The sequence below is a fragment of the Pedobacter sp. GW456-11-11-14-TSB4 genome, from assembly GCF_059424425.1.
The window spans coordinates 57,672-115,342 of the sequence record NZ_JBWKZK010000003.1 but is presented as its reverse complement, the minus strand read 5'-3'; the positions used below and the strand labels follow the sequence as shown (position 1 = coordinate 115,342).

Below are 57,671 nucleotides of genomic sequence, written 5' to 3'. Positions count from 1 at the left end.
AAACTAATGAACTTTTAAAATGTAAACTTAAACTTTGACAAACCGATAGCTGTAAGCCTAAAGGTTTGTCAACATGATACTCACAAATAAACCAATGAACAAATGACACTAATGAACTGATGCACTAATGCACTTTTAAAATGTAAACCTCAAAGTTGCTCCGTAAGTTCTCGGATCACCTAGCACACCAGCGTACAAACCTGCGTTACCAGCTGCTGCCTGTAATTGTTCAAAGTAGTTTGTTGCTGTTAAGTTTCTGCCCCATACAAAAATCGAGAATTTTTCTGATTTAAAACCTAGTCGTCCATTTAATAAAGCATAACCATCAACATTTAAAACACTTGATGGTGTGGCGTTTGAAGAATATCCAGAACGATAAGAAGCATCTGCTGCTATAAAATATCTTCCAATTTTTGTTGCCAAGTTGCCAGCTGTACTTAATTCAGAACCTCCAGAAATATTCCATTTAGAAATACCTGGCAATCTACCACCAGAGGCATCTATAAAGGCAACCTGCGTTGATACACCATTAACCACCTGCGTAAAACCAGTTTCTTCTAAAGGCAAAGGTGCATTAGTAAATTTAACATATTTACCATCAAGATAAGCCACCGCAGCATTAACAGTCAGAAATCTCTTTAACTGTAAACTTCCATCTATTTCAAAACCTTTAACATTTACTTGCTCAGCATTGGCTAAATAACCTCTATTTACCCCCAATTGTGGCGATTGTACATTGGTTTGATAGTCATCAATATCTGTGTTAAAAGCAGAAACATTTACGATTAAACCTTTAATTGGTTTTGTTTTTACACCTAGCTCATAGTGCTTTACATATTCTGGTTTAATTACCGCCAAGCTTAAATCTGCCTGCCCATTTGATGTTGTTGGTAAACCGCCCACATTTACACCAACTGGTTTATAAGCTGTAGAAAAAGTTCCGTAGGCATTTAAATTAGGGTTTGGCCTGTAAGCCAAGGTGATATTACCCGATAAATTGTTATTATCTGTACTGGTAAAAAAATGCTGGTTACTGTAAACAGCAGCTTTTAAGGCTAACAATGCCTGATCAGTTGTTTGTAAACCACCGTAAGTAACTCGATTATAGTCTACATTTTTTTTGTCATAATTATATCTCAAGCCTGGCAATACATGTAAATGATCTAAAAACTCCCAATCCGCTTGTGCAAAAACCGCAGTACTTAATGATTTTATGGTAGAGTTAGTAGTAATACCAAAGCCATCCAACAAGCCTGGTGTAGCATATAGTGCTTGAGCTCCAGTATTACTTGTTTGTACAAATCTCCATTGGTCTTTCCCTACTTCTTCTGTTTGACCTAGGCCTTGTAAATTTTGCCCAAGTGCAAACACACCAAACACAGCACTTAACTTTTCAGTTATATTACCAGAATATCTAAATTCTTGTGAATATTGATCATGGCCACTATTTCCTTGCGATTTGGTAAGGGCTGATAATTCAGAAAAATCTCTATCATTGGTTGGGTCCCAATTCCAAAACCTCCATGCTGTAGTAGAAGTTAGGGTACCATTACCTAGCTTGTAATCAACATTTACAGATAAACCACCAATCGACTGATTATGTCTCCAAGGCGTATTTGTATTGATCTCTCTAGAAAATGGGTCGATTTTAGGTTGCTGATAACCTAAATCTGAAATGATTTGGGCATACTGACGAAAAGCACTTCTTTTTGTTGTGGTAACACCAGCAATTACCAAAGGATAACCTGCCGGATGTTGAATGCTTACATCGCCACTTAGCAAAACCTGAAGTTTGTCTGTTGGCGTAAAATACAATTGACCTTTTAAACCAAGATTATTTTGACCGCTGTATTTCCTTTCTTCCCTGGTATTCCAAATGGTACCGTCTCTTTGCGTACCCGAAATAGACAATTTAGCGGCTAAGTTTTTTGCCAAGCCTCCAGAAACTGATGCTTTAGCTTGAATAAAATTGTAATTACCGACGCTTATTTCTGCCTTCGCAGTTGGTGTTTGCGTTGGCTTGGTAGTAGTAATGTTAAATGCACCCGCTGTAGTATTTTTTCCAAATAACGTACCCTGTGGACCGCGAATAACTTCAATTTGTTCGATATCTAGAAAATCTGTAGAGGTAGCAGCTGGGCGAGCATGATAAACACCATCTACATAAAAACCAACACCAGGATCAATACCATCATTTGTTAAACCAAAAGTTGATCCTAATCCTCTAATATTGAGCGTAGTATTTCTAGCATTTGATGAATAAAGTTGAACCGAGGGAACAAGTTCTTTTAAACGATTTACATTAAAAGCACCAGCATTTTCTGCAGCCTGCCCACCAATAACTGTTATTGCTAAAGGTACATCTTGCAATACCTCAGCCCTTCTTCTTGATGTTACTACGATTTGATCTAGCAAAGCATCTTCAACCAAAACCAATTCAATAGGAGTTTCCTGAAATTTTAAAATTTGAAAATCTTGTGGCTTGTAACCAACTGAACTCACCTGAAGATAAAAAGGAAATGCCTGAGCAGTATTTATAGTAAACTTGCCAGATGTATCAGCCCTAACTGTGAGATTTGTTCCTCTAATCTTTACCGATGCAAAAGGAACTGCAGTTCCATCATTACTTTTAACAACTCCATTAATAATGTTTTGGGCGAACACAGATTTTGTAGCGCATAATATTAAGAGTAGTACTAAAAGGGATAAATAATTGTGTTTCATTATAACTTAATAAAATAAAAATGAATGTTAATTTAAATAATCTACTAATTCTATAGGATATATAGACAAATGTAAATCATAATTTTAATTCACCAAATTTTATTTGGAAATAAATGATTAAAATTTTTACAGACAGAATAAAATATCAAGCAAGATGGTTGAGCTTTCCATAAAAAACTTTGATTTGATAGAATAGAAAAGCAAGTTTAGTAGAGCAGATAAATGGTAGTCGGGCTTTTGCTGCAATCTTTTTTAATATGCTACGACAGGTAACCGATAAAAATCGGCCCACGTCAGCCTTACTTTAAAAAAGGATTTACGCTCCAATCCCGTTTAGAGAAGTTGCGGCTGTACTTCTATTGGCGTTGCTTTGAGCAATACCTAAATAATAGCACAATTTTTTGTGAACTAAACCCGATAGCAGTGTAAATATTTTTTGATCTCCGATAATAGTCGACCCATAAATATTTGCAATGTTGCCTAAATTCATCGAATGACTTAACATAAAGCACAAAAATATTGAAACGAAAAGCGGGGCTATCATAACCGATGCCCCGCTGTATTTGATTTACAATTCTATATCTTTCGGACTTGCCGACTTCTCCAACATTTCTGACTATCTAGTATAATTAGGCGCTTCTTTTGTAATTGTAATATCGTGAGGATGACTTTCTCTCATACCTGCAGCTGTGATTTGTACAAATTGTGCTTCCTGCAATTTTTCTATAGTTGCCGCTCCGCAGTAACCCATACTTGCACGTAAACCACCTATGTATTGGTACATAACCTCGGCCAAAGTGCCTTTAAATGGAACTCTTCCTACAATACCTTCTGGAACTAATTTTTTAATATCATCCTCAACATCTTGGAAATAACGGTCTTTAGAACCTTGCTCCATCGCTTCGATAGAGCCCATGCCACGATATGATTTAAACTTACGACCTTCATAAATAATGGTTTCGCCTGGGCTTTCTTCTACACCAGCAAATAATGAGCCTGCCATAACTGTGCTTGCGCCAGATGCAATCGCTTTTGCAATGTCGCCAGTGTGTTTAATTCCTCCATCGGCAATAACTGGTACACCTGTACCTTTTAATGCTTTAGCACATTCGAAAACCGCATACAATTGGGGCACACCAACACCAGCAATAATCCTTGTAGTACAAATAGAACCCGGTCCGATACCTACTTTTACCGCATCAGCACCTGCATCTGCTAAAAATTTGGCAGCCGCACCAGTTGCAATATTACCAACAATAACCTGTAAATCAGGATATTTGGCTTTAACTTCTTTTAATTTATCAACTACACCTTTTGAGTGTCCGTGAGCGGTATCAATGGTAATTACATCAACACCAGCATTAACCAATGCATCAACTCTTTGTAAGGTATCTGCAGTTACGCCAACCGCTGCACCTACACGTAATCTTCCACGTTCGTCTTTACAAGCAATTGGATAATTTTTAACTTTAGAAATATCTTTAAAAGTGATTAAACCGCTTAAAAAGCCATTTTGATCAACTACTGGAAGTTTTTCAATTTTATAGTTTTGAAGAATTTCTTCTGCTTGAACCAAATTGGTACCTTCTGGAGCAGTGATTAAATTCTCTTTTGTCATTACTTCGGCAATTGGTCTTGCCATGTTTTTTTGAAAACGTAAATCGCGATTGGTAATAATGCCAACCAATTTATTATCAGCACTTACTACAGGTATGCCTCCTATTCTGTGCTCTTTCATAATTTTAAAGGCATCGGCAACAACTGCAGTTTCTAATAAAGTAACTGGATCTTGGATCATGCCACTTTCAGAACGTTTTACTTTACGAACTTCCTCAGCCTGTCTGTCAATCGTCATATTCTTATGCAACATTCCAATACCACCATTTTGAGCGATGGCAATAGCCAATTCTGCTTCGGTTACGGTATCCATTGCAGCAGAAATTAGAGGTACATTAAGTTTTATTTTTTTGGTTAAAAATGTGGTTGTATTCACATCACGAGGCAAAATCTCAGAATATGCAGGTACTAACAATACGTCATCGTATGTTAAACCAGTAGCAATAAATTTGTTGGGATCGAGTTGCATAGCAAATAAATTAGGAGTTATTATTTGCCGGGCAAAGATACAAAATATTTAATCATTTTTAAAATAAAGTATAAGCTTAACAATTTTAGTCTTAAACATTTTTAGGGGATAGCATGTATCCAATTTTAACAAACACAGATAAAATATATACTAAAAATTATTTTTTTTAATAGAATAGATTATATTTAGCTAACTAAAAATTCTATAATGAAAATTAAAACGCTTCTCCTCTTTGTTGGGATTTCTATGTCTCAATTATTTGCCAGTGCGCAAAAAAAAGAATTCAAATTTGGCAAAATTGCTCCTGAAGAATTTGAAACCAAATCATTCGGAAAAGATACTGCAGCTGCTGCAATTAAATTATTTGATGTTGGCAAATGCTTTTTTGAATATAATGAAAGCACTGGTTTTAGGTATGTTTATGAAAGACACATTAGATACAAAGTTTTAACAAAAGCTGGCTATGACTTAGCAAATTATAAAGTTGGTTTGTATAGAGGTAGTGGCAACTCAAAAGAAGATTTGCAAGGTTTAGATGGGGCAACTTATAATATGGTTGATGGAAAACAAGTAGTTAGTAAACTAACAAAAGATGCAAAGTTTACCGAAGAATTTAATAAAAATTATACTTACAAGAAATTCACACTCCCAAATGTTAAGGAAGGTTCAATATTAGAATTTAAATACACTATCAAATCTGATTTTATATTCAACTTACGAGGCTGGAACTTTCAGGATGAAATACCGACTTTGTACACAGAATACAATGTGATTATACCAGAATATTTAATGTACAAAACGAATTTTGGAGGATATTTACGCCCTACACGAACTAAAAACCAAGTTGTTAATGCAAATTATGTTACTGGCTTAGTTTCTAACGCAACGCATGACCAGTATGTGATGGAGAAAGTTGCAGCTCTTAAAGATGAGCCGTTTATCACAACGTTAGATGATTACGTTTCAAGTGTTGATTTTGAACTTTTAGGAACAAAATATCCTAATGATACTTACAAAGATTTTAATAGCACCTGGCCTAAAATTACCAAAGAATTATCAGTTGATGAAAACTTTGGTCTTTTTATAGGTAGAAATTCGTTTGCAAAAGCAACATTACCAACAATTTTAAAAGGCGAAAAGGATTCTCTTTTGGTAACAAAGAAGATTTATGAATATGTGAAAAATAACATTAAATGGAACGATGAAATTAGAAAATATGCAACTGGTACAAATCCTAAATTAATTTTCGACAAAAAATCTGGCAATTCTGCTGATATTAACCTGTGTTTACTCAGTCTTTTGAAGGAAGCTGGAATAAATGCCTATCCATTATTGTTAAGTACCAGAGATAACGGAATGCATCCAGGTCATCCGATGATTTCTAAATTTAACAGCGTTATTGTAAATGTTATTTTAGATAATAAAAATATATTGTTGGATGCTATTGATGTAGACTTACCACTTGGAATGGTTTCATATAATAACTTAAGTCATGAGGCTTTAAAATTAGATTTGAAGAATACCACAGCTAGCTGGATTGCAATTGAACCTAATATAGGCGAAGATAAAACATTTAATTACTCATTAAATTTAAACAAAGAAAACAAGTTAACTGGTAAAATAACCCAATACTCGATGGGTTATGCTGCTTTAAATTTAAGAGATAAGTACAAATCAACCAACAACGAAGTTGAGTTTCTGAAAAATTTTAAAAAGGATAAAACAGGATTAGAGCTATCAAATTACAAAATCTCTAACCTCAATAATTTAGATGAATTGCTTATAGAAGATATGGATGTGGTGATTGAAGATAACGTGGAGGAAGCAGGAAATCTAGTTTTTTTCACTCCTCTACTATACGAGAAAACTAAAGAAAATCCATTTAAAAATGAAGAAAGATTGTTCCCAGTTGATTTTGCCTATCCTATTAAAGAGAGCTATAGAATAACCTTAACATTTCCTGAAGATTATGAAATTGATAAATTACCAAAAAGCTCAATCTACAAAGTTCCAAATGGCCTTGGCACCTTTACCATAAGCTATATTACTGAAGGCAAAACGCTTTTAGTAAAGAGTATAATTGACATCAAGAAATCTTACTATAGCCCTGAAGAATATTTTGATTTAAAAGAGCTATTTAAAGCAATTGTAGAAAAACAGGCAGAACAAATTGTTTTTAAGAAGAAAGCATAATGAAAAAACTATTCACAATATATTTGATGTGTTTGTTGGCAACAGCGTCAGCACAAGACTATGATGCTAGTAAAATTTCTGCTGAACTTTCGAAAAACGCAATTGCAGTGATAAGAAATGAAGAAATGTTTTTCGACTTTAAAGGTGTTGGATCGGGTCAGGAAAACTATAAAGTTGCCATCACTATACTTAATAAAGCTGGAGATGAACTTGCAGAAATGGCCGAAGTATATGACAAATTTTCGAGCATAAGTAATATAAAGGCAACACTTTATGATGCTGCTGGTAAAAAGATCAAAGAGTATAAATCATCAGACATTAAAGATCAAAGTTTGATATCTGATTATTCTATTTTTGAGGATGACCGCTTAAAATATTTAAAATTTTTAAACTCATCATATCCTTACACAATTGAGTATAGCTATACGAGAGATTTTAAAGGAATATTAAGTTTCCCAAGTTGGCATGCAGTAAAAGGTTACAATATAGCAACAGAAAAATCATCCTATACTTTTCAGAAAAATACGGGTTTATCAATAAAATATCTTGCAAGCAAAAATCTTAAAACAGATTCATCGAACATTGGAGAAAAGAAACAATACAAATGGACATGTACTAATTTACCTGTTATTGAAAGAGAGCCTTATAGTGTTGGCTTAGAAAATATTAGTGATTGGGTTAAGGTATCTCCTACTCAATTTGAATATGATAACACTAGCGGTAACTTTGATAGTTGGAAAAACTTCGGAATGTGGATTTACAAATTAAATGAAAATGGCAATATTTTGCCTACCACAACAAAAGCGCAAATCCAAAATTTAATAAAAAACGCTAAAGACGATAGAGAAAAAGTTAAAATTCTTTATCACCATTTACAACAAAACACCAGGTATGTGAGCGTGCAATTAGGTATTGGCGGCTTTAAACCAATACTGGCAGAAAAAGTAGCTCAAGTAAATTATGGCGATTGTAAAGCTTTGTCTAATTACATGAAAGCAATGCTTAGTGAGGCGGGCATCAAATCAAATTTAATTATTATTGGAAATGGTATGCCAAGTATGAATCCAAATTACTCGAGCATGGGCCAAGCAAATCACATGATTTTGGCTGTACCATTAGCTAATGACACCACATTTTTAGAATGCACAGATCAATATGCACCAATGGGCTTTATAGGGCATGACAACTCAGATCGGAATGTTTTAATGATAACAGAAGATGGTGGAAAAATAATTAGAACACCTATTTATAATGCAAAAGATAATTATCAAATTAAAAAAGCGAAAGTTAATTTTAAAGAAGACGGTTATGCCGATATAGCTATAAACTCGCAATACGGAAATGCTCAGTTTGAAGATAGGATGTCTTATTTGCTTATTGAACCTGTAGAACAGCGCAAAAGAATTATACAAAATAACGGCATACCAGGAGCAGAACTCGTTGCGTTTAAATTTGAACAACCAGACAAGTTAAAAGCTGTTATGACTGAAGATTTATCATTTAAAACAAATCAACTCTTGTCTAAAGGAGCCGATAAAATTTTCTTAACTGTTAACTTACAGAATAGGCAAGAGAATGTCCCTGCCAAAATCGAAGGTAGAAAAACACATTTTGCAGTTGGCTTTAGTTACCAAGATGAAGATGAGATTATTTATAATTTGCCAAAAGGTTATAACATAGAATTTTTACCAAAAGATATTAGCTTAACTTCTGAATTTGGCACATACAGTGCAAAATTTAGTGCTAAAGACAATGTAATTACCTATTCTCGTGTTAAACTGATGAATGCAAAAACCTTTCCACCAGAAAAATACAATGAGTTTGTAGAATTCAACAAAAAAATATTTACCGCTGATAAACAAAAAGCAATCCTAACAAAATCATTATAAACAGGGAAGTTTAAAAATCCTCTTATTCTTTTTCGCAATGCTGCCTCAATTGTTTTGGTCCTTGTGGCCAAATAAATGAGGTCGTTTGCTTTTTCCAGCCCATGCTTTTATAAAATTTATCAGCACCCGGTGCGGCACTTAAATTTACAAAATGATAATCTACCAATTGGTTATTGAGTGTAGTTACTAAATATTTACCAAGTCCCTGGCCCTGAAAATCTGGATCTACAACAATATCCGCCAATTGTGCATAATATCTACCATCGCCTACTACCCTACCAAAAGCGATAATTTTATCGTTATCAAACACAAAGATAGTTGTGGTGCTATTTTTAAAAGCAGCAGCAATTTCTTCAGCTTTGCGATGCTTCCATTCTATTTTATAAAAAAGAGAAATTACATAATCCCAATCAATAGTATTTAAGTCTGGGTTTGTTTGATAAACGTACGCGGGATTTTCTTTCGGGATATTCATTTTTTCGCTTTATATCTTCACTACAAACCGCAGTTATAAATAAAAGTTTAAGATGTTTAAATTATTTTTTTCCTACAATAACCTTGGTCATTGCATTCCAATTTAAGTAAAGGTTAGCAACGGTATTAATTTCTTCTGGGGTAATGGTTTTTACCGTATGGATGTAATTTTGATAGTAGCTGTAATCTAATCCAGAGAAATATAAATTTTTAAACTTATCTGCATGAGAAAAAGCATTTTCTAAACTTCCCAAGAGTGAACCAAGCATGTAATTGCGCACTAAATCAAGTTCTTGAGGTAAAACCAAATCGGTTTTTAAAAGAGCAATTTCTTTCTCTATTTCTGCTAAAGCATCGTTACAAACAGCAGTTCCAACCTCTGTAGCCATAAAAAAATAACCAGCATGTTTTAAAGATGCAATCCCAGATCCAATACCATAGGTGTAACCTTTATCCTCTCTAATATTTGCCATCAGGCGAGAGCCGAAATAACCTCCTAATAATGTATTTAAAATTTGAAGTTTGGCAAAATCTTTATGTGTTCTATTAATAGTTAAATTACCTAATCTAAGGGCAGATTGAACGGCATCATCCTTTTCAATATAAATTTCACTGCCTTCAACAGCAGAAAAATGAAACTGATTTATAGCTGATGCTTCATTGTTTTCCCAAGAATTTCCAAAAAATTGATCTAATAATTGAAACTCCTTTTCCTCAAACTTACCAGCAGCTATAATTATGCAATTTTCTGGTTTATAAGCTGCTTTAAAATAAGCTAATAAGTCTTCCCTATTTAAGGTATCATAATCTGCTGCTGCAATATCTGATCCGTAAGCAGTATTACCAAAAATGGTATTTGCAAAGGTTTTACGGGCTAAAAAATCATTTTTTTGCAAATTTACCTGTAATTTCTGTTTCTGGTTTTGGATAAAAATATCCAACTCTTTTTGCGGAAAAATACTTTCATTAAAAATAGACCATACAATTGGCAATACAGAAACGAGGTGTTTGTTTAAACTGTGTAGCGTTATAGTGGTATGATCAGCTCCATATTCTGTTTGCAAAAAAGCTCCATAATAATCAACCTTTTCTGCAATTTCTTTTGCAGTTAAACTTTTAGTACCGTTGTTTATTAAACTATTTACAGTTACTGCTTGTAAAGGTTTAGATTGATCATAATTTACATTTTCGAAAATAAATTCGATACGAACTAACTCTTGCTCGCCAGCATTTACAGTAAAAACTTTTATTCCATTAGCTAATTGCTGAGCTTTTGGAGCTATAAAATTAATTTCATTTACCTGTTTAAACTCAGGTGCGTTTGTACGATTAAGCATTTGCTAAGTAATATAAGGTAGATGATTTTTCTTTTTGTAAGGTAAATTTTGCAGCTTGTTTAATTTGCTCAGCAGTTATAGAAGTATATTTATCAATTTCTGAGTTTAACAAATCAGCATCACCAAGTAACTCATAGTAAGCCAAATTCATCGCTTTGTCTAATAAATTCATTTCAGAAAAAACCATTATCGATTCAGATTTATTTTTAACCTTAGTTAACTCATCTTCTGAAACCAACTCATTAGTCATTTTCTCTAGCTCAGTCCAAATGGCTTTTTCTGCAGTTTCAACACTAACTCCTGTAACCAATTTACCTTCAACAATAAATAATCCCTCATCTAAACTGCTAGATATGTAAGCATTGATGTCGCTAAACAATTGTTGCTCTTTTAGCAAACTGTTATATAAACGTGATGATTGTCCTTGAGAAAAAATATCTGTCATTAAATCATATACCTGATAGGTTGGATCTAACCTTGCTGGCATTTTAAAAGCGATATAAATGGCATCTAAGGGTACATTGGCATTAACCGTTAATGTTTTTGCTTGCAATTGCGCTGGCTCTTTTGGCAAGTTTCTTTCATACTTCTCTCCTGCCGGGATAGTCTCGAACCACTTTTCGGCTAAAGCTTTTACTTCATCAGTTTTTACGTTACCACCCACAACTAAAATTGCATTTTGAGGATTGTAATGTTTTTTGAAGAATGCTTTAACATCTTCCATTTGGGCATTTTCAATTTGCGCCAAATCTTGTCCTATAGTTGCCCATCTATATGGATGTTGCTCATAGGCTAAAGGTCTTAGCTTTAACCAAACATCGCCATATGGCTGATTTAAGTAACGTTGCTTAAACTCTTCCATCACTACATTTCGCTGTGTATCTAAACTTTTCTCAGAAAAGGCCAAACTTAACATTCGATCGCTTTCTAACCAGAATGCAGTTTCTATATTTTCTGCTGGTAAGGTGATGTAATAATTGGTAATATCATTACTTGTAAATGCATTATTTTCGCCACCAACACGTTGTAAAGGTTCATCGTAGCTAGGAATGTTTACCGAGCCACCAAACATTAAATGCTCAAACAAATGCGCAAAGCCAGTTTTCCCTTCCTCTTCATCACGTGCGCCAACATCATACAAAATATTTAAAACAGCCATTGGTGTAGTTGGGTCTTCATGTACCAAAACTCTTAAACCATTGGCTAGTGTAAAACGATTAAAATTTACCATAGCCGACAAAGATAATTGAATTGTTGAATTACGAAATGTATAAATTGTTGGAGGATTGTTAAATTGTTTGAAAGTTGGAATGTTGGAAAGTTGAATTGTTGAAATGTTGGAATGTTTAGTAGTTGATAAACGATACTTGCAATTTTACACTTGCTACTCGATACTTACTACTCGATACTTGCTACTTGCTACTCATTACTTATCTCTCGATACCTTAAACTTTTACAAACCTTCAACCATTCTACCTTCATCCTTCAACCCTTTTTAATATCTTTGTACATGAATACTGCCGAACTACTACAAAGGGCTTTAAATTTCGACTTTTTAACTAAAGAAGAAGGCGTTTTTTTATACCACAATGCCAAAACAGCTGAATTAGCATACGTTGCTAATGAATTAAGAAAAATTCAAGTACCTAGTGGCAAAGTAACTTGGCAAATTGATAGAAATGTAAACACTACAAATGTTTGCATTGCGAATTGTAAATTTTGCAATTTCTTCCGTCGCCCTGGGCACGATGAAAGCTACATTACAGACATAGAAACTTACAAAGTTAAAATTGAAGAAACCTTTCGTTTAGGAGGCGATCAATTATTGTTGCAAGGGGGTCACCATCCAGATTTAGGCTTACAATTTTATGCCAACCTTTTTAAAGAATTAAAAGACCTTTACCCCGATTTTAAGCTGCATGCTTTAGGTCCACCAGAAATTGCTCACGTAGCTAAACTGGAAGGAATTTCGCATACTGAAGTTTTAAGAGATTTAAAAGCCAATGGTATGGATTCGCTACCTGGAGCTGGTGCAGAAATTTTAAATGATAGAGTAAGAAGGTTAATTAGTAAGGGTAAATGTGGCGGACAAGAGTGGCTAGATGTGATGAGAGCAGCTCATCAATTAGACATTACCACATCTGCAACTATGATGTTTGGCCACGTAGAAACGATAGATGAACGTTTTGAACATTTAGTTTGGATACGTGAAGTTCAAAGTGAAAAACCTGCGCATGCTAAAGGATTTTTAGCATTTATTCCTTGGCCTTTTCAGGATGATGGAACTTTATTGAAACGTTTACGCGGCATTAGCAATAATGTAAGTGGAGATGAATATGTAAGAATGTTGGCTTTAAGCCGTATCATGTTGCCTAATGTAATAAATATCCAAGCAAGTTGGTTAACAGTTGGCAAATCTGTAGCACAAATGTGCTTACACGCAGGTGCAAATGATTTTGGTTCTATAATGATTGAAGAAAATGTAGTTTCTGCAGCAGGAGCACCACATCGTTTTACAGCAAATGGTATTCAAACAGCAATTAAAGAAGCTGGTTTTGAACCACAGCTTCGTGGCCAACAATACAATTACAGAGATTTACCTGCACAATTAGAAGAACAAGTAATAACCTATTAAAATAAATCACCGCTCTACCATGCTAAAAAACATTTTATTATTAACCTTATTTATTGGTCTGAGCTTTGCAACCAAAGGGCAAACAGGGTGGGTAAAACAAAAGTTTGGTGATAAATTAACACTCAGTTTCCCTACTGAGGCGAAAAAGGTAAGTGGATCTACCTACATTGCTAAAGATAGTACAGGCACTGTTTACGGTGTGGTAATTATGGAAATTGATCAAAGTGCTTATACTACAACTTTGAGTTCTGATACCGCATTAGTAAGGTTAAAATTTATTGATGAAGTTGTAGGTAGTGTTAAAGCCAAAATGCCTAAATATACCATTGGCGATCTTAAAGTTGGTAAAATAAATGAGACTAAAATTTATTCATTAAACGGAAAAAATGAAGAAAATCAGTCTACCGTACATCTTAATATTTTTTTAATTGGCGATGTTTCTTATTCATTAACCTGTTTTTTACCTGCTGGTGTAGATGGAAAAGATAAAGATGCCTTTTTAAATAACTTTGTTGTTGCTAAATAACTGTGAGGTTTGCAGTGCTAACGTTGTTACTGCAAAATGACCTGCCCTTTAAACTTGATTGAAGCGATATACTTTTTGGTTTAAAGTGCCAGAGTTTATTTATGCTGATGTTAACTTTGCACTGATTTTATTGTTTTTGTAGAAACTACCAAAAAGATTTAGCGTAAAGCAAGACTGATTTTAAATAGTAGCAAGGCCCATGCTTTTCAAATAATAACATCATTACTTTCTGTTATGCTCATTTTTTGATAAATTGAGCCGTATTAAAAACTAATCCCGTGTTAAATGCCATAATTGTAGACGACGAGGAATTTGCTCGTTCGTCTCTTTACTTTTTGTTGCAACAAAATTGTGCTGATGTAAACATCATTGGTATCGCAAAATCTGTTAATGAAGCTAGAGCATTATTAAATCTGCACAATGTGGATTTGATTTTTTTAGATATAGCCATGCCCGGAGAAAATGGTTTTGAGTTAATTCCGCAAGTACAAAATACAAATGCATCGGTTATATTCACAACAGCTTATGATCAATATGCCTTAAAAGCTATTAAAGCAAATGCTTTAGATTATTTATTGAAACCGATTGATATTGATGAACTTAAGGAGGCCGTAAGCAAGGCTGTTAAATACATTAATTTAAACAAAGTTGATAATAACAGAAACGAAAGTTTAAAAAATTTAGCTAATGATTTAACTGGCGATAAAACTATTAAAAAAATAACTTTACCAAGCGCACAAGGCTATAAATTGGTTGATATTGATGATATAGTGCATATTGAAGCTGATAGCAATTACTCGGTTTTTAACCTGGCAAATCTCGAAAAAATTGTAGTATCGAAGGTTTTAAAAGATTACGAAGAAATTTTACCCGAAAACAAATTTGTAAGGATACATAAATCTAGTATCGTTAACTTGCAATATGTGAAACAATACAACTCAAAAAACGGCTTACAAGTTCTACTTACCAATGGCGAAACCATTAATGTATCTAGAAGAAGAGCAAGCGATTTTTACGATAAAATAAAGGCTTATACCAACATACAAGGTGAACATTAATTTTAAATACATACTTGCCTTATCTTTAACATTGGCATCACTTTGTGGGTTAAAAGGATTTGCACAAGTGGCCTATTTACCACATTACACCACAAAAAATGGCCTACCAAGTAACAATTGTTATTACACCGCACAAGATAAAAAAGGATACATTTGGGTAGCTACAGATGCTGGTGTGAGCAGGTTTGATGGTACAGTATTTGAAAATTTTACAGTTGATGATGGCTTGCCAGACAACCAAATTTTACAGCTGCATGAAGATAGTAAAGGCAGAATGTGGTTTCTCTCTCTAGGCGGGCAGCTAAGTTATTTCTACAATGGCAAAATTTACAACGAAGACAATAACAAGCAACTTAAAGGACTAAATTTTAATGCCGTAATTGTTTCCTTTTTTGAAGATAGCAAAGGAAGACTTTGGTTTGGTACCAATAAGAATATTTTAGGGGTTTGGGATGGGAAAAGTTTAATAAAATACAGCTCTACATTAACAGAAAGCCAATATGCAAACGCCTACATTCAAGAGGATACTAAAGGAAATATTTGGGCTTACAGCACTAAAGCTGCTTTTCTTTTCATCAAAAACAATTTTGTATTGGTTCATGATAATAAATTTAGCCTCTCTTACAAAACCTTTTACACAAGAGGCGATAAATCTGTTTATTTTTTAAGTAATGAAGGCCTAAATATTAGAAATGGGGCAGTGAGCAACTTGATATTGAATGTTGATAAAGAATTGCTAAACAATAGGCCTGGTTATATTTATGTTGATGAAAAAGGATTATGGTTAGGTAATAACAGCGGTATGTATGTAATCGGATTTGATGGAAAAACTACTCAACTGCTTAAAAACACAGATGTAAGTCAGGTAGTTAAGGATAGAAATAGCAACATTTGGTTTACCACGAACAATGGCATTTATAGATTACCTGATGAAAAAGAACGTGTTTTTGTTTTAGGCAAAGAAAGTAAATTAGGCAACCAAGCTATTAAAAGCATAACCAAAGACAGTTTTGGCCGTTTATGGATGGGATTGGCAAATAATAGTATCCATATTTTAAACCCTAAAACAAATGAAATTGAGAAGATTGGTATCGACGATCAAAAAAAATACAACACCATTAAACAACTTGTAGTTGACGATAAAAACAATAAGGTCTTCTTCGCATCCGACTATGGTTTGGGTTATGTTGATGAAAACTATCCAAAAAACAAAAACATCAACTATTTAAAAGAAGTAAACAATTCAGTTTTTGTAGTTAAAAATTTCAGCCTCGATACGACCAATAAATTAGCCTTGGCTTTATCATCTGGTGTGGTAATGATTAATGATAGAATAAAAAATTTCGAATTTTCATCGCTTCGCTATCGAGAAAATAAAGATTATTTTAAAGAGAGAGCATATCGAGTGTTTTATGATAATTCTCAAAATTTATGGTTTGCAAATACAAACGGAATTAATGAATTTAAAGATGGTAATTTACTTCAGCATTTTGTTAAAAATACGTTGTTAACCAAACGCGTAAACGATATAAAAGAACTGAAAAACAACTTATTTGCGCTCGCCACAGACGGTTATGGTATCTTAATTTTACAAAATGGAAAGTTGATTAAAAACCTCAATTTAAAAAACGGTTTAAACAACAACATAATCACTAAGCTTTTTGTACAAAACAATTATTTATGGGCAATAAGCAATAATGGCGTAAATAGAATAAATTTCAATAATGGTCAATTTGTAATTAATTCTTTCGATTATGCCAACGATTTGTTATCTGATGATTTGAATGATCTGTACATCACTAAAGACATTGCTTATTTTGGAACCAATAACGGACTAGTATATTTTAACTACAATCAAGAAAATAAAAAAACTAAAGCACCAGCTACCTTTATATCATCTGTAAGTGTAAACAGGCAAATGATAGATTTAACAGCAGCCAATTTTACTTTAAAACCAAATGAAAGAAACATCACCATAAACTATAGTGCTATAGATTTTAAAAATAAAAAAATTGTATACCGTTACCGCTTAAAAGAGGATCAGAATTGGTCTGAGACAAGAAATAGAAGATTAGAATTATCATCTTTAGAACCTGGAACCTATTGCTTTGAGGTAAGCGCTAAAAGTCAGGATAGTGATTGGAGCAAACCTGCAAAAATTGATTTTAAAGTAGATAAATATTTTTGGCAAACGAATTTATTCCTCATTATTATATTAGCTATAGGAGCTTATGTAATTTACTTATTAACAGTTCGTATTACAAAGAGGCAAAAAAACAAAGAGCAAGAGCAGTTATTATTGAAAAATAAAATCTTGATGCTCGAGCAACAGGCGTTACAAGCAATGATGAACCCACATTTTGTTTTTAATGTGATGAATTCTATACAGCATTACATCAACACTCAAAACACGTCATCAGCTAATAAGGTATTAACTGGTTTCGCAAAGCTGATTAGAAAAAACTTGGAAATTTGCACTAAAAGCTACATTAATTTAGAAGAGGAAATAGCCTATTTAAAGCTATATCTTAGTTTAGAAAAGAACAGGTTTGGCGATAGGTTTTTTTATGAAATAATAGTTGATAATCGCTTAGACAAGGAAGATACAGAAATACCCTCAATGTTGTTACAACCCTATTTAGAAAATGCGATATGGCACGGCATTATGCCAAAAGAAGAAGGTGGAAATGTAAAACTTGAAATTATTCAGAAAGATGAAGATTACCTCTGGATTAAAATTATTGATGATGGTGTTGGCATTAACAACTCATTAGAAAAGAAAAATACATCGCACCAAAGCAAAGGCATGAAATTAACGCAAGAACGTATTAATCTTTTAAACAAAATTGAAGCAAAACCAATACAATTGTTTGTAGAACAGAACGGTAAAAGTGGCACAACAGTTACGATTTTAGTGCCGTTAAATTAAATTTTACCGTTTACTCAATAATTACTACCACTTACTAATTATAATCCCTTGATTGTTCGATTAGCATTAAACTTGTTATAAGATATTAAACAAACATAATTGTTTGTTCAAAAAGCGTTCTTATAGGATTGACAAAAGATATTAATTTAACCTAACCTAAAACAATATCTCAATTCAGGTTTCATTTGTGTGTTAAAAGCGTCCCAATAAAATTGAGACGCTTTTTTTTTGCTCTAGCCATTTTAGTCATTAATTTTGCTTTTACGCAAACTTATATCTTGCTAAAAACCTTAACTCATTGCATTTCAGGCCTACAAAAAATAAAAAAAACTTTCTTTAAAAACACTTTTTAGCTTATTTTTGGCGCAAGGAAAAAGCATAAATCAGAATTTATTCTTTTAAAAAATATTTGTAATTTAGTGTAACGTTTAAACTTTCCTACTATTAATTTTTGTTATATGAAAGCGCCAAAAAAACCAACTGGTAAAGACATTATTAATAAACCTCTTTCAAGCAGAGAGGATGATGATGATGAAGACGATGACATGCTAAACGATAAGGTTTTAGATGTTGAGGATGATGAAGTTGAAGCTGAAGAATTTGATGTGCCAATTGATGATTTAGGTACATTTGATGATTTTGATGATGATGATGATGATGACGACAGGTATTAATTACATATAAAATAGTATATTTAAAAGCATCCTTTACAAGGGTGCTTTTTATTTTAAACCCTTTACCACCAAATGAAGATTGTAGCTGTAAACGATAACCAAACAAAAAAAGAATTTCTTGAAGTAGTTAATACAATTTATGCTGATGATAAAAATTGGATTAGACCTTTAGATAGCGATATAGAGAAAGTCTTTGATCCAAATAAAAATCCATTTTTTATGCATGGTAAATGTACAAGATGGATTTTGGTTGACGATAACGGAAAAACAATTGGTAGAATAGCTTCATTTATTAACGATAAGAAAGCACACAACTACGAATTGCCTACCGGCGGCGTTGGTTTTTTTGAATGCATTGATAACAAAGATGCTGCTTTCTTATTATTTGACACCGCGAAAGCTTGGTTACAAGAAAATGGAATGAAGGCGATGGAAGGGCCTATTAATTTTGGAGAGAACGATACGTTTTGGGGTTTGTTAATTGAGGGTTTTACCTCACCATCGTATGGGATGAATTATCACTTACCTTACTACCATAAATTATTTACAGCATATGGGTTTATAACTGCTTATGAGCAATTAACCAATCACATTAATCTTACCATACCTTTTCCGGCTCGCTTTACTAAAATTGCCAATTGGGTAGCTGCAAAACCAGATTATACTTTCGAGCACTTTAAAAAATCAAAAGCAGAAAAGTATATTCAAGATTTGATGGAAATCTATAATGATGGTTGGCAAGATTTCGAAAACTTTGTTCCTATAAAAAAAGAAACACTTTCCGAAAGCTTTAAACAAATGGAGGTGATCATGGACGAAAAGTTGATTTGGTTTGCTTATGCCAATGGAGAACCTGCCTCATTTGTAGTAATTATACCAGATGCAAACCAAATGATAAAAGGTTTAAATGGTAAGCTAGGTTTAATAGAAAAATTGAAATTCGCCTACAAGCGCTGGATTGGAGTAACAAGAATGCGTGCTATTGTAATGGGCACAAAAACCTCATTCCAAAAATTAGGTTTAGAATCTGCATTGATTATAAAATTAGGAGAATATGTACTCCCTAAAAATCAATACACAGAGTTAGAGCTTTCTTGGGTTGGAGATTTTAATGATAAAATGCTATCCTTTCATCAAGCTACTGGTGCCACTTTTGGAAAGCGGCACCTAACTATGCGAAAGACTTTTTAGAAAAAATTCTGATCTCTTCGTAAAGATCAATTACTTTCTTTTGTAGTTTAATAATTTCATCTTCTTGAGATGCAATTCTTTCTCTTAATAAATTAACCTCAGTAAAGCTGCCAGAATGCACATTTTCTGGATCTTTAGAGATTATTTGTAGAGTGGAAACATCAAACAACTTAGAAATTTGATCTAATCTAGATATGTTGATATCTGTGATGCCAGTTTCAATTTTAGAAAATGCAGGTATAGAAATTTTTAGCTTGCTAGCAACCTCTCCTTGACTCCAGCCATTTTTCTGGCGAAGTTGTCTAATGTTTCTTCCAATAATATTCATTTGACTATTTGGCTTTAAAGTTTGTTTGTTCTTTTTAAACATCCAACTCTAATGCCAAATTATTCAAATCTAAACCTCCATAGTTACCAGAGCTCATTAATAACAAGTTAGTATGCTTAAAATCTAATCCTTTTAAATAGGTTGATAACGCACCCACTTCATTAAAAAAGATGATATCTTCATTATCAAATGATGTTTGAACATCAAGCTCATTTAATGGTTCCATTTTCTTATGTTGAAACGTCTTTTCGTCTATATATACAATAGCCAAATCCGCATCATTCATTGTATTCTTGTACTCAGACAAAAAAGCTTTGTTAAGGCTGCTAAAAGTATGTAACTCGATACAAGCAATAAGTTTTCTATCAGTGAACTGAGCCTTTACTGCTTCAATTGTAGCCTTTAACTTTGAAGGCGAGTGCGCAAAATCTTTATAAACATTAGTGTGATTTCTAGCGCTCAAAAGCTCTAAGCGCTTAGCTGCTCCTGTAAAGCTTGAGATTGCCTGCATAAATTCTTCTTCACTGATTTCTAGTTGTTGGCACACCAATTTTGCAGCATTTAAGTTCATTAAATTATGATCACCAAACACCTTTAAAGGCACTTCATTAGGTAAAAGATATGTTACACCATCTTTTATCTTGTGGCCGGGAATAGCGTAAGGAATTCGCTCAATACTTGCTTTAGAGTTAACAACAAGTTTTCTTAATTCTAAATCATTTTCACAATAAATTAGTTTTCCATTGGGCAAAATCGTCTCAATAAAAAGTTTAAATTGAGAAACATATTCCCCAAAAGTTGGAAAAACATTTATATGATCCCAAGCTATTCCACTTATCACCGCAACGTTGGCTTTATATAAATGAAACTTAGGTCTTCTATCGATTGGAGAGGCCAAATATTCATCACCTTCTATAATAATTACTTTAGCTTCATCAGTTATTTTAACCATGGTATCAAAACCAGCTAACTGTGCTCCTACCAAATAATCAAAATCTCTGTTATAATAATTTAGCACATGCAAAATCATTGATGTGATGGTTGTTTTGCCATGGCTACCACCAATAACAACACGTAACTTATCTTTTGATTGTTCATAAATGTAGGCTGGATATGAATAGATTTTTAAACCTAATTCCTGAGCTTTTAGCAATTCTGGATTATCTAAGCGAGCGTGCATCCCTAAAATAATTGCATCAATATCTGGTGTGATGGTTTCTGGAAACCAACCAAAATTTGTAGGCAATAAACCATAATTATCCAGTCTAGAACTTGATGGTTCAAAGATTACGTCATCTGAACCCGATATTTCAAAGCCTTTTTTATGAAGAGCTATTGCTAAATTATGCATGGCACTTCCGCCAATAGCAATAAAATGTATTCTCATAATTATTTTTAAAGCAATTAATAATTAGTTATTAGTTAACTCTTTAACTCAAATTTTGCAGCTACCCAATCACCTATTTTTTTATGGTCAATATAACTAAGATTAAATTGCTTACAGTGTTCAGTAATCATATCCAAATCTGGATTTTCGTAAAAACCACTAAAGAAAATAATCCCTTTATCTCTTAATACTGCAGCATAACTTTCAATCTGATCTAACAAAATATTCCTATTAATGTTAGCTAATATAACATCAAATGTTTCGTTCGGTATAGTTTCTTTGCCACCACAAAGTGATGTCAAATTATCGATTTGATTTAATGCGGCATTTTCTATAGCACTTAAATAACAAACATCGTCATTATCTATAGCCACAATATGTTTCGCTCCTCTTTTAGCGGCAAGTATACCCAAAATACCAGTTCCTGCCCCCATATCTAAAACCACTTTGTCTGTAAAATCTAGCTCTAAAACATATTGCATCATCATGGTAGTAGTTTGGTGATGCCCAGTACCAAACGCCATTTTAGGATCTATTACAATTTCATATTTATATTGTGGCTGATGCTCATGGAAAGTTGCTCGGATATAACAATCAGGGTTAATGATTAAGGGACTAAAATTCTTTTCCCATTCCTCATTCCAATTTTCTTGAGCTATTTCATGAATTGTATAGTTAATTTCAAAATCATCGCTAAAGCTAGCTATAACTTCAGTTAAGTTTTCTTGTTTAAAATCTACCTCAATAATAAAAGCGGCTAAACCCTCGGGTGTATCCTCAAAAGTATCAAAACCGATATCTCCAAGTGCAGCAACCAATAAATCTTGCTGGTATTCTTCTATACTATTAAAGTTAAATACTACTTTTAAGTATTTCATTAAGAATTAAATGTTTTTACGATATCAACAAAATCACGTGATTTTAATGATGCTCCGCCAATTAAACCACCATCAATATCTTTTTGAGCAAACAATTCTGCTGCGTTTTTAGGGTTACAACTACCACCATATAAAATTGTAGTATCATCAGCGATATTCATCCCGTACTTAGCTTCAACTTTAGCTCTTATAAAAGCATGGATATCTTGAGCTTGTTCTGGTGAAGCTGTTAAACCTGTACCTATAGCCCATACTGGCTCATATGCCAATACTACCTTAGCAAAATCTTCGGCACTTAAGGTAAATACACCATTATCTAATTGTTTTTCTAATACTTGATAATAACTTCCGTTATTTCGCTCATCTAAAGTTTCTCCAATACAAAACAACGGAGTTAAATTATTTTGCAAAGCTATGGCTGTTTTAGCAGCTAATAATTCATCAGTTTCTGCAAAATATTGTCTGCGTTCTGAATGCCCAATAATTACATATTCACAACCAGTAGATTTTACCATTTTAGCAGAAATTTCTCCAGTAAAAGCTCCACTTTCGTTTTGGTGACAGTTTTGTGCACCAATTTTTACCAATCCAGCACCTAATTGAGCTAAACTATTGATATGAATATAAGGCGCACAAATTATTGCAATTTGATCTCCCTTTTTTTCATCTCTAACCATGTTTACAATCTCAGAAAACAACGAAATGCCTTCGTTATAATCCATATTCATTTTCCAGTTACCTGCTACAATTTTTTTTCTCATTATATGTTGTTTTAATGTTGTAATACTTGAAGGTTGGAAAGTGTTTTCGAAAATTTTGTATACTTCAACATTCCAACATTTAACTTTCAAACTTTACAACCTATGTTAAAAATGTCTATACTCTTTAGTTCTTTCAAAAATTTCTGTTAAAATACCCACTTCAATCTCATCCAAAACCATGTCTCTACGCTCTAAAACTAATTTTGCTGTTGCCAACATCTTATTTAAGCCATATACTTCAAATCCGTGTGAGCCACCCCAGGCAAAATCTGGAATGTAGTTTCTAGGAAAGCCGGAACCAAAAATATTTGCACTAACACCTGCTACAGTACCTGTATTAAACATAGTATTTATGGCACATTTGGCATGATCCCCCATAATTAAACCGCAAAATTGTAATCCCGTTTTACGGAAACTTTGCTGTTCATAATCCCATAACCTAACCTCTGCGTAGTTATTTTTGAGGTTAGAATTATTGCTATCGGCACCAATATTACACCATTGTCCCATTACGGCATTACCTAAATAGCCATCGTGTCCTTTTGATGAATATCCCCAAATAACAGCATTATTGATCTCACCTCCAACCCTACTGAACGGTCCAATGGTTGTTTGACCATAAATTTTGGCTCCCATTTTTACTTGAGAGTTATTACACAATGCAAATGAACCTCTTATGTTTGAGCCTTCCCAAACTTGTGCATTTTTACCTAAATAGATGGGCCCAGCTTTGCTATTAAACGTGCTGCATTCTGCACTAGCGCCTTCTTCGGCAAAAAATTGATCTCCAATAAAAGTATTCGTTTCACTTAGTTTTGCTGATGTTTTGCCTTTGGTTAAAAGAGCAAAATCTAAAACTAACTCCGTATGGTTATTCTTAAAAATATCTTCAGGAAACCGGATAGTTGTTAAATCTTTATCAAATTGAATTTGCTTAAATTTATTCTTCGCTGTTTCATAGCCAACTCCATTTTCAGAAACGGCATATGCAATAACCAAATCTCCTTTAATTAAAACTTCATTGTCTTTTAACCCAACTGTAGTATTTAGTAAAGCTTCATTCGGACAAATTGAACCATTGATGTATAATTGAGCAGATTTAGCTGGATATTTTACCTGTAAGTAATCTTGTGTAACGAAACCAAATTCAGCATTCAAATATTTAGCCCATTTTTCGGCAATGGTTAATATCCCAAGCCTTAAATCGGCGACTGGTCTGGTAAAAGTTAATGGCCTGAGCGTTTGCCAAGCATTATCATCAAATAAATTGATCATCATAAGCTACAAAAATAAAAAAAGTCCTGAGCTTATAGCCCAGGACTTCAAAAAATATAATGTTTTCGCTAAATTATTTCTTAGCGTAACGAGTTTTAAATTTATCGATACGACCAGCAGTATCTACTAACTTCATTTTACCAGTGTAAAAAGGGTGAGAAGTATGAGAAATCTCTAATTTATACAATGGGTATTCGTTTCCATCTTCCCATTTAATAGTTTCTTTAGTGTCTACGCATGATTTAGTTAAAAATGCATATTCGTTAGACATATCTTTAAATACTACAAATCTGTAGTTTGATGGGTGCAAATCTTGTTTCATTTGAATATTATTTTAAGTTATTTATGTGAAACTATCAATGACTTGATTGCGTTTTGCGGGCAACAAAGCTGATGACAATCTCTATGTGTCTTTTTTAGCCTCTATTTAAGAGGTTGCAAATATCCTAATTATATTTTTTAAAAGCAAGCCTAACTTTAAATAAATTTAATCCTTACTTCCCAGTTAATTTGAGTTTACTTGTAACAAGACTAAAATTAAAAATCAATGGCAAAAGAAAATTAAATACTTATAAGATAATCATTGAAAGAAAAATGTAAAATTAAAAGTAAAAGTGGTTAATGAAGAAATTTCTTATCATAAGCAAAGGCTTGTAATCCATTCCATTTTCATATTTTCTTTCTATATTTAATCTTCAATCTCCCATAAAATGAATAGAAGAAATTTTATTAAAAATGGCGCTGCTGCCGGCGTAATTTCAACTTTAGGCATTGGTACAGTAAGTGCAATTGCTACTGACCAAAAAATCTCCACAGAAACAATTATCGATGATAAGTTTGATTTGAATGAAATTACAGTAGTTGAATTACAAGCTATGATGCAAAGCGGAAAATTAACTGCCAAATCACTCACCAAAATGTATTTGAAGAGGATTGAGGATATTGATAAAAAAGGACCAAAATTAAATTCAGTAATTGAAATAAATCCTGATGCTATTGCAATTGCTACTGCCTTAGATGCAGAGAGAAAAGATGGTAAAATTCGTGGCCCACTGCATGGGATACCAATTTTAATAAAAGATAATATTAATACAGGCGACAAAATGCAAACTACTGCTGGTGCTTTGGCTTTGGCGGGAAATATTGCATCGGCTGATGCCTTTATTGTAAAACAGTTACGTGCTGCTGGAGCTGTGATTTTAGGTAAAACAAATTTAAGCGAATGGGCTAACTTCAGGTCTACCCGCTCATGCAGTGGCTGGAGCAGCCGTGGCGGACAAACTAAAAACCCTTTTATTTTAGACCGCAGTCCGAGTGGGTCTAGTTCTGGTTCTGGCGCAGCAGTTTCGGCAAATCTATGTGCCATAGCAATCGGAACAGAAACTAATGGATCTATCATTGCTCCTTCTGCTTACAGCGGTATAGTTGGCTTTAAACCTACCGTTGGCTTGGTAAGCAGATCGGGAATTATTCCCATTTCTAAAACGCAAGATACCGCCGGCCCAATGGCTAGAAATGTTACCGATGCAGCAATACTACTAACCGCTATGGTAGGTGTAGATGAAGAAGATGTAGCTACCAAGGGCAGTATTGGCAGAACACAAAAAGATTATACTACGTTTTTAAAAAAAGGAAATTTAAAAGGCAAACGTATCGGTATAGAAAAGAGCTTTTTGAATGGGCATGAAGGTGTGGTTGGCTTATATCAAGACGCTATTAATAAACTTAAAGAGTTAGGGGCTGAAATTATTGAAATTAGCTTAATAGCAGAAATGCGAAACATTGGTAGTGCCAGTACGGTAGTTTTACAAAGTGAATTTAAAGATGGTGTAAATGCTTATCTAGCTAAAGCTAATGCCAAAGTTAAAACGTTAACTGACGTAATTGCTTTTAATAAGGCAAATATAACTTCGGCTATGCCTTATTTTAAACAAGAAACTTTAGAAGCAAGTGATAAAGCTGCTGATTTAAATAGCCAGACTTATAAAGATGCAGTGGCTAAAACACTTTCATCGCAAAAAATAATTAACGATTTAATGGAGAAAAACAAGCTGGACGTTATTGTAGGCACTAGTTTTGGGATTCCTTCCTTAATTGATTTATTTAATGGAGATTATAGTGGCGGATTTTATTTTGCATCTCCAGCAGCGATGGCAGGATTTCCGCAAATTACTGTGCCTATGGGTTTTATTAACGAATTACCAGTGGGATTATCTTTTGTTGCTAGTGCTTACCAAGAACCAGTAGTTTTAAGCACAGCCTTTATTTATGAGCAGGAAACAAAACATCGCAAAGCACCGAAATTTATTAAAAACTCTAACTTCTCATCCGGAGTTTAGGCTTCGGGGTATTAACTTAATGATTACTAAATTACGTAGCTGAGTTTGTTTAATAGTTATTAGTAAATCTTTTTACTTATTACTATATTTCTTCCAAGTTTCTACTTTAGCCTTCTGCCTATCAATGTAAGCATCAGCAATAATCTCTGCTGTAGTTTTACCCTCTGTATTTTCTAATAAATCCTTTAGTTTATACTGATCTACATCTGCACGATATAAAACCCGCAAAAGTTTAGGAAAATCATCATCAACCAAATACTCGAAAGTTTTAACCAATACATCACGTAGATGCTTTTCACTTATATTTTGTGGCACGTCAAAGTGTTTAGCAACAAGGTTTAGCAGTTGTGTGGTTTCAGTCATTTATAACTTTTATTGTTCAGATTAGAGATGTATAAATTCAAAATTAAGATTTTAGTCTTTCAACTATACTTTTTATCTAAACCCATTTAATTTCTTGACACAATTCTATTAGAACTCCATTAGCATCTTTTGGATGAACAAAGCAAATCATCTTATTGTCTGCACCTCTTTTTGGGGCATCGTTTAATAAGGTAAACCCTTCGTTTCTTAAACGTTCCATTTCTTCCAGAATATCATCCACTAAAAAAGCAATATGATGTATTCCTTCCCCTTTTTTCTCTAAAAATTTAGCTATCGGACTATCTAAACTCATCGCAGAAAGCAGTTCGACTTTATTTTCACCGGTTTTAAAAAAGGCTGTATTTACATTTTCTGATGCAACCTGTTCAGTTTTATAACAATCGGTATTTAGCAGCCGCTGATATAAATCAATTGAGCTTTCTAAGTTTTTTACAGCAATGCCAATGTGTTCAATCTTATTCATGAGCTTTATAGTTATGTGAATGTAAAAATGCATGTTTTACCAATAGGTTCATAGCTATTATCTATTATTGTTAGGAAAGTTTTTTTGTATCTTTGTACTTGAAAACTGAAAGGTAAAATGACCAAGACTTAAATCTTGTTCAAATATCTTATCGCAATTTTTTAAATTATTAATAGATGGAACTTCCGATTTACTTAGATAACAATGCTACAACACCTTTAGATCCGAGAGTGTTAGAGGCGATGCTACCATATTTCACCAGCAAATTTGGCAATGCTGCAAGCCGTAACCATGCATTTGGTTGGGTAGCAGAAGAAGGTGTAGATTATGCTCGTGAACAGGTGGCTAAGTTAATTGGCTGCACAGAAAAAGAAATTATTTTTACCTCTGGTGCAACAGAAGGTGATAATTTGGCCATTAAAGGTGTTTATGAAATGTATGCTGACAGAGGTAATCACATTATTACTGCAACTACAGAGCATAAAGCTGTTTTAGATACTTGTAAACATTTAGAAAAACAAGGTGCTAGAGTTACTTACTTAAAAGTTAAAGAAGATGGTTTAATTGATTTAGCTGAGTTAGAAGCTGCAATGACACCAGAAACGATTTTGGTAAGCATCATGTATGGCAACAACGAGATTGGTGTTGTACAACCTATAAAAGAAATCTCGGCAATTGCTCACAAACATGGTGCATTATTCTTTTCTGATGCTACACAAGCAGTTGGTAAAATTCCGGTTGATGTAAATGCAGACGGTATTGACTTAATGGCTTTTACTGCGCATAAAATGTACGGACCAAAAGGTGTTGGCGCTTTATACGTTCGTCGTAAAAACCCAAGAGTTAAAGTAACCTCACAAATGGATGGCGGTGGTCATGAGCGTGGCATGCGTTCAGGAACTTTAAATGTACCTGGTATTGTTGGTTTAGGTAAAGCTTGTGAGCTTTGCAGATTAGAAATGGAATCTGAAGCTCAACGATTATCCGCTTTGCGTGATAAATTAGAAGCTGCATTAACTACAATGGAAGAAAGTTATGTAAACGGTAATACACAACACCGCTTACCACATGTTGCAAATATCTCTTTTAAATATGTAGAAGGCGAAGGTTTAATGATGGCTATGAAAGATTTGGCAGTTTCTTCTGGATCAGCATGTACCTCAGCCTCTTTAGAGCCAAGTTATGTGTTAAAAAGCTTAGGTTTATCTGATGATTTAGCACACTCTTCTATCCGTTTTGGCTTAGGTCGTTTTACTACGGAAGCAGAAGTTGACTATGCGATTGAAAACACTAAAAATGCTGTTAATCACCTTAGAAACCTTTCCCCACTTTGGGAAATGTTTAAAGAAGGTATTGATTTGAGCAAGATTGAGTGGGCAGAACACTAAAGAGAGTTACGATTGTAGATTGACGAATTACGATGTAAGAACTGCAAGTAATAAGAGATAGAAGTTACGGTTGTAGATTTACAAATTAAAATTTTAGAATTACAAGTTATAAGAAATAGAAGTTACGATTGTAGATTTACAAATTACGATTTGAAATAGACAATCATTAAATAAGTTGAAAAGTATCACATTTACGGTGGCAGAAAATCTAAAATCGTAAATCTAAAATCTAAAATATCATGGCATATTCAGAAAAAGTAATGGAACATTATACCAACCCTCGCAATGTTGGTACTTTAAATAAAGACAGCAAATCTGTTGGTACAGGTTTAGTTGGCGCACCAGAATGTGGTGACGTTATGCGTTTACAAATTGAAGTAGATGGAAACAATGTAATAACTGATGCTAAATTTAAAACATTTGGTTGCGGTAGTGCAATTGCTTCATCATCTCTAGCTACAGAATGGTTAAAAGGTAAATCAATTGATGAGGCTTTAGCTATTGATAATATGGATATTGTTGAAGAATTGGCTTTACCACCAGTTAAAATTCACTGTTCTGTTTTAGCAGAAGATGCAATTAAATCTGCAATTAATGATTATCGCATTAAAAACGGAATGGAAGCATTGGCAATGCCGAAATCGCACCACTAATAGAAGTAACAATTATTTAGTATCAAGTATCGAGAAATTCTCGACTTATTCTTGATACTTGGTACTCAAATCTCGATAATATGATTACTATAACCGATAAAGCAAAAAGCAAAATTGACAACCTGATGCAGGATTCTGAAATGGGTTCTGATTACTTTTTACGTGTATCTGTAAAGGGTGGTGGCTGTTCTGGTTTATCATATAATTTAGATTTTGATAACGAAGAACAAAAAGGAGATCAATTTTTTGAAGATAAAGGAATTAAGATAGCATTAGACATGAAATCTTTTTTATACCTAGCAGGTACTGAATTAGATTTTACAGACGGCTTAAATGGTAAAGGCTTTGCCTTCAACAATCCTAACGCTAGCCGCTCTTGCGGTTGCGGTGAGAGTTTTTCTGTTTAATTAATAATTATTTTTTCCGGAAGCCATTTAGCGTTGCTAGATGGCTTTTGTTTTTAAGATGATTTTTAATTAAAGATATGATTTACTGCAAAGGAGAAATTCCCATTAATATCAGCATTTATACTCATCGATCTTTGTTCTAATCCGTCTACAAATATTTTGGCTACAATAATTGAATTAGGTGTGCCGTTTTCACCTTTTACCTCTAAACCTACACTTGCATTTTCGAAGTTTGGTACTACAATCTTTTGCCATGGCAAATTAACTTTTTCAGTTTCACTAGCAATTGTGCCATTGGTAGGTGTATATTTTACATTAACACTTTTGCCAAAATTACCCGAAAGTTCATAGGTTATTTCTTTGGTAACAACTACTTCCTTTTTACAAGAGAATAGTGTAACGACAGTAATTAAAATTAATAATTGCTTACTAAAAGCGAATGATAACAATTTTTTCATAGGTAGGTGTAAAAGATTTTTTGAAATCCAATATCCGTGCCATAATATTATTCTCTAATAATTTCATCAAAAATTTAAAATTTTACAATCTTAAAATCTAATTAATCGTTAGCATTGTTATAATAAAACACCTTGCATTTTTAACAGTAAAAGGTTATCATTGTTAGCTAAATACAAACCAAATATTGTACTATGGTATCATTTAACGAATTTTCTACAGTGCCGAGTTTATTGCGAAATGTGGTAGAAAATATTCATAAACCAGAAGAAACATTTTTAATACATAAGAAAAAAACCACTTGGGAAGAAATTTCTTTTAAAGAGACTTTGCAAAAAGCAGATTCGATTTCAGCATTCTTTTTAGAAAAAGGGATTGCAAAGGGTGATAGATTAGGATTAATGATCGAAAATTCACCGGAATATGTGTTTTTTGATCAAGGTATCCAACAAATTGGCGCTATAAACACTTCCATCTACCCAACTTTATCAGAATACGAAGTAGAATATATTATGAATGATTCTGGCGTTAAAGCAATTTTAATTGGTAATCCTTTTTTGCTGAAAAAGATTTTAAAAATCGCCAATAATTGTGCTGAGCTAAAATATATCATTCCAGCTTTTGAAGGTTATGAAAAAATAGCTGTGCCGGCAGATTTGCATGCGCAAATTATTAGCTATGAAGTGTTACTTTCTAAATCTGTTAATGCAGAAGAACAAAAGTTAATTAATTTACGCAGACGCGAAGTTTTACCGAGTGATGTATCTTCTTTAATTTATACATCTGGTACAACAGGAACCCCAAAAGGTGTAATGTTAACGCATTATAATTTTGTAAAAAACGTTGAGGTTTGTTTACAACAGATCCCTGTGATAGATGAAACTGAAACTTTTCTATCTTTTTTACCACTATCCCATGTTTTCGAGCGTACTGCAACTTACCATGTTTGTTGCGCACAAGGTTGTAAAATGGCATTTGCCCAAAGCTTAGAGCTACTGGCTAAAAACATGGGCGAAGTTAGACCTACAGTGATGTCTTGCGTACCGCGTTTGTTAGAAAGGATACATGATAAAGCCATCAAATCTGGTACAGCAGGTGGCGGTACAAAAGCTAAAATATTTACCTGGGCATTAACTATAGGAAATGATTACCGTGTTAAAAAAGAAGCTGGAGAAAATCCTGGTGTAATTTTAGGCGCTAAAAAAGCTATAGCCGAAAAGCTTGTTTTTAGCAAAATAAAAGAAAAAACTGGTGGCAGATTGAAATTTATGTTATCTGGTGGTGCTGCACTACCTAAAAATGTGGGCGAATTTTTCGGCGACTTAGGCATTAAAGTTTTGGAAGGATTTGGTTTGACAGAAACCTCGCCGGTAATGTCTGTTACAGAATACCACCGTCAGGTTTATGGTACAGTTGGCAGAGTGATACCTGGCATTGAGGTTGGCATACAAAATTATGATACCAAAGAAATTTTAACCATACAAACTCATGAGACTTTTAATGAAGCTTTTGAGAGTGAAGAAGGTGAATTAATTGTACGTGGACATTGTGTTATGAAAGGCTATTACAATAAACCAGCCGAGACTGCTGAGGTTATTGATAGAGATAAATGGTTTCATACTGGCGATATTGCTCGTTTTTACAAAGGCAATTTGCAGATTACCGATCGTTTAAAAAACATGATTGTTAACGCTTACGGTAAAAACGTTTATCCTACACCTGTTGAAAACATTTACTTAAAAAGCCCGAAGATTGAGCAATTGTTTTTAATTGGCGATAAACGCGAATTTATTACGGCCATCATTATTCCGAATAGAGAAACTTTACAGGAGACTTTCAACCTTAAGGATGCATTTTTTCAAGAAGAAGGTGATTTTATTGAAAATCCTGAAATTAAAGAATGGTTTGAAAAAGACATCAAAAAGATTTCTAATGAGTTAGCTAAGTTTGAGCGAATTAAGAACTTTAAAATTAAGCGTAATCCTTTTAGCATGGATGAAGGTGAAATTACCCCAACCATGAAAGTGAAACGCAGGATTGTAGAAAAGAAATATGCCGATGCAATTAATTCGATGTATGAGGAAGGGGTTGAGGCTGAGTAGTTGATGTTTTCGTCACCCTGAATTTATTTCAGGGTCAGTTATAGAGCAGATGCTGAAATAAATTCAGCATGACGTGTAGGGTAAAATTTTTTCCTGTCGGCTTATGCCCTACTCAAAATCGTCTAATATTTGTAAATATATTCGACATTTGTAATGTCGAATTACCTGTTGTAGTATTTTATTTTCAATTTTCTATTTGACATTTGTCATTCCGAGGCACGAGGTTTCTCATTTAGCAAATTTTCATAGAGATCCTTCGCTGCGCTCTGGATGACCAATAGGATTTTTTATTTTACTTCTGGTTGGTGTTATCACCAATCAAGCTATTCGACATTTGTAATGTCGAATTACCTGTTGTAGTATTCTATTTTCAATTTGCTATTTGACACTTGTCATTCCGAGCTACGAGGGATCTCATTGGCAAACTTTAATAGAGATCCTTCTCCGCCGCGGCGAATCTGGACAATGAAATATTTATTTCATTTCTGGTTGGTGTTACCGCCAACCATTTTACTATCATTTCTCTTTTGCGCCAAGCTTTAATGGCAACCTACTAGCACATGCCTATGTTAGCTAAACGGGATAGCAGCGAAAAGCCCGGAATGAATCCGCCGAGGCGGAGAAATGAGGACTTGTAGCGGATAGCCCGACTTGCTGTAATAGTAGTAGCAATTTGCTTTTCTAAAACTTAATACGCTGTTCATAATTATGCAGATGCTGAAATAAATTCGGCATGACGCTCTATTAAACGGCAATACAAATGGCAATGACGGAAGAATTTACTACTTTTGCAGAAATATACAATTCATGAGTACAGAATTATCAGAGCTTGAGTTATTACGTCGCGAATCGTTGAGACAACTTCGCGAATTGGGTATTAACCCTTACCCTGCAGAGGCTTACGAAATTAACGCCAATGCAGCAGACATTTTAGCTAACTACGAAAAAGATAAAACAGCATATAAGACAATTAGCATTGCTGGAAGAATCATGGGCCGTAATATTATGGGTGCAGCATCTTTTGCTGAGCTACAGGATGCAACTGGCCGTATTCAGATTTATTTGAAACGTGATGAACTTTGTCCGGGTGAGGATAAAACGCTTTACAATACTGTATTTAAGAAATTATTAGATATTGGTGATTTTATTGGTGTAGAAGGTTATGTTTTTACCACGCAAACTGGTGAAATTTCTATCCATGTAACTAAGTTTACTGTTTTATCTAAATCTATTCGTCCGTTACCAATTGTAAAACGTGATGATGAGGGTAATGTTTACGATGGTTTTACCAATCCGGAGTTACGTTACAGAATGCGTTATGTAGATTTAACGGTTAACCCAGATTACAAACAAATCTTTATTAATCGCTCTAAAGTGATTAATACCATGCGCAATTATTTTGATAGCCAAGGTTGGATGGAAGTTGAAACGCCAATTTTACAGGCGGTGCATGGAGGTGCAGCAGCTCGCCCGTTTGCTACGCATCATAACACTTTAGATATGCCACTTTTTCTTCGCATTGCGAATGAATTGTATTTAAAAAGGTTAATTGTTGCGGGTTTTGATGGTGTGTACGAAATTGGAAAAATGTTTCGTAATGAGGGGATGGATAGAACGCACAACCCTGAGTTTACCTCGATGGAAATCTATGTAGCCTATAAAGACTATGTTTGGATGATGGGAATGGTGGAAGAATGCTTGGAAAAAATAGCCATGGCAATTCATGGTTCTGCGGTGGTTAAAGTTGGTGAGCATGATATTAATTTCGCTGGTCCGTACGAAAAGCTAACCATGTATGAATCGATAGAAAAATATACTGGTATTGATGTTTCTAACATGACTGAGGCTGAACTTGTACAAACTTGTAAAGACTTAGGTATTGCAACAGATGATACCATGGGCAGAGGAAAATTAGTTGATGAACTTTTCAGTGAAAAAGTTGAAGCTAATTTAATTCAGCCTACTTATATTACAGATTACCCGATTGAAATGACACCTTTAGCTAAAAAACACCGTAGCAAAGAGGGTTTGGTAGAACGTTTCGAGTTGTTTGTAATGGGTAAAGAAATTGGAAATGCTTATACAGAGTTAAACGACCCAATTGACCAAAGAGAACGTTTTGAAGATCAATTGAAGTTAGCTGATAGAGGTGATGATGAAGCAATGGCGATGGATGATGATTTTATCCGCTCTTTAGAATACGGCATGCCTCCTACTTCTGGTTTAGGTATCGGTATAGATCGTTTGGTGATGTTGATGACTAATCAATCGACTATCCAAGAAGTATTGTTTTTCCCGCAAATGCGACCTGAGAAAAAGAAAATTGAATTGAATGCTGATGAGGCGCAATTATTTGCACTTGTAAAAGAAGGTGAGCAATATTTATTAGGTGATGTAAAAGCTCAACTAACAGATTGGAGCAATAAAAAATGGGATACTACTTTAAAAGGTTTAACTGGTAAAAGTGTTTTAAAAGTAAGTAAAACTGAAGAAGGTTTATTTTTATCGCATAAATAGAGGAAATTAGTCATCCGATGAATATTTGCATGATGTATATATTCATCGGATGACTACCATAGTTCTTAACACAATCATAACAAAAACTTAAAGGCTTGGTGTAGTTAAATACGCCAAGCCTTTTATATTTTTATCGCACATCAAAACTCAATTGTTATGAATAGTTCTAGCCTAGAAATTACTGAGAACCAATATTGCATTAAATTAAGCAAAGATACTTTCGATTTATCTCTTGTACGCCAGTTAATTAAACGTATACAAGCAGAAGAATTATTTTTTAATCGTAAAAACGAGAGTTTAGACGATGACATCATCAGCAGAAATTCATCTGAATATGATGAAAACTTTGACCGATTAGAGGAGAAGTAAGATAGTCCGAAAGTCGGGAAGTCCGAAAGTCCGAATATATGAAAGTCGGGAAGACTGAAAGTCGGGAAGACTGAAAGTCGGGAAGACTGAAAGTCGGGAAGACTGAAAGTCAGGAAGACTGAAAGTTTGGAAGATATAGATGTTAAGATATTACGGAAATCGGAAGATATATAAACAAAAAGTCCGGAAGTTAAAGATTATCTATACCTCAAACTTCCAGACTTTACTGTCTTTCTGACTTTACTGACTTATCTAGAATATCTTACTTGTTGTTGTTTGTCTAACATACCCATCTGGTCTTTCATTTGTTTAATCTGATCGGCTAATAACTTATTCTTATCTGCTTTTTTAGCTTCAGCAAGATACATTGTTGCTTCACGTTTGTTTCTTTTACCCATTGCAATTCCAGCTAAACTCAATTTAGCCAGAGCTACGTTATGATCCATGTGTAAACCTAAGTTTAAAGCAGCTTTAAAATATTTTTCAGATTTCATTGGTGCCTTTCTTGACTCAATTAATCCGATTAACAAATTGTAATAACCGTGCTGCATTCTATTTAATTCTTTTTCGAAGTTTTTAATTTTACCTAAAGCTTTTTCTGCTTTTGGCATATTATCTTTACGCAAATGCCATTGGGCTATTAACATATTTTCATTGTAGAAATAAGTAACAAAAATTAAAATACTTAAGAAGATCAATAAGCTTCCCCATCCCCAGAAACTAAAAAACATAAGTGCTGCAGCTGCACCTACAAAAGCGAACCCAATAATAAGACGTACTAAATTTGGCATAGTTTTATAATATTTGTGCAAATATCGTGTTTATATACCAAAAAATAGATTTAAAATTTATAATTTCAACAAAAATTCGACTATTTTAGTCGCACAAATAACGCTAAGCTAAAACCATACTATATTAATCCAGTCGATATAAATAAACAACCCATAACAATGAAAAACGTATTTACAGCCCTTATCCTGTTTTTAGCAATAGGTGCAAATGCCCAAAATTTAAATAAAACAATCGAAGACCCAAATAGACACAAACAAGTGATGTTAAATTTATGTACTAGAGATAGTGTTACATCTTTCCCAGAATTTAAAGCAAGTTACGATGCCAACTACGGAAACTATAAAGTTGATTCTACTACAGTAACTGAGATCAGCAAATTGATGAAAGGCAAAAAAGTAACCATCGTTTTAGGTACTTGGTGCGGAGATAGTAAATATCAAGTTCCTAATTTTTTAAAAATTATGGATGCAGCTAAAATTAACCAAGAAAGTTTGAGATTTATTGGTGTTGATGGAATGAAAAAAGCAGAAAACGGATTAATTGATAGCTTAAACATTACACGTGTACCTACTTTTATTTTTACAGACAAAAAAGGTAAAGAAGTAGCTAGAATTACAGAAAGACCAACTGAAACTTTAGAGAAAGATATGTTGAAGTTACTTGCTGTTCAGCCTAAAAAAGCCACGGCAAAAACAAAATAATATGGCTGTTGCTTTAGAACCTAGCTGGTTAAATGTGCTAGGTACCGAACTTGAAAAAACATACATGAAAGATTTGAAATCCTTTCTGCTAGAAGAAAAGCAGAAAGGATTTACTGTTTTTCCTAAGGGTTCTGATATATTCAACGCCTTTAATCATACACCTTTCGATAATGTTAAAGTGGTAATTTTAGGTCAAGACCCTTATCACGGCCAAGGTCAAGCCCATGGTTTGTCTTTTTCTGTACAGAAAGGCATCGCAGTTCCTCCATCATTAAAAAACATGTATAAGGAATTGGCAGATGAATACCCTGATTTTAAGATACCTAAACATGGTGAGTTAACAAGCTGGGCAGATCAAGGAGTTTTGCTTTTAAATGCAACTTTAACAGTTCGGGCTCATGAAGCTGGTTCACACCAAAAACGTGGTTGGGAGATTTTTACCGATTTTGTAATATCAACACTTTCTAAACAAAGAAGCGGCATAGTATTTTTACTTTGGGGGAAATTTGCGCAGCAAAAAGAGGAACTTATTGATACCAATAAACATTTCGTTTTAAAGGCAGCCCACCCCTCTCCTTTTTCTGCCTACAATGGGTTTTTCGGTTGCAACCATTTTAAAGCAGCTAATGAAATTTTAGTTAAGCAAGGGCTGGATGAGGTTGATTGGCAGATAGCATAATTATTTTAAACCACCAAAGAAACCAAAAAGTACCTAAGGAATATTTCATTATAAATTCTTAAGTTAGTATATCCCTATTGATCAAATTTAAAACTTAATAAATATGATTGATAAGAATTACTTAAGAAATTTAGACTACCAAATCACTGGAGCTTGTATCGAAGTTCATAAAATTCTTGGACCAGGTTTACTAGAGAGTATTTACCATAGATGCCATTGTAAAGAGCTAAGCTTAAGAGGAATCGCTTATATATCAGAAATGGTTATTGGAGTTGAATATAAAGGCATAACAATTGACACTGAATTAAGAGCTGATTTTTTTATAGAAAAATGTATTGTTTTAGAACTTAAATCTATCGAAACTATCTTACCAATTCACAAAGCTCAAATTCTCACTTACATGAAAATCTTAGAAGCGCCTAAAGGGATACTGATAAATTTTAATTGCATAAATCTAATAAATGATGGAAAAAAATCATTCGTTAATTCATTTTATCGCAATTTATTAGATTAGAATTTGCTTTGGTGTTCTTAGGTTTCTTTGGTGGTTCAAAAAACCTAGTATTCCAAAGGCACAATCGGTTCTTTCTTAGTTGTAGACATGATCATCATCGTTTGAAAAGTTTTAACTACAGAAATCTTACTGATTTTATCCATAATTAAACGCTCGTATGATTTAATGTCATTTACATAAACCTTCAACAAAAAATCTGCCTGACCAGTAACGTGATGACATTCCGTAACCTCTTTTATTTGATTTACTTCATCTAAAAAGATCTGAATTGTATTATTCTTATGAAAATCTAATTGAACTTGAATAAAGGTTTTAATCCCTAAACCTAATTTCTCTTCATCAACTAATGCATGGTAGCTTTTAATATAACCAGACATTTCTAGCTTACGAACTCTTTCTAATGTTGGAGCAGGAGAAAGTCCGATTTCTTGAGACAACAGCAAATTTGTTATTCTACCGTTCTCTTGTAAAAGTTTAAGAATTTTAAAATCGATTTTATCTAATTCTGATGCCATAATATTTGATTGTAATCAAAGGTAGCATACAATAAAACGTTAACCAAATTTAATTCTAAAAAATCACAATAATAATACTTTTTATTTTACTATAAAAAATTTAGATTTGTCTAAATATAAAATTAGATAACTAAAAATGCAATCTTATACCGAAGAGAACTATCTGAAAATAATATACCACTTATCTGCTGTAAATAATCCGGTGCAAACAAATGCCATTGCAGAACGCATGCAAACCAAAGCTGCATCGGTTACAGACATGTTAAAAAAGCTTTCTGAAAAGGAATTGGTAGATTATGTAAAATACCAAGGTGTAACTTTAACAGAAAAAGGAAAACTAACTGCCATTAATATTGTTAGAAAGCATCGTTTGTGGGAAGTATTTTTAGTAGAGAAGTTAAATTTTAAATGGGATGAAGTACATGATGTTGCTGAGGAATTAGAACACATTAAATCCACATTGTTAGTTGAAAGGCTTGATGAGTTTTTAGATTATCCTAAAGTAGATCCACATGGTGATCCGATACCTGATAAAAATGGAAATTTTGCAGATTTATCATTTGTTAAATTGAGCAAATTAAAAATTAACGATAAGGGTACTATTACTGGGGTTAGCGAACACTCATCCCCATTTTTAAAACACCTAGAAAAGTTAGGACTAACTTTAGGAAAGAAAATTTTGGTATCAGAAATCATTGATTTTGATGGTTCTGTTGAACTTGTAATAGATAACAAGAAGATAAATATTAGTAGAGAAGTTGCAAAACATATATTAATTAGCAAATAGTTATGCAGGATAAACAGTCTTTAAGCGAAGTACACCAAAGTGTTGCAACAGACAAACGTAAAGGTTGGAGAAGAATTCTAGCTTTTATTGGTCCGGCTTATTTAGTTAGTGTTGGTTACATGGATCCAGGAAATTGGGCTACAGACATAGCAGGCGGTAGTAAATTTGGCTATCAATTGATTTGGGTTTTGTTAATGTCTAACCTTATCGCTTTGCTACTCCAGTCATTAAGCGCTCGTTTAGGTATTGTTAGAGGTTTAGATTTGGCGCAAGCATCAAGAAATGCTTATCCTAAATGGGTTAATTTTCCTTTATTTATATTAGCCCAAACAGCAATTATAGCTTGCGATTTGGCTGAAATTATTGGAATGGCCATCGGCTTAAATCTATTATTCGGCTTACCATTAATTTGGGGTATTTCTATAACCATTTTCGATACGGTTTTATTGCTCTTCCTTTTAAATAAAGGAATGCGTAAAATGGAAGCCTTTATTGTATCGATGGTATTCATTGTTGGCTTATCTTTTTTGGTAGAGATGTTTATTGTAGAGCCATCATTTAAAGAAATTGCCAGAGGATTTGAGCCTTCGATGTTATCTGGTGAAGCGCTTTACATAGCCATCGGAATAATTGGTGCAACTGTTATGCCGCATAATCTTTATCTGCACTCTTCATTGGTACAAACCAGAAAATTTGAAAGGGATAACAAAGGAATTAAAGAAGCAATTAAATTCAATTTTATTGATACTGCAGTAGCCTTAAACTTAGCGTTTTTTGTAAATGCGTCTATATTAATTTTAGCAGCTGCAGCCTTTTTTAAAAATGGATTTCATGAAGTAGCAGAAATTCAGGATGCACATCGTTTACTAACTAATATATTTGGAGATGTAGCCCCTGCCCTTTTTGCTATTGCTTTGATTGCCGCCGGACAAAGCTCAACTGTAACTGGAACATTGGCTGGTCAAATTATAATGGAAGGGCATTTAAACTTGAGAATACAGCCCTGGATGAGAAGATTGATCACAAGATTACTAGCCATAGTACCAGCTTTTTTTACCATTCTGTATTTTGGTGAGGATGCTTTGGGCGGTTTATTAATACTTAGCCAGGTGGTTTTAAGTTTACAATTAGGTTTTGCAATCATCCCACTAATTCACCTTACTTCTGACAAGAAAGAAATGAAAGACTTTACCATTAAGACCTGGGTAAAAGTTTTGGCTTGGATGAGCGCTGTTGTAATTGTTAGTTTAAATATTAAATTAGTAATTGAAGAAATTACAGGTTGGATAGCCGCCGCAGATGGTTGGTATATTTATGTACTTGTAATCCCTACTGCAATATTAGTTGGTTTGTTGTTAGTCTTCATTTTTTTATATCCTTTATTAAGCGAAAAAACAAGAGTTGGCAATGTGCCACATGGTGATGCTTTAGCTATTGAAAATATAGAAAAGATACATTATAAAAATATTGGGATCACTGTCGATTTTTCTGAGAATGACAGAAAAACTATTCGCCATGCGCTAATTCAAGGAGGAAAATCTGCTCATTACCATATCATCCACGTTGTTGAAACGGCAGCTGCGAGATACCACGGAATAAAAACCATGGATCATGAAACACAAAGTGATACGGAAAATTTAGAGCGATATAAATCAAATTTATCTGATTTAGGTTACGACGCTACCATTCATGTAGGTTTTGGTAGTGCGGCTAAAGCCATAGCAGATATTAGTAACAAAGTTGAAATTGAATTATTGGTAATGGGAGCCCATGGACACAAAGGTTTAAAAGATTTGATTTTTGGAACTACCGTAGACTCTGTGAGGCATAAAGTTGAAATTCCAGTTTTAATTGTGAGATAAAACCAAAAATAGATCTTTAGCCGACATTAAGCCCTTACTACTAAAATTAATTTCATCCTTATTATTTACCACGTAAATTGATGGGAAAGTTAGTTTTTCTTTTTCGGCTAATAAAATAGCTAATTGATGATAACCTAATTTTGAGTTGAATTGAAATTTAAAATTTTTATAGGTTATTGCTTTTTTCTCTTCTGCATCTAATTTTATCAAATAATATTGATCATTTATGAGTTGCTTTAATTTAGTGTCTTTAGCAATTATTGTTTCTAATGCTTTGCAGTAACTGCACCAGTTTGTACCTACAATTATCAAAACTTTTTTACGCTTGATACTTTGCAAACTATCTAACTGGTTAAAATTGTAGCTTTCTTGAGCTTTAATTGTAAAAATTGAGATGGTAAAAATTAGGGTGAATAGATATTTCATTATTAGTTGATATTTAATCTAACGCCAATAAAACCTCTAACACCTTGATTTGGCGCATACACATAATTAGGATCAAATGTTAAGCCATATGGGTTATCTGGAGTAAGCAAAACCTGCCCATTTGGTGCAAACTGCACGTTTTTATCAAATGGATCATTGGAGCGAGCAATGATAAATGGGGTTCCTTTATTTGGGGTAAAGTTGAGTAAATTTTTTACACCTCCATAAATTTCAATGTTTTTAATCCCATCATAAACTAATTGTATATTTTGGATAGTCCATGTTGGAGAAAAAGGTCTTCTTGGATCTAATTCACTCAATAAGGGCAAGCGCATAGGACTGTAAATATTTCCAGTATAATCTATACCTAAATTTAGTTTTCTAAGCTTATAAGAAATTGCCCAAGTTCCAGAAAATTTCTCAGTTAAAATTTGTTGTTGTTTGATACCATTTTCTGTGAAACTCACATCCTGATAAGTTGCACCTAAAATAAATTTTAACCCAGAGCTAAAAGTCATATCAACATTAGCGGTTAAACCTTTACTAACTGCAAAACCATTTAAATTATCATAAATAATTTGGTTAGGATTTGTATCAAAATCACCAATAATTCTGTTGTTAAAATAAGTATAGAAAGCAGATAAATCTAACCCTAAAAACGACCCATCTTTTAAATAAATCTTCTTTAAATAATTTAAATTGATATTATAAGTTCGTTCTGGCCTTAAATCTTCATTGATAATTACATCTCTGGCCCCAGTTAATGCCGCATGATCTTCAGTAAAAATATTAACTACTCTAAAACCAGTTCCTGCATTTAATCTGATGATATTCTTATCATTAAAACTTAATTTATAAGCAAATCTTGGTGTAAAAATATTTCCATGAATAGAATTATAGTCGAACCTTAAACCCGCTAAAATAGAGTGTTTATCATTTAATTTTAGTTCATTTTGCACAAATAAGCCTGGCAATACTACTTTTTCTGGCTGATTAGTTTGATTTAAAATAGCATTACTCGCCGTAGCTGGCGTATTGTCATCATAATAAGTATAACGTAATGCTGCACCAAAAAGCAGGTCATTTTTGCCCAACTTTTTATCCCATGTTAATTGAGAAAATGCAATTTGCTGTTTAGCGATGTAAGATGTTGTTCCGTATCGGCTATCTTGATCATGATTGGTTAATGAAAATGCCAAAAACATTTTTTCTTTAACAGGAAGTTGATAATTACCTATAAATTCAATGCGCTTTGTATAAATACTTTCCCCATAAACTTCGTCGCCACCTCTAAATGATTTGTTCCAACCCATTTCGCCACCCCATCTATCTTCGTATAAAAATCTCGCAGCTACAGAAAATAATCTATTTTCGTTTCTCACCATATTCCATTTCTGAAACACAGAAATTCGATCTTGAAGGGTGACGTCGGTAAACCCATCGTGATTATGATCTACCTTGTTGCCATATTTAAAGTAATTAACACCTGTTAAAACGGCTATTTTGGGACCAATGTTAAATTTAAATCCAAGATCTGTATTGAACTCTTTATAATCCGTTGCCATGAAATCTGCCGAAAATGAAGCGGCATTTTGCACTTTTTTAGTAATGATGTTAATTAGACCACCAACAGCCTCACTACCATATAATGATGATGCAGGACCTTTAACAACCTCAATTCTTTCTACCAAAGCATTCGGAATACCTGACAATCCATAAACGGTTGATAAACTACTTACGATAGGCATGCCATCAATTAAAACCATTGTATATGGCCCTTCCAAACCGTTGATATGGATATCGCCTGTATTGCAAATATTGCAATTGAGTTGTGGTCTAACGCCATTTACGTTTTGTAAAGCCTCAAAAATACTCGGAGTTGGATTTTTCTTAAAAAATTTGGCAGTGTAAATTTCTACTGGTACCGGACTTTCAATTCTGTTAACTTCTTTTTGCGTACCTGTAACCACTACTTCGTTTAATTTTTCATCGAGCGATTCTAATTGCAAAGTATTTAATACAGTATCCCTATCCAATTCTACTTTAACGAAAACTGTTCGGTAGCCTATTGATGTAATTTTTAAGTTATAGGTGCCTTTTTTTAAGTTAAGAAATTCGAAGTTACCTAGGCTGTCTGTTTGTGATTGGGCTTTATTTTCAATAAGTAAAACTGAAGATTTAAGTGTTTTGTTAGAAGATAAAACATTTCCTCTTAATGAAAAACTTTGTGCCTTAACATTTTGGCAAGAAAATATGATTGAAAGTAAAATTAATAATTTTTGCATGGTGGACGATTAGTTATGCAAAAATATAAATTTAGATTAATCTAAAAAATAATTTAGATATATATTTTAATTTATTTTTTGATCATATGTTTTGTTAGGTTTAATGCACAAACATTATTCAATAAACCCGATTGCGCCAAATAGCCCGAAGCGAGGTACAAGCAAGGCTATGGGCAAAAGCGGGACAAATTTTTTAGGATGCACCGGAGCCTTGTTTTTCTAATAAAAGTTCTGATTTTAAATATTGAAATTAATTACAACCAACAAGAACGATTAGCATTGTTAGGTTATGAATTTTAGATAAGAATTAACGATATTTGCTGCAATTGCTATGAAAAACGATATCCAGATAAAAAACAAGAGAGCCTATTTCGATTACCACATTTTAGATAGTTATGTTGCAGGCATAGCTTTACTTGGAACAGAAATTAAGGCCGTACGACAAGGAAAAGCTAATATGACTGATGCATTTTGCATGTTTATTGGCGATTCGCTGTATGTAAGAAATCTGCATATTTCAGAATATAGTCACAGCTCTTTTCATCATCATGACATAAAAAGAGATAGAGTGTTATTGTTGCATAAAAAAGAGCTTAAAAAGCTAAAAATTAAGGGCGAAGAAAAAGGTTTTACCATTGTGCCCTTAAGAATTTTTACTAACGAAAGAGGCTTTGCCAAAATGGAAATAGCCATTGCACAAGGGAAAAAGGAGTTTGATAAAAGAGATAGCATAAAAGAAAGAGAAGGTAAACGTGAAATGGATAGGGCGATGAAAGTATAGTTCATTGGTTCATTGGTTCATTGGTTCATTGGTTCATTGGTATTGGGCGTTTAACGAATAAACTAATGAACTATTTTAACAATTGAACTAAGTTTACCAAGCCTGATCGCCAACTAGTGGCACAAACCTAAAAGTATCTAATTCTATTCTATCAAAATCGTTTTCGCTAGCACGAATTACGGTTATCATTTTTTGAGATTTTTCATCGCCTACCGGAATTACTAAAATACCACCTATTTTAAGCTGCTTTAATAAAACCTCGGGTACAAATGGCGCACCAGCAGTTACTATAATTTTGTGATAAGGAGCGTGTTCTGCAATTCCCATTGATCCATCGCCTAAAAAGAAATTGGCTTTATACCCCATACCTGGCAATACTTTTATGGTATGATTATAAATATTTTGTTGGCGCTCTATGGTATAAACATTGGCGCCTAACTCCATAAGTACGCAAGTTTGATAGCCAGAACCTGTGCCAATTTCTAAAACTTTATCTCCTTTTTGTATATGTAAAAGCTCTGTTTGATAAGCCACGGTGTATGGCTGAGATATAGTTTGCCCATCGCCTATTGGAAAAGCAATGTCTTTGTAAGCTTGGTTCCAAAAAGTTTCATCGAAAAAAAAGTGACGGGGTACTTTAGCTATCGCTTTTAACACTTGACCATCGCTTATCCCTTTTTCTTTAAGCAATTCTACAAGTTTTTTTCTTGCACCTTTTTCTCTGTAGTTATCAACGAATTTGTATGCCATTACATGCCAAAAATACCTTTTTGCGTTGTATTTTATTTAAAAAGTTATCAATAGTTATCTAGTTATCGATAAGTGACACACAATCAACTTCAAAAAAATTAGGTTAATATATAATTAAGATGATTTTATCGATTAATATGATGTTTTAACTTTTTAAAAAATGTTAGTTGCTTTTAAATGATAAATAATTTCTACTTTTGAAGCGTAAAATTTTCACCAAAATAAATGAAGAAATTATTACTTAGTATTATTACACTTTTTATATTTCAAAGTGCTTTTTCACAATCAGACGGTAATTATAACTACAGCTTAGGTATAAGAGGCTATAGTTCGATGCAATTACCAAAGATTTTAAATCAGGTAAATTCTCAAGAATATAGAAATGCTTATTTTAACAATGTTATAGTTAAGTTTAACGATAATCAGATTAGCTATAGATTAAACGGAAACTATTTTAGAAAAGACATTTCTTTTGCGAACCAATGTAATACTTGCGAAATTGCCACTGGAACTGTAACCGATTATAGTTTTAAATTGGGGTTTGAGAAAAGTATTAACTATGCCAAAATACAGCCTTATTTTGGTGCCGATATTGGTTTTAGAGCTAACCATTTTACTGGAGAAATTAAATCTAACAATCCTATTAGCAATCAGCAACCTTACAATGTTGATACAGACAAAAATGGATTTGTTATGGCTCCTTTACTTGGTATTAAATTAAATCCGATTAAAAATATTTCAATTTTTGCCGAAACTAGCATAGATTTCTTTTACTCTTACGAGCGCCAAGAAACTATACAACGCGACCCTAACAACACTAGAACTTTTGCTAAATACAATAAATGGGAGTTTTTACTTAACCCTATTTCTGTTGGCATACAAGTACACTTAATAAGCAGAAACTAGTAAGGATCGACATCTATTTGAGTTATAACGCTCTTAAATTCTTTCTGAGCGTTAAACTCTTTGATCGTTTCTTTTAAAACTACTTTTACTTTTTGAATTGCAGCATTTTTTTCGGTCTTTATGATAATTTGCTTAATGTAATAATTTCTAATTCTAGATACTAAAGGCTGCTCTGGACCTAGAATACGACTACCCAATTGCGATCTCAAAGCATTAGCTAGATAGGTTGATGCGTGATTTAAAACATTAGCATCTTTGTGTTTTACATTAATAAATATTAATCTGCTAAAGGGCGGATAATTGAACTGTTTACGCTCATCCATCTCGTCGGCATACATTTGCTCGTAATCATTTGCAATCACCTGCTTTATGATACGATGCGTATCATTATAAGCCTGTATACAAACTTTACCCTGCTTTTCTCTTCTACCTGCCCTGCCTGCTACTTGCGCTAACAATTGATAACTACGCTCAAAAGCTCTAAAATCTGGATAATTTAATAATGTATCGGCATTAATAACCCCAATTAAGCTTACATTATCAAAATCTAAACCCTTGGCAACCATTTGTGTACCAATTAGTATCTGCGTTTTTTTGTCCTGAAAATCTGAAATAATTTGTTGCATGCCATTTTTGGTCCGGGTGCTATCCAAATCTAATCTGGCAATTTTAACATCAGGAAAAATCAAACTTAATTCTTCTTCAATTCTTTCTGTGCCGAAACCCTTTTGTTCTATGTGTACCGAACCACAAGCCGGGCATATGTTTAGACTACTTTGATGATAGCCACAGTAATGACAATGGAGTTTGCCGCTTGATTTATGAAAAGTTAAGCTTACATCACAATTGACACATTTAGGTGCATAGCCACAGGTGGCACATATCAAAATTGTAGCATAACCTCTCCTATTTTGAAATAAAATAATCTGTTCTTTATTCTCCAACGCTGCAGACATATCATCTATCAAAACGCTCGTAAAATAAGAGGTCATTTTTTTTCTCTTCGTTTCCTCAGCAATACTTACTACATCTTGAATTGGCAAATGCACACCTCCAAAACGCTCGCTAAGTTCAACTAAACCGTATTTCCCATTTTTAGCATTGTAAAAACTTTCTATTGAAGGTGTAGCAGAACCCAGTATAATTTTGGTTTGATGCAAATGCGCCAAAAAAACGGCTGCGTCCCTTGCCTGATACCGTGGTGCAGGCTCGTGCTGTTTGTAAGAAGATTCATGCTCCTCATCAACAACAATAAGTTTAAGCTCTTTAAAAGGTAAAAAAACTGCAGAACGAGCTCCTAAAACAACTTGATAAGATCCATTTAAAACTTTATTCCAAATCTCTACACGCTCATTGTCATTAAATTTACTATGATAAACTCCAATTTTATCTCCAAAATAGCGTTTAATTCTTTCTACAATTTGCGTTGTTAATGCAATTTCTGGCAATAAAAACAAAACTTGCCCGCCTTTGCTAATCGCCTCTTCAATTAACTTAATGTAAAGTTGTGTTTTACCAGATGCAGTTACTCCATGTAATAAAACCACATCTTTGGTTAAAAATTGATGATGTATTTCATTAAATGCTTGTTCTTGAGCAATGCTTAATTTAAAATTTAATTCAAACTCTTCTTCACCTTGTACTAGCCTGCTTACTTGCCTTTTTTGTTGCACAAAAATATCTTTATCAATCAAGGTCTTTATAGCAGCTTGTCCACTTCCACTTTCTTCTAAAAGTTGCTGTTTAGCAATTGATGGATCAGATTTTGCCAATTTAAGGTAAGCCAATAATGCATCTAGTTGTTTAGGTGCTTTATCTAAAACTGCAAATAATTGTTTTAAATTTTCTTCTTCTTTGTAAAATGGGTTTAATGTAATAAATGATTTGGTAAGTGGTTTATATTTCTCAATCACCTCTTCGGCAATGTAAATAACCTCCTTGCCAATTAATGAATTGATAATCGGATAAACTGTTTTCTGGCCTAGTAAAACTACAACCTCATCTATCGCCATGCGAATTTTGGCATGCAAAAATTCTACAATCATGGTTTCTTTGGCTGTTAAAACCAAGTCATTAGGCAGTTCATCTCTTAACAGAATAATAGTTTCACTTGCTAATTTTAAACCTGTGGGTAATGCTGCCGCCATTACGTCGCCTTCATTACATAAATAATAGCTGGTTATCCAATCCCAAAAATCAAATTGCTTTGATGTAATTACAGGCTGATCATCAACAACATCAATTACATATTTAGCCTCATAAAATTCTGGTGGTTGTTGATGAATGTTTTTTACTAAAGCGGTATAGATTTTATGTTTGCCGAACTGCACCACAACCCTTTTTCCAATTGCTATACTTTCATTTAACTCAAATGGCACTCTATAAGTATAGTTTATTGCCAAAGAGAGTGGCAAGATCACTTCCACAAAAAGTGTTTCGCGTTCCTCGAAATTTATAGTTTGGGCAAATTGCATTATTTATCTTTTAGAGCAGCCAAAAACAAACAAACCCATCCAATAATAAAACACAAACCGCCAACCGGGGTAATCGGACCTAAAACCGGAGCAATACTTGCCGTATAAACATTTTTTAATGCCAGTAAATAAAGTGAGCCAGAGAAAAGAAAAATTCCGATAGTAAAAAAAATGTAAGCAAAGCCAATTAACTTATTTTTGTACCTAGCAAAGGTGCTAAGATATAATAAGGCAAAAGTGTGGTAAAACTGATATTCTACTCCTTTCTGCCAAATAGATAATGAATAACTATCGACAACGTTTTTTAAGGTATGAGCACCAAATGCTCCAAGTATTACCGCTAGCGCACCAAATAAAGAAGCAGTTAAAATTATTCGTTTATTCATATATCGGCTTGTATGCTGCTAAATTAAGAAAATGCCCTTAAAATCTCTGTAATCGCAAAATTAAATTAAATTTGTTTTAAAAAGCCATGAGAAAAATATACATTACACTTGTAGTTCTTTTAGTAGCAATGATTGGGATGGCTTATCTGTACTTCTCAAATCTTCAAACAGAGAATAGCGCAAATAATTTATCTTTAAATGCAGCAGCTGCTGATGCTTCAATTATATTCAGTTTTGAAAACGACAAGAGTTTTTATGATATTTTGAGTGGCCAAGATTTGTTGCAAAACATTTTAGGCGAAAAAAAATCAAGCCAATTGAAAAACCTAAAGGATGCTTTTTTAACAAAGGACATAAATTCTGCCCTGGTAAATCAGAAAGTTTATATTGCTATTTTACCAGGTGTTAAGGATAGTGTAGATTTTCTCGTAACAACTCAGCTTAAAGAAAATATTGATCAGCTTAATCTTTTACAAGAAATTCAGCAAAAAGTTAAGGCAAACAAAATCCATGAAATTTATAAACTAACATTCCCAGACACATCTTTTGTATACTTAGGCATTAAGGATAAATTGTTAACGATATCTAACTCTGATGTTGCAATAAGAAAGTCATTAGGAGCGCAATTTCAAGATAACTCGCCATTTGCGAATTATATATCGAAAAATAGCATGTACACTAAAAATACCTTGGCCAATCTTTATTTTGATTTAAATAAAGCACCAGCTTTTCTAAAAAACATACTCAACGTAAATTTAGTTGGCGAACTTAGCTTGTTTAATAAACAAAATGCATTTGCTTCGTTAGCTTATAATTACAGTACAGAAAAACTACTATTTAATGGTTCCACTCAGATTAATGACGATCAAAATTATTATCAGTTATTTACATCAAATATTGAGCAAAAAATAACTATAAATTCAATTTTACCTGATAAAACAGCTAACTACATCTACTATAGCTTCTCTGACTACGCAATTTTCAGAAAAAATTTGCTTGCTTGGTTTAGTAAGAATGGTGAGAGTGAAAAAATTAGCAACCTTATAAAGAAGATTAACGAAACTTATAGAATTGATCTAGAGGATGATCTTTCAAAATTTATAAATAGTCAGTTTATTACGTTTCAATTGAATAGCGGAGAAAAATTTGGCGCTATTGATTTAAATAATGGTGATAAAGTAAACCAATTACTGCTAGACTTAAGTGCCGAATATGCACCGAATATCAGAATATTTAAGGACTCGAATATCCCTTACGCATTCTTTGGAGAGGCTTTTAAGAAATTTGAAAGACCATTTTTTACCATTATCGATAATTATTTAGTGATGGCTAACAATGCAAGCAGCATCCAGGTTTTTTTGAATAGCTATAACAATGGCAAACTTTTAATCAATTCTGAAGATTACATTAAATTTAGAGATCAGATATCTTCATCTGCTACAGTTTGTTTTTATGTGAACAATAAAAATTCAAATGATATTTTCGGAAGAAACCTAAAAGCACCTTATTTCAAGCATTACCAGTCTAAAAAAGGATTAAATGGATTTGATGCATTTTGTTATCAATTGTCTGGCGACAAAGGTAAATTCTTGACCAATATATTAGTTTACAAAAAATTAGCAGAAACAAACTACTTAGATACTTTAAAGTCAAATCCTTAGTTATTAGATAATGAGAAAAACTTACGTACTTATTTCTGTCTTTTTGTTTTTTGTAAATGTTGCAAAAGCTCAGCATTATGCACTTTATAACACAAGAACTTTGTTTGATGCGCTTGAAAACCCAGCAGTTAAAGCATTTACACTAGACAGTTCTGGTAAGTTTGCTTCAAATTTGTTTCTACCAAATTTTAGTATTAATTCTGCTCATAAAGGTGATGCCCAATCCGTTTTAAGGACAATATTAAATGAAGGCATTTTAAACACTCAAGATTTACCTATAGGTACTGGTAGTTTTAACAATGCTTTTGCTAATGTGAATATTCATGTTCTAAACTTTCGGATTTTTAGTTCACATAAATACAACCAAGAAATAGGTTTTGCTTGGCAGTTGAGAGCTGACGCAGATGCCAAATACACGAATGAAAGTTTAGCAATTTTTGACAGTTACAAAAGATTTGAAGAACAAACGCCTTATACCGATCTTTTTAATGATAGGGCCTACCAACAATTTTATCATCAATTTAGCTTAAGCATAAGAGAAAATTGGGACAAAAAATTAGCTTTAGGGGTAAAACTTAGCTTATTGAGTGGAATTGCCTATAACGATTTACAAATTAATAATTCTTATTTTTTTGCTGATATACCGAATGATAGATTAGATATTGGATTAAATGGAACATACAGAGGTACCTTCATTGAGAGTGATGAGTTAGAAAGAAAAACTTTATTACCCACATTTAAAAACCCTGGATTATCTATAACTATCGGGACAACGTATGCTTCTAAAAGCGGATATTTTTTAATGGGAAACATTAAAGATTTAGGATTTATAAGATGGAACAAAAATTCTCATAATGCCAATCTAAACTCTATACAAAGTATTTATAATTTATCTACCAAAAGCAATAGTCAAATTTCAAATGAAATTACAGATGTAGCTTATGATTCTGATTTACAAAAGGCCTTTACCACACCAACAAATGCTCGGGCCGACTTTTTAATATCTAGGACTTTCGGATTTTATAAGCCAAGTATTATTGTATCTAAAAATTTATTTTACAAAGGTGGCGACTTGGCTTTTGTAAATACCTTTAACATTAACAAATTTGCCGCCAGTTTAACTCCAGTTTACAACTTAAATAACTTTATAATGTTTGGCGTACAGGGAATGTACAAAACACCAAATTTCGAATTCTTTTTAGGTAGTGATAATATTGGTAAATCTATTTCTTTAGCAAGGGGATTGAACCAACAAGACAGAGCTGTAGGCACAGGATATAATGCCGGTTCGTTTTACATGGGCTTAGGTATAAAATTTGGAAAAACAGTGGAGCACCCAATGAATTTAAGCACAATGCCTGGTGTAAATGGAGAAAAAACATACCGCGGTTTTTTTAGAAGTATGTTTAATCTCTTTAAAAAATAATTCATTACTCGATAATCATTTCAGGCACATTTTCATTTGCATACAATTTACCCAAGGTTGCTTGTTTAATGAAATCCACACTTACACCAGGAGCACGCTCTAACAGTTTAAATCCACCTTCTGGTAAAACATCTAATACCGCAAGTTCAGTTACTATCTTTTTGATACATTTAACTCCTGTTAAAGGCAATGTACAAGAGGGCAATAGTTTACTTTCACCAGCTTTATTTACATGTTGCATAGCGACAATTATATTTTTTGCAGATGCAACCAAGTCCATCGCACCACCCATGCCTTTAACCATTTTACCAGGAATTTTCCAATTAGCGATATCACCATTTTCTGAAACCTCCATTGCACCTAATATAGTTAAGTCTATTTTTTGAGCCCTGATCATACCAAAGCTCAATGCAGAATCAAATATCGATGAACCCGCAAGTGTGGTTATCGTTTGCTTACCCGCATTTATCAAATCCGCATCCTCTTCACCCTCAAAAGGAAATGGTCCCATTCCTAATAGCCCATTTTCCGATTGTAAAACTACATTTACCCCTTTAGGGATATAATTTGCTACCAAAGTTGGAATACCAATACCAAGGTTTACATAATATCCGTCTTTTATTTCTTTAGCGATACGTTTCGCTATTCCGTCTTTTGATAATGCCATATAATTGAATGAGTGAATTTTGAATTACTTAATGAACCATTGAACAAATGAACTAATGTTGAGCAAAGCGAAATCCCGAATCTAGGGAAACTAATTATTATCCTTTGTCCTAACAGTTCTTTGTTCAATTCGCTTTTCGTAATCCTTACCTTGAAAAATACGATGAACAAAAACACCTGGTGTGTGAATTTGGTCTGGATCTAACTCTCCTGCCTCTACTAATATTTCAACCTCCGCAATTGTGGTTTTTCCGGCCATTGCCATTACTGGGTTAAAATTTCTGCTTGTAGAACGAAATATTAAATTACCAGCTGTATCGCCTTTCCAGGCTTTAACCATAGCGAAATCTGCCTCAAAAGCATATTCCATTAAGTAATCTTTACCGTTAAAGTTTCTTACTTCTTTACCTTCGGCAACTTCTGTACCCACACCAGCAGGTGTAAAAATTGCTGGCATTCCATATCCAGCAGCCATACATCTAGTGGCTAAAGTACCTTGCGGAATGAGTTCTACTTCAAGTTCTCCGCTCAATAGTTGCCTTTCAAATTCAGCATTTTCACCAACGTAAGATGATATCATTTTTTTTACCTGCCTGGTTTTAAGCATTAATCCGATACCAAAATCATCTACGCCAGCATTATTTGATATGCAGGTTAGTTCTTTAACTCCTTTTTTTACCAATGCAGAAATACAATTTTCAGGTATTCCGCATAAACCAAAACCACCAAGCATTAAGGTATTTCCATCACAAATATCTTTAATGGCTTCATCAGCTCCTGCAACAACTTTATTGATCATTTTATTAGTTTTCGGCCTAAATTAGAAAGATATTGATGCCTTTGCAAATTTGATTTGAGATTACATGAATGTAAATCATACACTAAGTAAAAACAAAAAGCAGCTTAATTAATGTATTAAAGCTGCTTTTTATAATTAATGAGATCAAAATTTTATTTTGAAATTTCTATAATTCGATCGGCAGATCCGTTACTTGTACAAATGTAAATTTTACCTTCTGGAGATTGGCATACCGCTCTCAATCGCCCAAATTCTCTTACAAAAAAGTTAGTTGTTGACTCTATTTTAGTTTGATCTTCATTTAATTTCAACTGCATTAACTTAGAATCTTTTAATAGAGTTAGTAATAAAGAATTTCTAAACTGTGGGATATAATTAGAGTTATAATAAGTTAAACCAGCTGGAGCTATAGTTGGCGTCCATGCAATTAAAGGTTCGGTAATGTTATTTACAGCGCAAAATGCTTGCTCAGTTGTTGTATTACAAAAGCCTGCAACATTTGGCCACCCGTAATTTCTACCTTTTTCAATTAGGTTAATTTCATCATCAGATGCTGGTCCATGTTCCGAAGCAAACAATTTACTGCCTACAAAAACTAAACCTTGCGCATTTCTATGTCCGAAAGACCAAACAGGATTGTTTGCATAGGGATTATCGGCAGGGATACTTCCATCTAAATTAAGTCTTAATATTTTACCAGCTAAAGAGTTGATATTTTGAGGAGTAGACAAATCATTTGCATCACCTGTGGTGATAAAAATTTTATTGTTATTGATCACTAATCTCGAACCATTATGTATAGATGCCGCGGGAATTTGATCAATTAAAATCTGTGGGTTAATTAATGTTCCGTTGTTAAAACTATACCTTACAACTTTGGCCATGTAATTAGAACCATAACAATATACAACGTACACAAATGGATTATTATTAAAATCTGGATGCAAAACCATACCCAACAAACCACCTTCGCCATTGCTACGAACTTCATTAATGGTTATTAGCGTTGTAATTTGTCCACTTACTGGATCAACCCTACTAATTTTACCAGCTTTTTCAGTAACCCAAATAAAATTATCCGGACCATAAACAATCTCCCAAGGATTAACAAGATTTGCAGTTACAGTTCTTGTCTTTAATTCTACTTCTTGAAGATTTTCATCGTTGTTTGAAGAATTCTTTTTGCAGCTTGCTAAAAAGAAAACAATAATAAAACAGGTTAAAATTGATTTCATGGCCGTAACATTTTAAAAATAACAATGTTAACGTTCAGATAGTTTTAACCAAAATAAACATAAGTTATTCCATCACCACCTCTATCAGTATGTTCATCCTCTAAACGTGATACTTCTTTGTATTTTTTAAGATGCTCTCTAATTAACTTCCTCAAAATGCCATCGCCTTTCCCATGTATTAACTTTAAAGATGGGAAACTTAACATCATTGCCTTATCCATGTAATTTTCCAACTCTTGCAGAGCGTTTTCTCCCCGCATCCCTCGCAAATCTAATTCTGGTCTAAAATTCATAATGGCTTCAGAAATTCTACCAGAAAAAGAATTACTCTGAGCAACTTTTTTAGCTTGCTTATTGCTAATTTTCTGTACTCTATTTCTTTTAACAACCGAACGTAAATCGCCAAGGGCTAAAACCAAATTATCTCTGTTTATTTCTAAAACTTGCCCACTTGTCTCGGTATTTATCAATTGCACCCAATCACCTACAGCTATCTCAGTATTATCGTATTTTACAACAGGCTTTTTCTCCTCCTTAACTTCATTTTTAACCAAACTTTTCTGCAAATTCTGCCTCAATTCTTTAGTAGCAACCTTATCAGCCTGTTTTTCCTTAATTTGGGCTATCGTGTTTTCTACTAATTTATTCGCATCGCGGATGATAGTTTGGGCTTCGAGTTTGGCTTCTTTGATGAGCACCTTTTTATTTTCTTCTAAAAATAATTTCAGCTTTTCGTTTTCGCTAACTAAGTTTTTAACCTTATTCTGCTGATTAGCTAAAGTGATTTTAGTTTCATGAATTTGCCTTTTTTCTTTCTCTAAATCAACCAACAAGCTATCTATGCTATTTTGATTTGTGCCTGTTTTTTGTTTTGCCAGCTCCAAAACTTCTTTCTGCAAACCAATATTTTGTGCAATTTCAAAAGCATAAGAACTTCCAGGTTTACCTATATCCAATACATAAAGCGGCTTCATCTTGCTATTATCAAATAACATTGATGCATTCTCTAAACCATCAGTGTCTCCGGCAAAAAGTTTGAGGTTTGAGTAGTGTGTGGTAATTACGCCTCTTACCTTTTTATTATTGAGTACTTCCAAAACAGCTTCGGCCATTGGTCCGCCAAATTGAGGATCTGTACCTGTACCAAATTCATCTATTAAAACTAGTGTTTTTGGAGTAGCATGAGCCACAAAATAACGCATTTTAGTGAGATGAGCACTGTAAGTACTCAAATCTGATTCGATAGATTGATCATCACCAATGTCTGCAAAAATTTGATCGAAAATACCCATTTCGCTTGCCTCATCTACCGGCACCAATAAACCAGTTTGCAGCATCATTTGTAATAAACCAACTGTTTTCATACAAACAGATTTACCACCAGCATTTGGTCCAGAAACAAGTACAATCCTTAAATTTTCATTAATTTGAATGTTTAATGGCACAACCGTTTTTTTCTCGGCTGCAAAAGACAAGAGAAGTAATGGGTGTTTCGCATTTATTAACTTGGTTTTGGCTTCCTTTACCAAAACAGGCATATTTGCCTGAATATCAATAGCAAATAAAGCCTTCGCTCTAACAAAATCTAACTTGGTTAAAAACCCATGGTAAGATAAAAGTAGCGGTGTGTAAGGCCTTAATTCACTGGTTAAAGCAATTAATATTTTTATGATTTCTCTTCGCTTATCAAATTCTAAATCGCGGAGTTTATTGTTTAAGGTAAAAACTTCTTCGGGCTCTAGGTAAACAGTTTGGCCGCTGGCAGATTCATCGTGTATAAATCCCTTTAGTTTCCGCTTATTTTCTGCCAAAATAGGAATACACATTCTTCCATCTCTAATGGTTAAGCTACCATCGGCAACCCAATTTTTGCCCACTGCCATTTTATAGATTGAATCCATTCTTTTGCGAACCTCTTGTTCGCCTTTGGCAATTGCAGAAGTGATTTCTTGAAGTTCGGCTGAAGCATTAGGCTTCATTTTTCCCTTGGCATCTAAAACCCTTTCAATTTTTTGAAGAATATTTTTTTCTATGGGTAAATGTTCAAAAAGTGCTTCTAAATTAGGATAAATTTCTTTTCGCTCATCAAAAAAACGAAGTACTGAAAAAACGGTTTGTAATGAAGAGTAAATTTGAAAAAGCTCATCTTCCATTAAGTAAGATCCTTCAACCCTAATTTTATCCGCCAGTGTTTTAATATCAAAAAAAGCGCTTATTTGCAATGGTTCTTGATTTTCGAGAATACTTTTAAATTCACTAGTTTGTCTCAAGAACTTGTTAATCTGTTCGTATTTGGTCATCACCTGCATTTTACTAACCAATGCTTGGCCCATTGTACTTAAACAATGTTGATGAACCATTTGCCTCACCTCATTAAATCCTAATCTTTCTTGGCAATTTTCTGGATATAACATAAACTTATTACTGTATTTTTTCGGGTTCTTGAATTGGAGCTACTGTTGTTTCTGGCTGAATACTTGGTGGCGCTGCACCCGATATCGGCACCTGCTCATTTACTGGAGCAACATTTGGCTGAATTACTAAAGGTTGATTACCAAAGCTAGGGTAAACATTTTTTTTCAAAATTGGAATATTATATTTCT

Annotated in this window: 50 protein-coding genes (1 of these 50 only partly in view); 24 read left to right on the top strand and 26 right to left on the bottom strand. The window is 33.5% G+C overall.

Annotated features, from left to right (window positions below; all coding sequences use genetic code 11):
- Positions 1–135: 135 nt before the first annotated feature.
- Positions 136–2,724, bottom strand: coding sequence for a TonB-dependent receptor (locus tag AC07XU_RS12200; RefSeq protein ID WP_494943909.1), 2,589 nt, complete (start codon positions 2,722–2,724; stop codon positions 136–138).
- Between the two features lie 616 nt (positions 2,725–3,340).
- Positions 3,341–4,810 (bottom strand): IMP dehydrogenase, encoded by a 1,470-nt coding sequence (gene guaB / locus AC07XU_RS12195; RefSeq protein ID WP_494943908.1) that lies wholly within the window; start codon positions 4,808–4,810, stop codon positions 3,341–3,343.
- Between the two features lie 207 nt (positions 4,811–5,017).
- Between guaB and AC07XU_RS12190 the strand changes: the two genes are divergently transcribed.
- Positions 5,018–7,003, top strand: coding sequence for a DUF3858 domain-containing protein (locus AC07XU_RS12190; protein WP_494943907.1), 1,986 nt, complete (start codon positions 5,018–5,020; stop codon positions 7,001–7,003).
- Positions 7,003–8,892, top strand: coding sequence for a DUF3857 domain-containing protein (locus AC07XU_RS12185; RefSeq protein ID WP_494943906.1), 1,890 nt, complete (start codon positions 7,003–7,005; stop codon positions 8,890–8,892). Before AC07XU_RS12190 ends, AC07XU_RS12185 begins: the two co-directional genes overlap by 1 nt.
- A 22-nt stretch (positions 8,893–8,914) precedes the next feature.
- Here the strand turns inward: AC07XU_RS12185 and AC07XU_RS12180 are convergent, their stop codons facing one another.
- The 3 genes from AC07XU_RS12180 to AC07XU_RS12170 all read right to left on the bottom strand — a co-directional run bounded on the left by AC07XU_RS12180 (position 8,915) and on the right by AC07XU_RS12170 (position 11,934).
- Positions 8,915–9,367: a GNAT family N-acetyltransferase gene (locus AC07XU_RS12180; protein ID WP_494943905.1), complete on the bottom strand. Its 453-nt coding sequence runs from the start codon at positions 9,365–9,367 to the stop codon at positions 8,915–8,917.
- A gap of 61 nt (positions 9,368–9,428) precedes the next feature.
- Positions 9,429–10,703, bottom strand: coding sequence for a M16 family metallopeptidase (locus AC07XU_RS12175; protein ID WP_494943904.1), 1,275 nt, complete (start codon positions 10,701–10,703; stop codon positions 9,429–9,431).
- Complete coding sequence (locus AC07XU_RS12170) at positions 10,696–11,934, bottom strand: M16 family metallopeptidase (protein WP_494943903.1); 1,239 nt, start codon at positions 11,932–11,934, stop codon at positions 10,696–10,698. The genes AC07XU_RS12175 and AC07XU_RS12170 overlap by 8 nt, the downstream gene beginning before the upstream one ends.
- Positions 11,935–12,213: 279 nt before the next feature.
- Here AC07XU_RS12170 and AC07XU_RS12165 point away from each other — a divergent pair, with 279 nt between their 5' ends.
- The 6 genes from AC07XU_RS12165 (at position 12,214) to AC07XU_RS12140 (ending at position 19,716) form a co-directional block, all read left to right on the top strand.
- On the top strand, positions 12,214–13,338 hold the full coding sequence (locus tag AC07XU_RS12165; RefSeq protein ID WP_494943902.1) for a CofH family radical SAM protein: 1,125 nt from the start codon (positions 12,214–12,216) through the stop codon (positions 13,336–13,338).
- Between the two features lie 19 nt (positions 13,339–13,357).
- On the top strand, positions 13,358–13,864 hold the full coding sequence (locus AC07XU_RS12160) for a hypothetical protein (protein WP_494943901.1): 507 nt from the start codon (positions 13,358–13,360) through the stop codon (positions 13,862–13,864).
- Between the two features lie 278 nt (positions 13,865–14,142).
- Positions 14,143–14,922, top strand: coding sequence for a LytR/AlgR family response regulator transcription factor (locus tag AC07XU_RS12155; RefSeq protein WP_494943900.1), 780 nt, complete (start codon positions 14,143–14,145; stop codon positions 14,920–14,922).
- Positions 14,912–17,851 carry a sensor histidine kinase gene (locus AC07XU_RS12150; RefSeq protein ID WP_494943899.1) on the top strand — a complete coding sequence of 980 codons (2,940 nt, stop codon included), beginning with the start codon at positions 14,912–14,914 and terminating at the stop codon, positions 17,849–17,851. The genes AC07XU_RS12155 and AC07XU_RS12150 overlap by 11 nt, the downstream gene beginning before the upstream one ends.
- Positions 17,852–18,309: 458 nt before the next feature.
- On the top strand, positions 18,310–18,525 hold the full coding sequence (locus AC07XU_RS12145) for a hypothetical protein (protein WP_494943898.1): 216 nt from the start codon (positions 18,310–18,312) through the stop codon (positions 18,523–18,525).
- Between the two features lie 72 nt (positions 18,526–18,597).
- Entirely contained in the window at positions 18,598–19,716 is a 1,119-nt protein-coding gene (locus AC07XU_RS12140) for a GNAT family N-acetyltransferase (RefSeq protein ID WP_494943897.1), read from the top strand.
- Here the strand turns inward: AC07XU_RS12140 and AC07XU_RS12135 are convergent.
- The 6 genes from AC07XU_RS12135 to AC07XU_RS12110 form a co-directional block, all read right to left on the bottom strand.
- Entirely contained in the window at positions 19,697–20,044 is a 348-nt protein-coding gene (locus AC07XU_RS12135; RefSeq protein WP_494943896.1) for a helix-turn-helix domain-containing protein, read from the bottom strand. The genes AC07XU_RS12140 and AC07XU_RS12135 overlap by 20 nt on opposite strands.
- A 34-nt stretch (positions 20,045–20,078) precedes the next feature.
- Entirely contained in the window at positions 20,079–21,431 is a 1,353-nt protein-coding gene (locus AC07XU_RS12130; RefSeq protein WP_494943895.1) for a UDP-N-acetylmuramate--L-alanine ligase, read from the bottom strand.
- A gap of 35 nt (positions 21,432–21,466) precedes the next feature.
- Entirely contained in the window at positions 21,467–22,309 is an 843-nt protein-coding gene (gene prmA, locus AC07XU_RS12125; protein WP_494943894.1) for a 50S ribosomal protein L11 methyltransferase, read from the bottom strand.
- Positions 22,309–23,070, bottom strand: coding sequence for a triose-phosphate isomerase (gene tpiA / locus AC07XU_RS12120; protein WP_494943893.1), 762 nt, complete (start codon positions 23,068–23,070; stop codon positions 22,309–22,311). The genes prmA and tpiA overlap by 1 nt, the downstream gene beginning before the upstream one ends.
- A gap of 105 nt (positions 23,071–23,175) precedes the next feature.
- Entirely contained in the window at positions 23,176–24,348 is a 1,173-nt protein-coding gene (locus AC07XU_RS12115; RefSeq protein WP_494943892.1) for a putative sugar nucleotidyl transferase, read from the bottom strand.
- A gap of 70 nt (positions 24,349–24,418) precedes the next feature.
- On the bottom strand, positions 24,419–24,667 hold the full coding sequence (locus AC07XU_RS12110) for a type B 50S ribosomal protein L31 (RefSeq protein WP_494943891.1): 249 nt from the start codon (positions 24,665–24,667) through the stop codon (positions 24,419–24,421).
- Between the two features lie 388 nt (positions 24,668–25,055).
- Between AC07XU_RS12110 and AC07XU_RS12105 the strand changes: the two genes are divergently transcribed.
- Positions 25,056–26,684, top strand: a complete 1,629-nt coding sequence (locus tag AC07XU_RS12105; RefSeq protein ID WP_494943890.1) for an amidase — start codon at positions 25,056–25,058, stop codon at positions 26,682–26,684.
- A gap of 72 nt (positions 26,685–26,756) precedes the next feature.
- Here the strand turns inward: AC07XU_RS12105 and AC07XU_RS12100 are convergent, their stop codons facing one another.
- Entirely contained in the window at positions 26,757–27,047 is a 291-nt protein-coding gene (locus AC07XU_RS12100; RefSeq protein WP_494943889.1) for a hypothetical protein, read from the bottom strand.
- Positions 27,048–27,123: 76 nt separating this feature from the next.
- A complete protein-coding gene (gene mce, locus AC07XU_RS12095; RefSeq protein ID WP_494943888.1) occupies positions 27,124–27,531 on the bottom strand; it encodes a methylmalonyl-CoA epimerase in 408 nt (135 codons plus the stop codon).
- A 176-nt stretch (positions 27,532–27,707) separates the two neighbouring features.
- Here mce and AC07XU_RS12090 point away from each other — a divergent pair, with 176 nt between their 5' ends.
- The 3 genes from AC07XU_RS12090 to AC07XU_RS12080 all read left to right on the top strand — a co-directional run bounded on the left by AC07XU_RS12090 (position 27,708) and on the right by AC07XU_RS12080 (position 29,979).
- Positions 27,708–28,919, top strand: a complete 1,212-nt coding sequence (locus tag AC07XU_RS12090; RefSeq protein WP_494943887.1) for an IscS subfamily cysteine desulfurase — start codon at positions 27,708–27,710, stop codon at positions 28,917–28,919.
- A gap of 239 nt (positions 28,920–29,158) precedes the next feature.
- Positions 29,159–29,572: a Fe-S cluster assembly scaffold IscU gene (gene iscU / locus AC07XU_RS12085; RefSeq protein WP_494943886.1), complete on the top strand. Its 414-nt coding sequence runs from the start codon at positions 29,159–29,161 to the stop codon at positions 29,570–29,572.
- An 80-nt stretch (positions 29,573–29,652) separates the two neighbouring features.
- A complete protein-coding gene (locus AC07XU_RS12080) occupies positions 29,653–29,979 on the top strand; it encodes a HesB/IscA family protein (protein WP_494943885.1) in 327 nt (108 codons plus the stop codon).
- A 65-nt stretch (positions 29,980–30,044) separates the two neighbouring features.
- Here the strand turns inward: AC07XU_RS12080 and AC07XU_RS12075 are convergent, their stop codons facing one another.
- On the bottom strand, positions 30,045–30,437 hold the full coding sequence (locus AC07XU_RS12075) for a hypothetical protein (protein WP_494943884.1): 393 nt from the start codon (positions 30,435–30,437) through the stop codon (positions 30,045–30,047).
- A gap of 192 nt (positions 30,438–30,629) precedes the next feature.
- Between AC07XU_RS12075 and AC07XU_RS12070 the strand changes: the two genes are divergently transcribed.
- The 3 genes from AC07XU_RS12070 to AC07XU_RS12060 all read left to right on the top strand — a co-directional run bounded on the left by AC07XU_RS12070 (position 30,630) and on the right by AC07XU_RS12060 (position 35,423).
- Positions 30,630–32,537, top strand: a complete 1,908-nt coding sequence (locus tag AC07XU_RS12070) for an AMP-dependent synthetase/ligase (RefSeq protein WP_494943883.1) — start codon at positions 30,630–30,632, stop codon at positions 32,535–32,537.
- Positions 32,538–33,344: 807 nt separating this feature from the next.
- Positions 33,345–35,054: a lysine--tRNA ligase gene (lysS, locus tag AC07XU_RS12065; RefSeq protein ID WP_494943882.1), complete on the top strand. Its 1,710-nt coding sequence runs from the start codon at positions 33,345–33,347 to the stop codon at positions 35,052–35,054.
- Between the two features lie 156 nt (positions 35,055–35,210).
- Positions 35,211–35,423: a hypothetical protein gene (locus AC07XU_RS12060; protein ID WP_494943881.1), complete on the top strand. Its 213-nt coding sequence runs from the start codon at positions 35,211–35,213 to the stop codon at positions 35,421–35,423.
- Positions 35,424–35,671: 248 nt separating this feature from the next.
- On the opposite strand, the gene AC07XU_RS12055 is transcribed toward AC07XU_RS12060, so the two are convergent.
- The gene (locus tag AC07XU_RS12055) at positions 35,672–36,214 is read right to left on the bottom strand and encodes a DUF2892 domain-containing protein (protein ID WP_494943880.1); all 543 of its coding nucleotides are present in this window, start codon (positions 36,212–36,214) and stop codon (positions 35,672–35,674) included.
- Between the two features lie 159 nt (positions 36,215–36,373).
- Between AC07XU_RS12055 and AC07XU_RS12050 the strand changes: the two genes are divergently transcribed.
- From AC07XU_RS12050 to AC07XU_RS12040, 3 genes are all read left to right on the top strand, one after another.
- Positions 36,374–36,916, top strand: a complete 543-nt coding sequence (locus AC07XU_RS12050) for a thioredoxin family protein (RefSeq protein ID WP_494943879.1) — start codon at positions 36,374–36,376, stop codon at positions 36,914–36,916.
- A gap of 1 nt (position 36,917) precedes the next feature.
- Positions 36,918–37,595: a uracil-DNA glycosylase gene (gene ung, locus AC07XU_RS12045; protein ID WP_494943878.1), complete on the top strand. Its 678-nt coding sequence runs from the start codon at positions 36,918–36,920 to the stop codon at positions 37,593–37,595.
- A gap of 103 nt (positions 37,596–37,698) precedes the next feature.
- Positions 37,699–38,109 (top strand): GxxExxY protein, encoded by a 411-nt coding sequence (locus tag AC07XU_RS12040; protein ID WP_494943877.1) that lies wholly within the window; start codon positions 37,699–37,701, stop codon positions 38,107–38,109.
- A gap of 44 nt (positions 38,110–38,153) precedes the next feature.
- Here the strand turns inward: AC07XU_RS12040 and AC07XU_RS12035 are convergent, their stop codons facing one another.
- A complete protein-coding gene (locus AC07XU_RS12035) occupies positions 38,154–38,624 on the bottom strand; it encodes an Lrp/AsnC family transcriptional regulator (RefSeq protein WP_494943876.1) in 471 nt (156 codons plus the stop codon).
- A gap of 136 nt (positions 38,625–38,760) precedes the next feature.
- Between AC07XU_RS12035 and AC07XU_RS12030 the strand changes: the two genes are divergently transcribed.
- Both AC07XU_RS12030 and AC07XU_RS12025 read left to right on the top strand, forming a co-directional pair.
- Positions 38,761–39,411 (top strand): metal-dependent transcriptional regulator, encoded by a 651-nt coding sequence (locus AC07XU_RS12030; RefSeq protein ID WP_494943875.1) that lies wholly within the window; start codon positions 38,761–38,763, stop codon positions 39,409–39,411.
- A 2-nt stretch (positions 39,412–39,413) separates the two neighbouring features.
- On the top strand, positions 39,414–41,273 hold the full coding sequence (locus tag AC07XU_RS12025) for an Nramp family divalent metal transporter (protein ID WP_494943874.1): 1,860 nt from the start codon (positions 39,414–39,416) through the stop codon (positions 41,271–41,273).
- Here the strand turns inward: AC07XU_RS12025 and AC07XU_RS12020 are convergent.
- Positions 41,259–41,699: a thioredoxin fold domain-containing protein gene (locus AC07XU_RS12020; RefSeq protein ID WP_494943873.1), complete on the bottom strand. Its 441-nt coding sequence runs from the start codon at positions 41,697–41,699 to the stop codon at positions 41,259–41,261. The two genes, AC07XU_RS12025 and AC07XU_RS12020, sit on opposite strands and share 15 nt — an antisense overlap.
- Before the next feature lie 2 nt (positions 41,700–41,701).
- Entirely contained in the window at positions 41,702–43,984 is a 2,283-nt protein-coding gene (locus tag AC07XU_RS12015; RefSeq protein ID WP_494943872.1) for a TonB-dependent receptor, read from the bottom strand.
- Between the two features lie 331 nt (positions 43,985–44,315).
- On the opposite strand from AC07XU_RS12015, the gene smpB reads away from it, so the two are divergent.
- Complete coding sequence (gene smpB, locus AC07XU_RS12010) at positions 44,316–44,765, top strand: SsrA-binding protein (protein ID WP_494943871.1); 450 nt, start codon at positions 44,316–44,318, stop codon at positions 44,763–44,765.
- A gap of 93 nt (positions 44,766–44,858) precedes the next feature.
- Here the strand turns inward: smpB and AC07XU_RS12005 are convergent, their stop codons facing one another.
- The gene (locus AC07XU_RS12005; RefSeq protein ID WP_494943870.1) at positions 44,859–45,515 is read right to left on the bottom strand and encodes a protein-L-isoaspartate(D-aspartate) O-methyltransferase; all 657 of its coding nucleotides are present in this window, start codon (positions 45,513–45,515) and stop codon (positions 44,859–44,861) included.
- A 225-nt stretch (positions 45,516–45,740) separates the two neighbouring features.
- Here AC07XU_RS12005 and AC07XU_RS12000 point away from each other — a divergent pair, with 225 nt between their 5' ends.
- The gene (locus tag AC07XU_RS12000; RefSeq protein WP_494943869.1) at positions 45,741–46,421 is read left to right on the top strand and encodes a hypothetical protein; all 681 of its coding nucleotides are present in this window, start codon (positions 45,741–45,743) and stop codon (positions 46,419–46,421) included.
- Here the strand turns inward: AC07XU_RS12000 and priA are convergent.
- The gene (gene priA / locus AC07XU_RS11995; RefSeq protein ID WP_494943868.1) at positions 46,418–48,895 is read right to left on the bottom strand and encodes a replication restart helicase PriA; all 2,478 of its coding nucleotides are present in this window, start codon (positions 48,893–48,895) and stop codon (positions 46,418–46,420) included. The genes AC07XU_RS12000 and priA overlap by 4 nt on opposite strands.
- A complete protein-coding gene (locus AC07XU_RS11990) occupies positions 48,895–49,281 on the bottom strand; it encodes a DUF423 domain-containing protein (protein WP_494943867.1) in 387 nt (128 codons plus the stop codon). The genes priA and AC07XU_RS11990 overlap by 1 nt, the downstream gene beginning before the upstream one ends.
- A gap of 86 nt (positions 49,282–49,367) precedes the next feature.
- Between AC07XU_RS11990 and AC07XU_RS11985 the strand changes: the two genes are divergently transcribed.
- Both AC07XU_RS11985 and AC07XU_RS11980 read left to right on the top strand, forming a co-directional pair.
- The gene (locus AC07XU_RS11985) at positions 49,368–50,942 is read left to right on the top strand and encodes a hypothetical protein (protein WP_494943866.1); all 1,575 of its coding nucleotides are present in this window, start codon (positions 49,368–49,370) and stop codon (positions 50,940–50,942) included.
- Positions 50,943–50,952: 10 nt separating this feature from the next.
- Positions 50,953–52,368 (top strand): DUF5723 family protein, encoded by a 1,416-nt coding sequence (locus tag AC07XU_RS11980; RefSeq protein WP_494943865.1) that lies wholly within the window; start codon positions 50,953–50,955, stop codon positions 52,366–52,368.
- 4 nt (positions 52,369–52,372) lie between these two features.
- Here AC07XU_RS11980 and AC07XU_RS11975 read toward each other — a convergent pair whose 3' ends face one another.
- The 5 genes from AC07XU_RS11975 to AC07XU_RS11955 all read right to left on the bottom strand — a co-directional run.
- Complete coding sequence (locus AC07XU_RS11975; RefSeq protein WP_494943864.1) at positions 52,373–53,035, bottom strand: 3-oxoacid CoA-transferase subunit B; 663 nt, start codon at positions 53,033–53,035, stop codon at positions 52,373–52,375.
- A 90-nt stretch (positions 53,036–53,125) separates the two neighbouring features.
- Complete coding sequence (locus tag AC07XU_RS11970) at positions 53,126–53,833, bottom strand: CoA transferase subunit A (protein WP_494943863.1); 708 nt, start codon at positions 53,831–53,833, stop codon at positions 53,126–53,128.
- A 152-nt stretch (positions 53,834–53,985) separates the two neighbouring features.
- On the bottom strand, positions 53,986–55,068 hold the full coding sequence (locus AC07XU_RS11965) for a PQQ-dependent sugar dehydrogenase (RefSeq protein WP_494943862.1): 1,083 nt from the start codon (positions 55,066–55,068) through the stop codon (positions 53,986–53,988).
- A gap of 44 nt (positions 55,069–55,112) precedes the next feature.
- Positions 55,113–57,482 (bottom strand): endonuclease MutS2, encoded by a 2,370-nt coding sequence (locus AC07XU_RS11960; RefSeq protein ID WP_494943861.1) that lies wholly within the window; start codon positions 57,480–57,482, stop codon positions 55,113–55,115.
- 7 nt (positions 57,483–57,489) lie between these two features.
- A protein-coding gene (locus AC07XU_RS11955; protein WP_494943860.1) for a DUF4296 domain-containing protein crosses the window boundary here: on the bottom strand, positions 57,490–57,671 show its end. It continues 418 nt past the right edge of the window; 182 of the gene's 600 nt are visible here — the last part of the coding sequence; its start codon lies off the right edge, out of view — the gene reads right to left on this strand; the stop codon is at positions 57,490–57,492.

What these genes read in the sequence shown, in the direction of transcription:
- AC07XU_RS12175 (WP_494943904.1), bottom strand. Translation starts at nt 10,703, where the DNA reads ATGCTTAATCGTACAAACGCACCTGAGTTTAAACAGGTAAATGAAATT.
- AC07XU_RS12185 (WP_494943906.1), top strand. Translation starts at nt 7,003, where the DNA reads ATGAAAAAACTATTCACAATATATTTGATGTGTTTGTTGGCAACAGCG.
- AC07XU_RS11970 (WP_494943863.1), bottom strand. Translation starts at nt 53,833, where the DNA reads ATGATCAATAAAGTTGTTGCAGGAGCTGATGAAGCCATTAAAGATATT.
- AC07XU_RS12115 (WP_494943892.1), bottom strand. Translation starts at nt 24,348, where the DNA reads ATGATGATCAATTTATTTGATGATAATGCTTGGCAAACGCTCAGGCCA.
- guaB (WP_494943908.1), bottom strand. Translation starts at nt 4,810, where the DNA reads ATGCAACTCGATCCCAACAAATTTATTGCTACTGGTTTAACATACGAT.
- AC07XU_RS11980 (WP_494943865.1), top strand. Translation starts at nt 50,953, where the DNA reads ATGAGAAAAACTTACGTACTTATTTCTGTCTTTTTGTTTTTTGTAAAT.
- priA (WP_494943868.1), bottom strand. Translation starts at nt 48,895, where the DNA reads ATGCAATTTGCCCAAACTATAAATTTCGAGGAACGCGAAACACTTTTT.
- AC07XU_RS12030 (WP_494943875.1), top strand. Translation starts at nt 38,761, where the DNA reads ATGCAATCTTATACCGAAGAGAACTATCTGAAAATAATATACCACTTA.
- lysS (WP_494943882.1), top strand. Translation starts at nt 33,345, where the DNA reads ATGAGTACAGAATTATCAGAGCTTGAGTTATTACGTCGCGAATCGTTG.
- AC07XU_RS12110 (WP_494943891.1), bottom strand. Translation starts at nt 24,667, where the DNA reads ATGAAACAAGATTTGCACCCATCAAACTACAGATTTGTAGTATTTAAA.
- AC07XU_RS12080 (WP_494943885.1), top strand. Translation starts at nt 29,653, where the DNA reads ATGATTACTATAACCGATAAAGCAAAAAGCAAAATTGACAACCTGATG.
- AC07XU_RS12070 (WP_494943883.1), top strand. Translation starts at nt 30,630, where the DNA reads ATGGTATCATTTAACGAATTTTCTACAGTGCCGAGTTTATTGCGAAAT.
- AC07XU_RS12170 (WP_494943903.1), bottom strand. Translation starts at nt 11,934, where the DNA reads ATGGTAAATTTTAATCGTTTTACACTAGCCAATGGTTTAAGAGTTTTG.
- AC07XU_RS12160 (WP_494943901.1), top strand. Translation starts at nt 13,358, where the DNA reads ATGCTAAAAAACATTTTATTATTAACCTTATTTATTGGTCTGAGCTTT.
- AC07XU_RS12035 (WP_494943876.1), bottom strand. Translation starts at nt 38,624, where the DNA reads ATGGCATCAGAATTAGATAAAATCGATTTTAAAATTCTTAAACTTTTA.
- AC07XU_RS12040 (WP_494943877.1), top strand. Translation starts at nt 37,699, where the DNA reads ATGATTGATAAGAATTACTTAAGAAATTTAGACTACCAAATCACTGGA.
- AC07XU_RS12105 (WP_494943890.1), top strand. Translation starts at nt 25,056, where the DNA reads ATGAATAGAAGAAATTTTATTAAAAATGGCGCTGCTGCCGGCGTAATT.
- AC07XU_RS12025 (WP_494943874.1), top strand. Translation starts at nt 39,414, where the DNA reads ATGCAGGATAAACAGTCTTTAAGCGAAGTACACCAAAGTGTTGCAACA.
- AC07XU_RS12100 (WP_494943889.1), bottom strand. Translation starts at nt 27,047, where the DNA reads ATGACTGAAACCACACAACTGCTAAACCTTGTTGCTAAACACTTTGAC.
- AC07XU_RS12060 (WP_494943881.1), top strand. Translation starts at nt 35,211, where the DNA reads ATGAATAGTTCTAGCCTAGAAATTACTGAGAACCAATATTGCATTAAA.
- AC07XU_RS12050 (WP_494943879.1), top strand. Translation starts at nt 36,374, where the DNA reads ATGAAAAACGTATTTACAGCCCTTATCCTGTTTTTAGCAATAGGTGCA.
- ung (WP_494943878.1), top strand. Translation starts at nt 36,918, where the DNA reads ATGGCTGTTGCTTTAGAACCTAGCTGGTTAAATGTGCTAGGTACCGAA.
- AC07XU_RS11965 (WP_494943862.1), bottom strand. Translation starts at nt 55,068, where the DNA reads ATGAAATCAATTTTAACCTGTTTTATTATTGTTTTCTTTTTAGCAAGC.
- AC07XU_RS12000 (WP_494943869.1), top strand. Translation starts at nt 45,741, where the DNA reads ATGAAGAAATTATTACTTAGTATTATTACACTTTTTATATTTCAAAGT.
- AC07XU_RS12180 (WP_494943905.1), bottom strand. Translation starts at nt 9,367, where the DNA reads ATGAATATCCCGAAAGAAAATCCCGCGTACGTTTATCAAACAAACCCA.
- AC07XU_RS11975 (WP_494943864.1), bottom strand. Translation starts at nt 53,035, where the DNA reads ATGGCATTATCAAAAGACGGAATAGCGAAACGTATCGCTAAAGAAATA.
- AC07XU_RS11960 (WP_494943861.1), bottom strand. Translation starts at nt 57,482, where the DNA reads ATGTTATATCCAGAAAATTGCCAAGAAAGATTAGGATTTAATGAGGTG.
- AC07XU_RS12190 (WP_494943907.1), top strand. Translation starts at nt 5,018, where the DNA reads ATGAAAATTAAAACGCTTCTCCTCTTTGTTGGGATTTCTATGTCTCAA.
- AC07XU_RS12165 (WP_494943902.1), top strand. Translation starts at nt 12,214, where the DNA reads ATGAATACTGCCGAACTACTACAAAGGGCTTTAAATTTCGACTTTTTA.
- AC07XU_RS12090 (WP_494943887.1), top strand. Translation starts at nt 27,708, where the DNA reads ATGGAACTTCCGATTTACTTAGATAACAATGCTACAACACCTTTAGAT.
- prmA (WP_494943894.1), bottom strand. Translation starts at nt 22,309, where the DNA reads ATGAAATACTTAAAAGTAGTATTTAACTTTAATAGTATAGAAGAATAC.
- AC07XU_RS12015 (WP_494943872.1), bottom strand. Translation starts at nt 43,984, where the DNA reads ATGCAAAAATTATTAATTTTACTTTCAATCATATTTTCTTGCCAAAAT.
- AC07XU_RS12075 (WP_494943884.1), bottom strand. Translation starts at nt 30,437, where the DNA reads ATGAAAAAATTGTTATCATTCGCTTTTAGTAAGCAATTATTAATTTTA.
- AC07XU_RS12135 (WP_494943896.1), bottom strand. Translation starts at nt 20,044, where the DNA reads ATGAATATTATTGGAAGAAACATTAGACAACTTCGCCAGAAAAATGGC.
- tpiA (WP_494943893.1), bottom strand. Translation starts at nt 23,070, where the DNA reads ATGAGAAAAAAAATTGTAGCAGGTAACTGGAAAATGAATATGGATTAT.
- AC07XU_RS12145 (WP_494943898.1), top strand. Translation starts at nt 18,310, where the DNA reads ATGAAAGCGCCAAAAAAACCAACTGGTAAAGACATTATTAATAAACCT.
- AC07XU_RS12200 (WP_494943909.1), bottom strand. Translation starts at nt 2,724, where the DNA reads ATGAAACACAATTATTTATCCCTTTTAGTACTACTCTTAATATTATGC.
- iscU (WP_494943886.1), top strand. Translation starts at nt 29,159, where the DNA reads ATGGCATATTCAGAAAAAGTAATGGAACATTATACCAACCCTCGCAAT.
- AC07XU_RS11985 (WP_494943866.1), top strand. Translation starts at nt 49,368, where the DNA reads ATGAGAAAAATATACATTACACTTGTAGTTCTTTTAGTAGCAATGATT.
- AC07XU_RS12140 (WP_494943897.1), top strand. Translation starts at nt 18,598, where the DNA reads ATGAAGATTGTAGCTGTAAACGATAACCAAACAAAAAAAGAATTTCTT.
- AC07XU_RS12130 (WP_494943895.1), bottom strand. Translation starts at nt 21,431, where the DNA reads ATGAGAATACATTTTATTGCTATTGGCGGAAGTGCCATGCATAATTTA.
- AC07XU_RS12055 (WP_494943880.1), bottom strand. Translation starts at nt 36,214, where the DNA reads ATGCCAAATTTAGTACGTCTTATTATTGGGTTCGCTTTTGTAGGTGCA.
- AC07XU_RS12020 (WP_494943873.1), bottom strand. Translation starts at nt 41,699, where the DNA reads ATGAAATATCTATTCACCCTAATTTTTACCATCTCAATTTTTACAATT.
- AC07XU_RS12005 (WP_494943870.1), bottom strand. Translation starts at nt 45,515, where the DNA reads ATGGCATACAAATTCGTTGATAACTACAGAGAAAAAGGTGCAAGAAAA.
- mce (WP_494943888.1), bottom strand. Translation starts at nt 27,531, where the DNA reads ATGAATAAGATTGAACACATTGGCATTGCTGTAAAAAACTTAGAAAGC.
- smpB (WP_494943871.1), top strand. Translation starts at nt 44,316, where the DNA reads ATGAAAAACGATATCCAGATAAAAAACAAGAGAGCCTATTTCGATTAC.
- AC07XU_RS11990 (WP_494943867.1), bottom strand. Translation starts at nt 49,281, where the DNA reads ATGAATAAACGAATAATTTTAACTGCTTCTTTATTTGGTGCGCTAGCG.